44 protein-coding genes (2 of these 44 only partly in view) are annotated in these 57,671 nt (G+C 41.4%); 21 read left to right on the plus strand and 23 right to left on the minus strand.

Annotation, left to right across the window (positions count from 1 at the left end):
* Both AAEY87_RS00695 and AAEY87_RS00700 read right to left on the minus strand, forming a co-directional pair.
* On the minus strand, positions 1 to 662 hold the 5' portion of the coding sequence (locus AAEY87_RS00695; protein WP_350655500.1) for an OmpA family protein. Its footprint begins 946 nt before the window's first position; the window shows 662 of its 1,608 coding nt (coding positions 1-662); its start codon is at positions 660 to 662; its stop codon lies beyond the left edge, outside the window.
* Between the two features lie 689 nt (positions 663 to 1,351).
* Positions 1,352 to 2,989 (minus strand): hypothetical protein, encoded by a 1,638-nt coding sequence (locus AAEY87_RS00700; RefSeq protein ID WP_350655501.1) that lies wholly within the window; start codon positions 2,987 to 2,989, stop codon positions 1,352 to 1,354.
* Positions 2,990 to 3,724: 735 nt separating this feature from the next.
* Between AAEY87_RS00700 and AAEY87_RS00705 the strand changes: the two genes are divergently transcribed.
* From AAEY87_RS00705 to AAEY87_RS00730, 6 genes are all read left to right on the plus strand, one after another.
* On the plus strand, positions 3,725 to 4,333 hold the full coding sequence (locus tag AAEY87_RS00705) for a rhomboid family intramembrane serine protease (protein WP_350655502.1): 609 nt from the start codon (positions 3,725 to 3,727) through the stop codon (positions 4,331 to 4,333).
* Between the two features lie 44 nt (positions 4,334 to 4,377).
* Positions 4,378 to 5,322: a metallophosphoesterase gene (locus AAEY87_RS00710; protein WP_350655503.1), complete on the plus strand. Its 945-nt coding sequence runs from the start codon at positions 4,378 to 4,380 to the stop codon at positions 5,320 to 5,322.
* Between the two features lie 143 nt (positions 5,323 to 5,465).
* Positions 5,466 to 6,014 carry a 5-(carboxyamino)imidazole ribonucleotide mutase gene (gene purE, locus AAEY87_RS00715; RefSeq protein ID WP_082785600.1) on the plus strand — a complete coding sequence of 183 codons (549 nt, stop codon included), beginning with the start codon at positions 5,466 to 5,468 and terminating at the stop codon, positions 6,012 to 6,014.
* A gap of 191 nt (positions 6,015 to 6,205) precedes the next feature.
* A complete protein-coding gene (locus tag AAEY87_RS00720) occupies positions 6,206 to 7,579 on the plus strand; it encodes a 5-(carboxyamino)imidazole ribonucleotide synthase (RefSeq protein WP_350655504.1) in 1,374 nt (457 codons plus the stop codon).
* On the plus strand, positions 7,579 to 8,028 hold the full coding sequence (locus AAEY87_RS00725) for a YaiI/YqxD family protein (protein ID WP_068325736.1): 450 nt from the start codon (positions 7,579 to 7,581) through the stop codon (positions 8,026 to 8,028). The genes AAEY87_RS00720 and AAEY87_RS00725 overlap by 1 nt, the downstream gene beginning before the upstream one ends.
* 231 nt (positions 8,029 to 8,259) lie before the next feature.
* Positions 8,260 to 8,898 carry an NAD(P)H-binding protein gene (locus AAEY87_RS00730; RefSeq protein WP_068034215.1) on the plus strand — a complete coding sequence of 213 codons (639 nt, stop codon included), beginning with the start codon at positions 8,260 to 8,262 and terminating at the stop codon, positions 8,896 to 8,898.
* Positions 8,899 to 9,059: 161 nt separating this feature from the next.
* Here AAEY87_RS00730 and epmA read toward each other — a convergent pair whose 3' ends face one another.
* The 3 genes from epmA to AAEY87_RS00745 all read right to left on the minus strand — a co-directional run bounded on the left by epmA (position 9,060) and on the right by AAEY87_RS00745 (position 12,654).
* Positions 9,060 to 10,082 (minus strand): EF-P lysine aminoacylase EpmA, encoded by a 1,023-nt coding sequence (gene epmA / locus AAEY87_RS00735; protein ID WP_350655505.1) that lies wholly within the window; start codon positions 10,080 to 10,082, stop codon positions 9,060 to 9,062.
* 55 nt (positions 10,083 to 10,137) lie between these two features.
* Complete coding sequence (locus AAEY87_RS00740) at positions 10,138 to 11,331, minus strand: 4-phosphoerythronate dehydrogenase (RefSeq protein WP_350655507.1); 1,194 nt, start codon at positions 11,329 to 11,331, stop codon at positions 10,138 to 10,140.
* A gap of 168 nt (positions 11,332 to 11,499) precedes the next feature.
* On the minus strand, positions 11,500 to 12,654 hold the full coding sequence (locus AAEY87_RS00745) for an AI-2E family transporter (RefSeq protein WP_068325729.1): 1,155 nt from the start codon (positions 12,652 to 12,654) through the stop codon (positions 11,500 to 11,502).
* Positions 12,655 to 13,399: 745 nt separating this feature from the next.
* On the opposite strand from AAEY87_RS00745, the gene AAEY87_RS00750 reads away from it, so the two are divergent.
* Positions 13,400 to 15,091, plus strand: coding sequence for an NAD+ synthase (locus AAEY87_RS00750; RefSeq protein WP_350655508.1), 1,692 nt, complete (start codon positions 13,400 to 13,402; stop codon positions 15,089 to 15,091).
* 235 nt (positions 15,092 to 15,326) lie between these two features.
* On the plus strand, positions 15,327 to 16,601 hold the full coding sequence (paeA, locus tag AAEY87_RS00755; protein ID WP_068325726.1) for a polyamine export protein PaeA: 1,275 nt from the start codon (positions 15,327 to 15,329) through the stop codon (positions 16,599 to 16,601).
* 77 nt (positions 16,602 to 16,678) lie between these two features.
* On the opposite strand, the gene AAEY87_RS00760 is transcribed toward paeA, so the two are convergent.
* Complete coding sequence (locus AAEY87_RS00760) at positions 16,679 to 17,422, minus strand: YggS family pyridoxal phosphate-dependent enzyme (protein ID WP_350655509.1); 744 nt, start codon at positions 17,420 to 17,422, stop codon at positions 16,679 to 16,681.
* A gap of 348 nt (positions 17,423 to 17,770) precedes the next feature.
* Here AAEY87_RS00760 and AAEY87_RS00765 point away from each other — a divergent pair, with 348 nt between their 5' ends.
* Both AAEY87_RS00765 and AAEY87_RS00770 read left to right on the plus strand, forming a co-directional pair.
* A complete protein-coding gene (locus tag AAEY87_RS00765) occupies positions 17,771 to 18,826 on the plus strand; it encodes a type IV pilus twitching motility protein PilT (RefSeq protein WP_068325723.1) in 1,056 nt (351 codons plus the stop codon).
* An 85-nt stretch (positions 18,827 to 18,911) separates the two neighbouring features.
* Positions 18,912 to 20,033 carry a PilT/PilU family type 4a pilus ATPase gene (locus AAEY87_RS00770; RefSeq protein ID WP_068034204.1) on the plus strand — a complete coding sequence of 374 codons (1,122 nt, stop codon included), beginning with the start codon at positions 18,912 to 18,914 and terminating at the stop codon, positions 20,031 to 20,033.
* 102 nt (positions 20,034 to 20,135) lie between these two features.
* Here AAEY87_RS00770 and fur read toward each other — a convergent pair whose 3' ends face one another.
* Positions 20,136 to 20,570 carry a ferric iron uptake transcriptional regulator gene (fur, locus tag AAEY87_RS00775; protein ID WP_068034202.1) on the minus strand — a complete coding sequence of 145 codons (435 nt, stop codon included), beginning with the start codon at positions 20,568 to 20,570 and terminating at the stop codon, positions 20,136 to 20,138.
* A gap of 323 nt (positions 20,571 to 20,893) precedes the next feature.
* Here fur and AAEY87_RS00780 point away from each other — a divergent pair, with 323 nt between their 5' ends.
* Complete coding sequence (locus tag AAEY87_RS00780) at positions 20,894 to 21,328, plus strand: outer membrane protein assembly factor BamE (protein ID WP_082785598.1); 435 nt, start codon at positions 20,894 to 20,896, stop codon at positions 21,326 to 21,328.
* 10 nt (positions 21,329 to 21,338) lie between these two features.
* On the opposite strand, the gene AAEY87_RS00785 is transcribed toward AAEY87_RS00780, so the two are convergent.
* The 4 genes from AAEY87_RS00785 to AAEY87_RS00800 all read right to left on the minus strand — a co-directional run bounded on the left by AAEY87_RS00785 (position 21,339) and on the right by AAEY87_RS00800 (position 24,310).
* Positions 21,339 to 21,692, minus strand: coding sequence for an RnfH family protein (locus tag AAEY87_RS00785; protein WP_228138897.1), 354 nt, complete (start codon positions 21,690 to 21,692; stop codon positions 21,339 to 21,341).
* Positions 21,680 to 22,822 (minus strand): hypothetical protein, encoded by a 1,143-nt coding sequence (locus AAEY87_RS00790; protein WP_350655511.1) that lies wholly within the window; start codon positions 22,820 to 22,822, stop codon positions 21,680 to 21,682. The genes AAEY87_RS00785 and AAEY87_RS00790 overlap by 13 nt, the downstream gene beginning before the upstream one ends.
* Positions 22,823 to 22,971: 149 nt before the next feature.
* Positions 22,972 to 23,640: a c-type cytochrome gene (locus tag AAEY87_RS00795; protein WP_068034196.1), complete on the minus strand. Its 669-nt coding sequence runs from the start codon at positions 23,638 to 23,640 to the stop codon at positions 22,972 to 22,974.
* Between the two features lie 334 nt (positions 23,641 to 23,974).
* A complete protein-coding gene (locus AAEY87_RS00800) occupies positions 23,975 to 24,310 on the minus strand; it encodes a c-type cytochrome (RefSeq protein WP_068034194.1) in 336 nt (111 codons plus the stop codon).
* Between the two features lie 449 nt (positions 24,311 to 24,759).
* Here AAEY87_RS00800 and yihA point away from each other — a divergent pair, with 449 nt between their 5' ends.
* Positions 24,760 to 25,533 (plus strand): ribosome biogenesis GTP-binding protein YihA/YsxC, encoded by a 774-nt coding sequence (gene yihA / locus AAEY87_RS00805; protein WP_068034192.1) that lies wholly within the window; start codon positions 24,760 to 24,762, stop codon positions 25,531 to 25,533.
* Between the two features lie 133 nt (positions 25,534 to 25,666).
* Here yihA and AAEY87_RS00810 read toward each other — a convergent pair whose 3' ends face one another.
* Positions 25,667 to 26,335 carry an HAD-IA family hydrolase gene (locus tag AAEY87_RS00810; RefSeq protein WP_350655514.1) on the minus strand — a complete coding sequence of 223 codons (669 nt, stop codon included), beginning with the start codon at positions 26,333 to 26,335 and terminating at the stop codon, positions 25,667 to 25,669.
* Positions 26,336 to 26,488: 153 nt separating this feature from the next.
* The gene (locus AAEY87_RS00815; protein ID WP_350655515.1) at positions 26,489 to 27,499 is read right to left on the minus strand and encodes an RluA family pseudouridine synthase; all 1,011 of its coding nucleotides are present in this window, start codon (positions 27,497 to 27,499) and stop codon (positions 26,489 to 26,491) included.
* A gap of 1,258 nt (positions 27,500 to 28,757) precedes the next feature.
* Between AAEY87_RS00815 and AAEY87_RS00820 the strand changes: the two genes are divergently transcribed.
* Positions 28,758 to 33,035, plus strand: a complete 4,278-nt coding sequence (locus tag AAEY87_RS00820; protein ID WP_350655516.1) for an Rne/Rng family ribonuclease — start codon at positions 28,758 to 28,760, stop codon at positions 33,033 to 33,035.
* 215 nt (positions 33,036 to 33,250) lie between these two features.
* Here the strand turns inward: AAEY87_RS00820 and AAEY87_RS00825 are convergent, their stop codons facing one another.
* Positions 33,251 to 34,174: a DUF808 domain-containing protein gene (locus AAEY87_RS00825; RefSeq protein ID WP_068034182.1), complete on the minus strand. Its 924-nt coding sequence runs from the start codon at positions 34,172 to 34,174 to the stop codon at positions 33,251 to 33,253.
* Positions 34,175 to 34,658: 484 nt separating this feature from the next.
* Here AAEY87_RS00825 and AAEY87_RS00830 point away from each other — a divergent pair, with 484 nt between their 5' ends.
* The 5 genes from AAEY87_RS00830 (at position 34,659) to AAEY87_RS00850 (ending at position 40,817) form a co-directional block, all read left to right on the plus strand.
* Positions 34,659 to 35,531 (plus strand): DsbC family protein, encoded by an 873-nt coding sequence (locus AAEY87_RS00830; RefSeq protein WP_068034179.1) that lies wholly within the window; start codon positions 34,659 to 34,661, stop codon positions 35,529 to 35,531.
* 171 nt (positions 35,532 to 35,702) lie between these two features.
* Positions 35,703 to 37,043: a homoserine dehydrogenase gene (locus tag AAEY87_RS00835; protein ID WP_068034176.1), complete on the plus strand. Its 1,341-nt coding sequence runs from the start codon at positions 35,703 to 35,705 to the stop codon at positions 37,041 to 37,043.
* A 155-nt stretch (positions 37,044 to 37,198) separates the two neighbouring features.
* Positions 37,199 to 38,380: a thiolase family protein gene (locus tag AAEY87_RS00840; RefSeq protein WP_350655517.1), complete on the plus strand. Its 1,182-nt coding sequence runs from the start codon at positions 37,199 to 37,201 to the stop codon at positions 38,378 to 38,380.
* A 535-nt stretch (positions 38,381 to 38,915) separates the two neighbouring features.
* Positions 38,916 to 39,764, plus strand: a complete 849-nt coding sequence (locus tag AAEY87_RS00845) for a DUF2382 domain-containing protein (protein WP_068325706.1) — start codon at positions 38,916 to 38,918, stop codon at positions 39,762 to 39,764.
* Between the two features lie 318 nt (positions 39,765 to 40,082).
* Entirely contained in the window at positions 40,083 to 40,817 is a 735-nt protein-coding gene (locus AAEY87_RS00850) for a YsnF/AvaK domain-containing protein (protein ID WP_350655518.1), read from the plus strand.
* A 104-nt stretch (positions 40,818 to 40,921) separates the two neighbouring features.
* On the opposite strand, the gene AAEY87_RS00855 is transcribed toward AAEY87_RS00850, so the two are convergent.
* Together AAEY87_RS00855 and secA are read right to left on the minus strand one after the other, a co-directional pair.
* Positions 40,922 to 41,455, minus strand: a complete 534-nt coding sequence (locus AAEY87_RS00855) for a hypothetical protein (protein ID WP_068034169.1) — start codon at positions 41,453 to 41,455, stop codon at positions 40,922 to 40,924.
* 190 nt (positions 41,456 to 41,645) lie between these two features.
* Positions 41,646 to 44,483: a preprotein translocase subunit SecA gene (secA, locus tag AAEY87_RS00860; RefSeq protein ID WP_350655520.1), complete on the minus strand. Its 2,838-nt coding sequence runs from the start codon at positions 44,481 to 44,483 to the stop codon at positions 41,646 to 41,648.
* A gap of 580 nt (positions 44,484 to 45,063) precedes the next feature.
* Here secA and mutS point away from each other — a divergent pair.
* The 3 genes from mutS to fdxA (AAEY87_RS00875) all read left to right on the plus strand — a co-directional run bounded on the left by mutS (position 45,064) and on the right by fdxA (AAEY87_RS00875) (position 49,379).
* Positions 45,064 to 48,327 carry a DNA mismatch repair protein MutS gene (gene mutS, locus AAEY87_RS00865; RefSeq protein WP_350655522.1) on the plus strand — a complete coding sequence of 1,088 codons (3,264 nt, stop codon included), beginning with the start codon at positions 45,064 to 45,066 and terminating at the stop codon, positions 48,325 to 48,327.
* A gap of 258 nt (positions 48,328 to 48,585) precedes the next feature.
* The gene (gene fdxA / locus AAEY87_RS00870) at positions 48,586 to 48,909 is read left to right on the plus strand and encodes a ferredoxin FdxA (RefSeq protein ID WP_068034163.1); all 324 of its coding nucleotides are present in this window, start codon (positions 48,586 to 48,588) and stop codon (positions 48,907 to 48,909) included.
* A 146-nt stretch (positions 48,910 to 49,055) separates the two neighbouring features.
* Positions 49,056 to 49,379 (plus strand): ferredoxin FdxA, encoded by a 324-nt coding sequence (fdxA, locus tag AAEY87_RS00875; RefSeq protein WP_350655524.1) that lies wholly within the window; start codon positions 49,056 to 49,058, stop codon positions 49,377 to 49,379.
* Positions 49,380 to 49,460: 81 nt separating this feature from the next.
* Here fdxA (AAEY87_RS00875) and AAEY87_RS00880 read toward each other — a convergent pair whose 3' ends face one another.
* From AAEY87_RS00880 to AAEY87_RS00910, 7 genes are all read right to left on the minus strand, one after another.
* Positions 49,461 to 49,907 carry a pilin gene (locus tag AAEY87_RS00880; RefSeq protein WP_350655526.1) on the minus strand — a complete coding sequence of 149 codons (447 nt, stop codon included), beginning with the start codon at positions 49,905 to 49,907 and terminating at the stop codon, positions 49,461 to 49,463.
* Between the two features lie 138 nt (positions 49,908 to 50,045).
* Positions 50,046 to 50,516 carry a pilin gene (locus tag AAEY87_RS00885; protein WP_350655528.1) on the minus strand — a complete coding sequence of 157 codons (471 nt, stop codon included), beginning with the start codon at positions 50,514 to 50,516 and terminating at the stop codon, positions 50,046 to 50,048.
* A 506-nt stretch (positions 50,517 to 51,022) separates the two neighbouring features.
* Positions 51,023 to 51,496: a type IV pilin protein gene (locus AAEY87_RS00890; protein WP_502945436.1), complete on the minus strand. Its 474-nt coding sequence runs from the start codon at positions 51,494 to 51,496 to the stop codon at positions 51,023 to 51,025.
* 35 nt (positions 51,497 to 51,531) lie between these two features.
* On the minus strand, positions 51,532 to 52,038 hold the full coding sequence (locus AAEY87_RS00895) for a type IV pilin protein (RefSeq protein WP_350655532.1): 507 nt from the start codon (positions 52,036 to 52,038) through the stop codon (positions 51,532 to 51,534).
* Between the two features lies 1 nt (position 52,039).
* The gene (locus AAEY87_RS00900; protein ID WP_350655534.1) at positions 52,040 to 56,095 is read right to left on the minus strand and encodes a pilus assembly protein; all 4,056 of its coding nucleotides are present in this window, start codon (positions 56,093 to 56,095) and stop codon (positions 52,040 to 52,042) included.
* Positions 56,096 to 56,181: 86 nt separating this feature from the next.
* Complete coding sequence (locus AAEY87_RS00905; protein ID WP_350655535.1) at positions 56,182 to 56,994, minus strand: hypothetical protein; 813 nt, start codon at positions 56,992 to 56,994, stop codon at positions 56,182 to 56,184.
* Positions 56,991 to 57,671, minus strand: partial view of a PilW family protein gene (locus tag AAEY87_RS00910; RefSeq protein WP_350655536.1) — the 3' portion only. It continues 423 nt past the right edge of the window; the window shows 681 of its 1,104 coding nt (coding positions 424-1,104); its start codon lies beyond the right edge, outside the window — the gene reads right to left on this strand; it ends in the stop codon at positions 56,991 to 56,993. The genes AAEY87_RS00905 and AAEY87_RS00910 overlap by 4 nt, the downstream gene beginning before the upstream one ends.

Genomic DNA, 57,671 nt, shown 5'->3' on the forward strand with positions numbered 1-57,671 from the left:
TCGGCTGCTACTACGGTTTGTTCATCAGTGGCAGCTGATTGCTCAGTGACAACTGGCGTTGCGACAGGCTCGGGATTATCCTGACATCCTCTCAACAATGCCCAGGCTAAAGCGCCTAATATAATCAGACCTATAATAGGTAGTAACGCTTTCATAAAACTGCCTGACTCTTCTTCTTTGTGCTGTAGCGGAGCCATGCTTGTAGTATCAGAGATACGTGTACCAGCAGGAACAGCAGCAAGCATACCAGCAGGTATCACAGCACTGGCCCATGCAGGAATATGGTGCTGATAATCAGCGAAATTGTCACTCAAGAACTGCGGTACTGGCGTCGTACCTGCTAAACTTTTAATTTCATGATAAGCAAGTGGTGCTGCCATAGCTACTAGACCACGCGACGCAGTTGCATCGACATTATGAGCACCAGCAAGCTCACGTGAAATATTGTCACGATGCGAGCCATCAGTCCAGACGCGATCATAAAAACCCTGATCGTCACGCGCAATATTTTCATTAGAGAAACGACCATAAGTCTCTTTGTCTGCTAAACGCGCAGCAAAAATAGCATAGAACTGTTCAAGTAAATTTTTCTTAGCTGGAGATCGATCATCCCCTAAGACTGCTGGGCTAACAGTGCGTGTCAAATGACTAATAATATCCATAGTATATTCCCTCCAATTACTGTTGTTTTGTATAGCCTTCCCACTGTAAAACCAATGCAACTTCAACCTCGCTAGCCATATTAAGACATTACTTGGGATCAGTTTTTTATGAATGTTACATCGAGTTGACTACGTATATCTAAAAGAATTAAATATAAAAACTAACTATTATGAGCTTATGTATAAATGAATAAATTAAACCAAACCAAACCAAACCAAATGAAGATTTAAGTATTTTGTCTGTTAATTACTTTTAAATAATTCACTTTTGATCAATGTTTAAATCTATTTGACCATTTATTACCTTCAGCTAGTAGCTATTATATGAGTAATGAATAAGTCATCTCTACAAACACGCTGTTGTGCAAATGCTACATTAAGTAATTTTTCAGATGAAGCACGTAACTATATCGATAATACAGTACGAATTACTAACATAAGTATGAGAAATGGTGTAAGAAATCAAACATTTGCAATTACTATTGGTTAGATATTACGTGATATCACTGTGAAATTTTTACTATGATTTTGAAAGGCTGTACTGATGGACATAATCTAATTCGTAATTAAACACGTGAATTCGCATTAAACTTTACTGTCTTTTTTTGAAACGAAACCTGCCATATATTAAAAATAAATTCCAAGAAACTGATTCTAATAACGTTTTGCTCTATTTTTCTATGGTTCATTTATCTGTCTTGAGTCAGATTTTTATCAATGGGTCTTTCATTACGTAGCTTTTCAGCCACAATAGTAGTGTTTGCCAAATCATTAACTTCTGATGCTGACATAGAGCCTGCTGGAGTAGTAAATGCACGGTTATTGTTGGCATTGCTATTAAAGCTATTGTCAGGGTTATTATTACGTGGTGGTGCTGCTTCTATGATATCGTTCGTATTATCATCTGATTGCTGATAGTTCTGATTACGACTCACATCGTTATTGTTGGGATAGGTATTGTCATAAGTATTGTCTAGCGGTATATTTTCATTTGTGAACTCATTGTTATGACCATTCATCATACTCATATCGTTGTTAGCATCCTCAGCTACCCCATTGCGGTTCTCTAATGGTAAAGGCGCAGCGCTAGTAATAGCTATAGCAGGTACTAATGTTCGCATATCAACCAATAAGCGCTGGAGCAGTGTATCATCGGGTGCCTCTAAATTAAGAGTGTCCTGCTGCAACTGTAATCGCGCGAAGGGTACTGAACGCAGTAGAGTAAATATACTAGGCAAAGTTTTTACATCAATACTAGATAAGCTATTGGCAACGCCTTGTTGCACTCTCAGCTCACAAATACTCACTTGCTCTCCAAAGCTCATACTCAGCGCTTGCTTGAGCGCATTTTGCAATTCTGTATCGCCAACAGTCGCGGTACAACTATATAGACTCCCACTGTCATCTACTCCAACTACTAACTCAGCTGGTGTCAACACCTTAGCGACAGGCTCACTTGCCGGAACTACAACAGGCGAGGCAACGACTGGTACTGCGGGCCTCATATAATTAGGTTGAATGACTAACGCCCATACTAGACCAATTGCTACTAGGGTACCTACTAGTATCAAGACTCGGACTATTAGATCGTTTCTTCGATTACGAGTGCGTACATTTAGCCGGCTCTCAGAGACACCTGCATCATAATAATCTGATGGATTGGCATGAATAGCATCTATAGTATCGGTCAAAAGCGGCTCTTCATCTAATAGCAACGTATCATTTACGACCTCAGTAGTTTCTAGCGGGTCAATAGATAAGTTATCTGTTACAAATGCTTGTGTAGGTATGGTTTGTGTCTTATGAACAGCATCTGACATCACATTGGCACTGGTTACTGTAATATCATTAATGAGTGTATCCTTATCTAAACCCACATCATTACTGACTTCATTTATGGGTAATATCACCTCTTCTGCCCATACTGGCAAATAAGGTCTTACTGACAGTTGCTGTGCTTGTAAAAATGCAGGTAAAAACTGACCATTAGCCAGAATTTTGAGCTCTTGATAGGCTAAAGGCGCCGCGTTTATCAGAAGACTCTCAGTGGCCTGCGGATCAACATGATGAGTCGCTGCCAACTCATCAATCAACAATTGACGCAGGCTGACTATCGCCCAAAGCTGCTCGAATAAGGTAGAGCTTGTAGTTGACTGTATTGGTAGGTCTTGATCAGCACGTAGCAATTGTGAATACACAGCTGGCTGAGCTAAACGGGTAATTAAAATAGCATAAAACTGTTCAAGCAAACTGATGTGCGCCACGCTATTATCATCGCCTAAAACGGCTGTGGTAACAGTCTGGTCAAGTTGGTCAATGATAGTCATAAATACTGCCTTTGGCGGCGTGGATAGTAAATTAATAGAAATTTTTAAAAAGCGGTCATTATTTAATCGTTATTTATTAATTATAAAAATACTGGTTTTGCTTTGTAGTTGTTGGAATTTTAAATACAAGGTGCAATAACTATATATTTAGTCAGCGATTTTATTTGATTATCTGATTTAGCACAAATTTATATATTGCTATCTAATTAAGCAGCTGTAATATGGTTATGCATAATCAAATATAAAAACAGTTTTAAAAGCTACCAGTCATACCTACAAGACTTAAAAGATATAATGTTTGTGCGTTAAGTTAACCACTTATTAAGTATAATTTGTATACGTATGTAAATTTGTTCAACCTATGATTGTGATTTGATTTTATAATCCGCTCCATTGGTAACTCTTATAATAGTTACCAATATAGTTAGTTCGAAATAAAATCGATACGTTAATAGTCACGTGCTACTGGTATAAATTTTTATTGCGTGCTGTTCGCAAGCTTGATAGAGGCTGCAAAAAATTTACCCCAGTAGAACTGTATCGGTTTTAAAATGACCCAACTATATATATCTGTACATCAGATATCTAACAGAGAGTAAGTAGCAGGTACTTATTACTCACTATAAAATTAAAACTATAATTTTCGACGCATGGTAAGCTCTAACAATGTTGTGAAGCTTTATTGACTAGGCTTGTAACGTCTTTGTTTACCAGGCTTGACCTAAGGATTAATCTTTGTTTAACCACACTACTCTTATCATCATAGTCACGGTCATCGTGAGCTTGTTAGCATGGCAAAACAAAGTGCTATTTAACCGACTGATATTCTACCCGCCAGCAGTGAGCGATTGTCAATGGTATCGCTTTGTCAGTCATGGTTTTATTCATGCTGATAGCATGCACTTGCTATTCAATATGTTTACTTTATACTTTTTTGGTCGCGCTATAGAAGGGCTGTATCAGCCATTCTTGGGTGGGTATGGTTTCATTGTCTTTTATTTATTGGCCATCATTATTGCGATGATACCAAGCTATATTAAGAATAAGAAAAATGCCAGTTATTTAAGCTTAGGTGCATCGGGCGGAGTATCGGCGGTATTGTTTGCTTTTATACTATTAGCGCCTTGGGAAACCATTTATCTTTTTGCCATTGTTCCTATTCCTGCGATACTATTTGCAGTCGCTTATGTCGCCTATAGCATCTATGCGGATAAGCGTGGCGGCTCTAATATCAATCATATGGCACATATGTGGGGCGGTGCGTTTGGTGTAATAGCGACAATCATTCTCGAACCACAAGTACTACCACATTTTATTAATGCACTACTCTCTCCTAGCTTTTAGTTCACTTTTTAGTTCAATTTGTTTTTAGGTTTTGACAACGATTTATGATTATAGATATTATTGGTGATGTTCATGGTTATGCAGACAAGCTAACTGGCTTGCTTGAGCAGTTAGGTTATGTCCATAATGGTCATTACTTTGTACCGCCAGACGGTCATCGTGCGCTCTTCATTGGTGACTTAATTGATCGCGGCTCCCAGCAATTAGCCACGCTTGAGATTGCCTTTGCCATGCTAGATGCTGGCGTCGCCGATATAGTGATGGGTAATCATGAATATAATGCGCTTGCTTTTGCAACGCGTGATTCAAACAATCCTGAACGTTATCTACGCTCCCATAATGACGTGCATACACGCCAACATGAAGCTTTTTTAGCTGAAGTGCCATTTGGCTCAGAGTCGCATCAATATTGGCTACAGCGTTTTTATGAGATTCCATTGTGGATTGAGACCGATTACGCCTGTTTTGTCCATGCTTGCTGGGATGTAGACAGTATGGCGCTGCTTAAGCCATTACTCACAGCTGATAACTGCCTGACTGCTCAGGCCCTCCAAACGACTTCAGAAGAATTTACCGAACCGTTTGATGCGCTAGAGCGTGTGTTGAAGGGTGTGGAGACACCGCTACCTGACGGCATAGTAATGGTAGATAAAGAAGGTACTAAACGCTCGCGCGTGCGGGTACGTTGGTGGCTTGATGAATTAAAATCACGCACGCTTTATGAGATTGCTCGCGCACCTGCTTCAGCCCTTGCTCAGATTCCAATCGATGCCCTAGCTGAGAATATAGACTTCGCTATAAAGACTTACAAGCCAGTGTTCGTCGGACATTATTGGTTGACAGGCGAGCCTGAACCACTTAGCGCGCAAGTCGTTTGTACGGATTATTCAGCGGCTGTTGATAGTGGCTATCTGACTTGTTATCAGCTTGATACCACCCAGCCATTACCTCTAAGTCCTGCGAATTTTGTGCAATATCTCAACGATTAATTGCTGCGTATCAATTGGATATTAAGACCAAATTGAGCCTGTATTGATACAAAGATTAAGCTAGCTTTTAAACTAATGCTAAAACTTGGCTTTACGGCTATGCCATAATTTTTGTATGATGGTCGTTTTGAGGATATCTCATCATGAGTACTGGATCGGCTACCGAAAACCCTAATTCTATCTCCTCTCCTGCTGGCCAACCAAAAGTTGGTATTATCATGGGCTCACAGTCTGATTGGGCAACTATGAGCTGTGCAGCGCAGCTATTGGCTGACTTCGATATTGCCTTTGATTGCGAAGTAGTCTCTGCCCATCGCACACCCGATAGATTATTTGATTATGCGAAAGGGGCTAAAGGCAAAGGCCTTCAAGTAATCATTGCTGGTGCAGGTGGCGCAGCCCATCTACCAGGTATGTGTGCCAGTCAAACGCCACTTCCTGTATTCGGTGTACCAGTTAAGTCCTCGATGCTTAGCGGTTGGGACAGCTTGCTGTCTATCGTGCAGATGCCCAAAGGTGTGGCCGTCGGTACGTTAGCCATTGGTACTGCTGGTGCTTATAATGCAGCCCTACTTGCGATTCAAGTGCTAGCCTTGCATGATGAGTCAATTGCTACTAAGCTGGACAGCCTGCGTCAAACGCAAACCGAAACTATCTTAGCCAGCCCAACGCCTGGTATTATCAATTACTAGATATCGAATTAGTTACTGAATACGAAAACCTCTAACCATTCTGAATTTTTCGTTGAGATAAATTGAATTTAATTGTTCTTCACTTGATATTTAATTTTAGATAGGTTCTACTGAATACAAGGTGCATATGTTGCACCTTTTCCTATTTTAAACCGTTAGTTTTAATTCATTTTTAATCCAAAGAGTCCCTCATGACCACAGCCAATGCTTATCCTCTTACTCAAACTATCCATACCATCGGTATCTTAGGCGGTGGTCAGCTCGGTATGATGCTTGCACAAGCTGCTATGCCACTCGGCTATCAATGTGTATTTTTAGAAGACAACCCTGATTGCCCTGCCAGTCTTTATGGACAGGTATACAGTAACGAGCAGTTGGATAGTTTTATTGCTGCAGCTGATGTGTTTACTCTAGAGTTTGAAAATACCCCAACAGTGATTGTCGAGCAGTTGGCAAACTTAGCAGTAACTGGTAAAAAACAAGGCATGTTTCCGCCGCCGATTGCCCTTGATATCGCTCAAGATCGCTTGAAAGAAAAACAGATGTTTAATGAGCTGGATATTGCTACCGTACCTTTTATGGCGGTCAGCACTCAAGCTGAATTACAACAAGCCTGCGAACAATTAGGCTTGCCTATCGTTCTTAAAACCAGTCGCGGTGGTTATGACGGCAAAGGTCAGTATGTCATCAAGCAAGATAGCGATATCAAAGCCGCTTGGCAAGATCTTAAAGATGCGGTCAGCGGTGAAGGCAGTTTAACGCCAACCCCTGCACCACTCATTGCAGAAGGCTTTGTTAACTTTAGCCGTGAAGTCTCTATCATTGCAGCACGCGCCCAAGACGGTAGCGTACGCTGTTACGATTTGGTCGAAAACCATCACCATCATGGTATTTTGGCCAAGACCCAAGCACCTGCCGTTGGCACTAGCCACATATTTAAGCAAGCGAAAGAAGCCATCACTACTGTCATGAACCATTTAGATTATGTAGGTGTTATGGCACTAGAATTGTTCGTTACTAAAGACACTCGCGGTCATGACTATCTGCTTGCCAATGAGATTGCACCGCGTGTGCATAACTCTGGACACTGGAGCATTGAAGGCGCGATTACCAGTCAATTCGAAAACCATATCCGCGCAGTAGTTAACTTACCTTTAGGCGATACAGATAACGTCCATCCTTCGATTATGATCAACGTGCTGGGACAATATCCTGATATCAACGCCGTACTGGCTATCGATGGTGCTCACTATCATAGCTATCACAAAGCTGAACGGGAAGATCGTAAAATTGCCCACATTACCCTGATGCCTAATGACGTGACCGACTTGGAATCTTCAATGGCTAAATTGGTGGCCGTTTTACCCAACAAGGTTGGCTTAGATAAAGAATATACGCCTATCCAAGAAAGTCAAAAACAGCCATCTGAGCCAGACAATCAAGATGTCCCAGAGCTTGGTGGCGAAAATGAAACAGCAAGCGCAAACACTGACTTAGCAAATAAAGACAGTAAAATGGATAGTGCGGTAGACGTTAAGGCAAAGAAAGATAAGGCTAAAAAATAATGCAGATTTGGGTGGATGCTGATTCGGTACCATTAATTGCTAAAGATTTGATCGTAAAGACTGCCGAGCGTACACAAACGGTGGCGATATTCGTTGCCAATCAGCCAATCAAACTACGTAAGTCACCGCTACTCGTCATGACAGTGGTGCCATCGGGGTTTGATAAAGCTGATGATTATATCGTAGAACAAATACAACCAGGCGATTTGGCTATTACTAGCGATATCCCTTTAGCCAATGATATTTTGGACAAAGGTGGCATGGTTTTGACAACGCGCGGTATGGTCTATGATAAAAACAATATCAAGCAAAAGCTCAATATGCGTGACTTTATGGATACTATGCGCGGCACTGGCGTGTTAGAGCTACAAGAAATGAGCGGACAAAAACCTTATGGCGACCGTGACAAAAAAGCTTTCGCCGATGGATTAAATAAACTAGTGCGTTAACTTTTTAGTTCTTAATCCCATTTACCTTGCAAACCTTATACACTCTATAACTAAACACTATGCAACTGGCACGCTTCATAACGAAGTGTGCTATCTATTCTTGTTACTGTATATACAGTTTTTAGTACTTACTTTTAGTACTTATATTTAATATGAAGTCTTCGAATAAAAAGTACTTTTGTTATAAAGATATATAGCATAACGATAATATGAACAAGAATAGGGAAGATTATGAAAATTTTAGTCATAGGTGCAAGTGGTCGCGTTGGTAGTGATATGGTTGAACAGTTATTAGCTGATAATCATCAAGTAGTTGGCACTACCCGTCAAGATGAAAAATTATTTAATGATGATAATTACACACAGTTGGATTTGGATATTACTGCAGATAAAGACGCTATCCAAAGCCAAATTACTGATGATATCGAGGCGATATATTTTGTAGCAGGTTCTGGCGGTAAAGGTGTGTTAGAAGTTGATTTGCATGGTGCAGTCAAGACCATGCAAGCGGCGCAAGACAAAGGTATTAAGCGTTATATTATGCTGAGCACAGTGTTTTCACTGGATACTAGCAAATGGGATAGCCCTGCCATCACTGATTTAAAAGACTACTATATTGCTAAGCATTATGCGGATCAGTGGTTAGTCAATAATAGTACGCTTGACTACACTATCGTGCAGGCAGGTGCTCTAAAAGAGCGTGCTGGTACTGGTAAAATCGCTGTAAATAGTAATGAAGCTGGTGAAAATACCATTGAAGACGTTGCTGCTACGTTAGTTGCAGTATTAAATGCAGATAATACAAGCAAGCAAGTCTTTAGTATGCAGAATGGTGACACCGCTATTAGTGACGCTATTGAAAAACTATAATAAAGCGTAGCGCTATAATAGTTAAAGCAATAGAAAAGCGAGTAAGCCGAAAGGTTTGCTCGCTTTAATTTTGGAATGTTTTGTAAAGTAATTTTATTCTTAAAAGCTAGAGTAACGGAGAGAATTGTTGCAAGGCAAATTGGTGGCTAGACAAATTAGTGCTAGGCTAAGTCGCTTGGAAAAGTAATAACTTCTTCTAAGCAAGTTGCTCCTGTTATTACCATTAGCAGTCTATCTAGACCTAACGCAATACCGCTACAAGCTGGTAAATTATCACAAGCAGTAAGCAGATGCTCATCTATAGGCATTGGCGGTAAGCCATGACGTTGACGCAATAGATTGTCTTGTTCAAAACGCTGCTTTAATGCTGTACCGTCTGCCAGTTCATCATAGGCATTGGCAATCTCAATCCCATTGATATATAGCTCAAATCGTTTAGCGACTAGGTTGCCATCCTTGTCTAGGTCGGTTTTTGCGAGTGCCGCCGTTGCAGGCGGATAGTCGATAATTAACGTCGGTAACTCGTGCCCTAGATTTGGCTCAACAGCATGACTGAATAGTAAATCCAACCACCCTTGCCGACTGTGCTCTTTGTTATCTATATCAGTACTGAAATCAAAACCTGCCAAACCTTTGTCTTCTGCTACCGCTATCAGTGCTTCTATACTAGCCGTCAGCGGATGAATACCTACAAAGTCCATAAATGCGTCAACATAACGATAGTGATTCATGACCACCGGATAGCCATATAACGCCTCTAACAATTGACCCAGTTCGTCAGCCAAATCTGTCAGGCTGTAATACGGCTGATACCATTCAAGCATGGTAAATTCAATATTATGCCGTGTCCCTATCTCATTATCGCGAAATACAGAGCAAATCTGATAAATAGGCACCTGCCAGCTGGCAAGAAGACGCTTCATCGCAAACTCAGGCGAAGTATGTAGATAATAAGTACGTGGCTTATCTTGGTAAGTTACTCGCGCAGCCACTGATTGCAAAAAGGTATCGGTATTACCTGCTTGCGATAGCAATGGTGTCTGCACATCGAGCACTTGACGCGTTGCAAAAAATTGGCGAATATCACTAAGCAGTTTTGCGCGCTTTTGTGCCATTGCAAGCGTCATAGTTGGGGCGTAGGTAGGCTTAGAAGTATGAGTAGAGGTATTGCTTGACTGATTCATTACTATCCAACATGGTTTATGAACAATGTATTTTTGAAATTAGCATTTTTAAGATTTAAAACTGCCACTCACGCCGTAGATGATAATCACGACGCAGCTGATCAAAATCAGCGCCACTCACCTGTCCATCAGTTACTTTTTTGCGCAGATCTCTATCATCTCGCATAATGTCATAAAACTTTATCAGCCTATCTGGATAGGTTTTAAGCTCAGACCATAAATACATATTGACTGGTAATAGCTGCTGCATAGATTGTGTAGGTGTGACCGCAAATGCTTCACATAATGCATCATAGACCATTTGCGTACCGCGCAGCTTACCTTCTAAGGTATAACCAGCGATATGCGGTGTGGCGATAGCCAACTTTGATAATAACTGCTCCGATACTTGTGGTTCGTGCTCAAATACATCGAGCACTACTTGGCGCTTATTTTCCTCAATGTCAGCTTGTAATGCTGCTGCATCGATAACTGGACCGCGTGCACTATTAATCAGCAAAGTTTCTGACGGCATAGCATCTAACGCGGTTTTATTAATTAAGTGCCGCGTTGGATAATCGCTACCAGTAGGGTTATTATTGTCTTTTTTATCCGTGAGCGGTACATGTAAGCTGATAAAGTTACTTTGGCTAATGACATGCTCAAAGCTCGCATTATTAATATTCGATGCAGGTAGTAGCGGATCATAACCCAATACTTGCCAGCCAAGATCAGTAGCGTATTGTGCAAGTACGCTACCAATATTGCCAAGCCCAATAATACCCAATGTTGGTGGCGTCAATGTCTGCTGCCAATACTCTGGACGTAAGGTTAAGATAGCCGTCAATACATATTGCGCGACCGAATGCTTGCTACAACCAGCCGCATTAGCAAAGGTTATATTGCGCTCTGCTAAGTAGCCTTGGTCTACATGATCGGTGCCAATCGTTGCTGAGCCGATAAACTTAACACTATGGTTATCTGCTAGTAAAGTTGCATCTACTGTTGTCACAGAACGGATTAATAAAACATCTGGTTGCAGCTCGTCAACTAACTGGGCGTTGATATCTCGTCCAGCAACTTTGATAATATTGACCGTCTGATAAATATCTTGACCTAGCGTTTGCTCATTAAAAAAATCTTCAAGACCAGCGATGTTGCTATCAGCAATGATAGTGAGCTTGTTGGCAGCTTTAGATGGTTTATGAGCTAACTCGTCAGATGAGAGAGTGGTAGGTGTAACAGAGCCAGAGCTTATAACATTAGGCATAGATGAGCGCCTCTTTTGATTGTGGATAGATAATATTAATATATGCTTTTGATAGATAGGTAGTGCTATTTACTGCCGAGCTGCCAACAAGGCCTAATTACAACACCCACCTTAGCATACGCAATAGGGAAAAATAGTAAATAGCTTGCAATACTACTAGGTAGAGATTTAACTATTTTTATTTACTCTCTTATTCTTCACTTGATCATCAAAGTCTAACAGCATCTGATTGTCTGTCAGTACCACCTCTTTTGGCGCAAAAATCTCGTCTCTATGCTGAGATATCCATTCACGCCATACAGCAAGCCCGATAGCTAGCACTACTGGTCCGATAAACAAACCTACAAAACCAAAAGCCGTAAGACCACCTAATACACCAATGAAAATAATAATAAAAGGAATTTTAGTCGCGCCACTAATAACGATAGGACGAATCAAATTGTCCACCCAGCTAATGACTAAGATTCCCCACAATGCTAAACCGATACCTTCTGTTGTATGACCTTGACTCAGCAGCCAAAGCGCTACCGCACCCCACGCAAATGGCGTACCAAAAGGTATTAACGCTACCATAAAGGTCACAATCGTCAATAGGATAGGACTTGGTGATCCTGAAAAATAATAACCAATGCCTGCAAGCAGTGCTTGTGCCAATGCTGTCAGACCAATACCGTAAACTACCGCGCGGGTGGTCGTACCAACCGAGTCAATATAACCATCAATTCGATTGCCAATGATATTGCGCAAGGCCTGACGAATCTGACGAACTAGGCTGGTACCATCACGATAAAAGAAAAACAAGGTCATTAGCGCCATGCCAAGTTTAGCTAAAGTGCTGAGTACCACGTCCAGTGCTACCTTACCGTAGTACAAATGCGACTGAATCCACGCGCGGAATGCTTCAAGCGTACCTTCAGGGTTTTTATTAATTTGCCATAATATATCTTTGACCTGCTGACCGATTACCGGTAGCTCTTTGAAATAATCTGGTACATCGAGGTAGCCAACTTTGACACGGTAAATTAAGTTACTGTAGAGACTAAGCGCCTCTTGTTGCAAAATAAACACCCCTATCACTAGCGGCACCCCAATAATCAAAGAGATACTTATCGTCATGATAGCAGCACTGAAATCTGGACTTAATCTGACTTTCTCATGAAAAAACTTATAAATTGGAAACGTAACGTAGGCCAAAATCGCTGCCCATAATGCAGGTACAATAAAAAACTGCACCACTTGAAAGCACAAAATAAATAGCATTACTAATAGTGTAATAGCGAGCAGGCGTTGAATTACAACTTCTTTTGTCCAGTTTTCAATCATAGCTTTTGAACCAAGAACTGACAGCAAAAACTTAGCACGCTTTTACTGCAAAATTTATAAATGTGTAGGCAACAGCCTATAGATGACGTCTATAAACTATATCCATATACGAGGACGTTGTTCAATAAATTTAAAGGTACTCAAACATCGATTTTTGTGATTAATACCGTCAACTATATCTTATTAACGGCGTAATAACTCACATACGATAACAAATAATTTGCTAACTAAAATTATCCACTCAACTGTGCTAAGTTAGTAAAAAAACTTAATTATGAGCACCTATTATGCAATAGCGTCCTGCAAATAAACAATGATGTGTTGTAATTTTTACTTACAATTTCGTTTTTATCAATTAAAAACGAACGTTTAGATGGTTTATAAAGATTACTGTTAAATACTCTAGGCTAAAACAACTGATGCGTCATCTGTAAAGGTAAATCACCGCTACGTTCTCGTAGGCTATAAAATTGATGTTATACTAAAGCTATTACTTTATTTTTTATAATACTATGCAAATTTTTCATACAATATCCTGCGCAAATGCCAGCATTGTAGGTTACAAACATGCTATTAGTATTGATTAATTACCACCATTCTACGGAAAACTCTTAGAATACAGCCTAACATTTAAGGCAAAGTGCTTAGGCAGGGCATAACTGCTAGCACAATTCTACAGATATCTTGTTTTGGGCTAATAATAGTCCTCCAAATTTTCATTGATATATCTACAGGAACAATAACAATGTCAAAAGACACTGATAACTCTAACCTTACGGCAGAAAATTCTGCTAATACGACCAATATACCGCCCAACGCTGTCACCTTTGCTTTAGCTCAATCACATTTCTTAGTAGGTGATATTACTGCCAATGCTGAAAAAATGCGTCAACTTGCTATTCAAGCGCGTGACCAAGGCGCTGACGTTATTATCTTTCCAGAACTAGCCTTATTAGGCTATCCCCCACAGGATTTGCTGTTGCGCCCAAGCCTATCTGGACGTATTAAAAGCGCCTTATCGACTTTGAGTGATATCCAAGATATTGTAATGATTGTTGGTTATCCACATGTTGACCACCATGGCACCTTTAACTCAGCAGCTATCTTGCATAATGGTCATCAAAAAGGCTTTTATCATAAGCAGTTTTTGCCAAACTATGGTGTGTTTGATGAGCGCCGTTATTTTGATAAAGGGCGTAATCAAGTTTTATTTGATTATAAAGGCATTACTATCGGGTTACTTATCTGCGAAGATTTATGGGAAAAAACCCCCATTGCTGATCTTAAGCAGCAAGGCGTAGACCTTATTGTTAGTCTAAATGCTTCACCATTCGAAGTGGATAAGCAAAATGTACGTAAAGCCATGCTGACTAAGCGTAGCCGCGAGCATAAAATGCCGATTGTTTATGTTAACGCCGTTGGCGGTCAAGACGATTTAGTATTCGATGGTGGTTCTATCGTTACGCAAGCCGATGGCTCTATCGCTCACGAAGCATCGCGCTTTATGGATCAGTTAATGCTCGCTACCTTGAACGTTGACACTTGCAAGTTTGACACTCAATCCAAAGCACCGCTGACACTTAGCCGTGAGTCGGAGATGTATCAAGCTTTAGTCGTTGGATTACGTGATTACGTTAATCACTCAGGATTTACCGGAGTTCTCGTTGGTCTGTCAGGCGGTATTGATTCAGCCTTAACCTTATGTATTGCAGTGGATGCACTAGGTGCGGACAAGGTCTATGCCGTTATGATGCCTTACGAGTTTACCTCAAAGATTAGTTTAGAGGACGCCCAAGCACAAGCTCGCCGCTTAAATGTCTCTTATACGGTTTGCCCTATTTTTGATGCAGTTGAAGGTATTCGTCATACGCTAGCGCCGCTATTTAACAAGTCACCTGCTGATACTACTGAAGAAAACATTCAAGCACGGGCGCGCGGTGTCATCTTAATGGCATTGTCTAATAAGTTTGGACATTTAGTCATCACGACGGGCAACAAGTCTGAGATGGCAGTGGGCTACTCGACGTTGTATGGCGATATGGCTGGCGGCTTTGATGTCCTAAAAGACGTTTACAAATCGCAAGTTTATAACTTGGCAAGCTACCGTAACCGTTTAGAAGATACGCCAGTGATTCCTGAGCGCGTCATTACTCGCCCGCCGTCAGCTGAGCTGCGTCCTGATCAAAAAGATCAAGATAGCTTACCTGATTATGACGTATTAGATGGCATTTTAACCTTGTATGTCGATGAAGATATGGGTTATCAAGCGATTGTCGATAAGGGTTTTGATGCCGATATGGTCGCCAAAGTGATTAAGATGGTAGACAATAGCGAACATAAACGTCGTCAAGCACCGATTGGTACTAAAATTAGCCAGAGAGCTTTTGGACGTGAGCGTCGCTATCCATTGGTTAATAAATGGTCAGTCAATGGCTAAGTACTTAAAGCTTTAGTAAAACTATATTATTGACATCACTTTTTATTATTAGCTGGGCACTTGCTCAGCTTTTTTAGTAGCAGTACACTAAGTTTAAGTATTTTTTTTAAAGACTTTATTTGAGTAAGGCTATCTGGCATAGCATCTATCAATGTATAAACTATGACTGTGCTTAGTATTACTTATTATGCTATACCTTCATTTGTTTTCAAACCTTCCTTCCTTTGAGTACTTCATGAGTCTGCTAACCGCTAGTATTTTTCTTCTTTTATTGCTTGCTTTGAGCGCCTTTGTTTCTGCTGCCGAAATTGCAATCGCAGCTGGCCGCAAAATTAAACTGCAAATCATGGCAAAAGAAGGAGAAGTCCGTGCACTTGACGTTCTTCATATGCAGGAAAACCCTGGTAGCTTTATCACTGTGGTGCAAGTCGTTCTAAACGCAGTTGCTATTTCAGCTGGTGCGGTGGGTGAGTCAGCAATTAGTCCTTATCTACAGCTTTTGTTCAATAATGAAGCAGCGGCTTCCATTATATCGTTCGTATTAATCACGAGTTTGTTCTCTCTGCTCGCTGATTTGATGCCTAGACGCTTAGCGATGTCTAACACTGAGATTATAGCTGTACGGCTCGTACGACCAATGATGCTTTTAATTTTTATATTCAAACCAGTTATCTGGATATTTGATGGCGCAGCAAATATCATTTTTGAGATGCTGGGCATATCAACCACACGTCAAGACGATATGACGCCAGAAGATATCTATGCAATGATGGATGCTGGAGCCGAAGCTGGTGTCCTTAAGAAGCAAGAGCATCACCTGATAGAAAATATCTTTGAGATGCAAGAGCGTACCGTAACCTCAGTTATGAATCCACGCGAACATATCGTTTATTTTGATACCAACACAAGCACTGAAAAAGTAGTCGAGGTCATGATTGAGCAACCACATAATAAGTTTTTGGTTTGCAGCGATGATGATTTAGAACATATTGTTGGTTATGTAGAGTCACGTAGTTTTTTAGCTTTAGTGCTTAATCAGCAAGAGGTCAGCTTAACAGACAAAGCATTACTGAAACCGGCGCTCTTCGTTCCTGATACGTTGTCGTTATTTGAAGTATTAGAGATGTTTAAATCTACTGGTGCTGACTTTGCTGTTATCGTCAATGAATATGCCATGGTGGTTGGTGTCATCACTCTCAAGGATGTCATGAGTATCGTCATGGGCGAGCTTGTCACTCTGGAAGATCAGCCTATTGTCCAACGAACTGATAACTCTTGGTTAATCGATGGTATGACACCAATTGAAGACGTGATTCGTGCTTTAGACATTGTTAACCTACCTCGTAACCAAAACTATGAAACCATTAGCGGCTTTATGATGTACATGCTACGTAAAATCCCTAAGAAAACTGACACTATCGAATATGCCAATTATCGCTTCGAAATATTAGATACTGATAAGTTAAAAATCAATCAAATGTTAGTGACCAAACTTGAAGAAACTGTGTAAGGGGCATAAAACCTTCTTTCGCTAATATAGGACTGAATGGCCTAACATACTGATTGCTAATGAGCAGATACTTTAATTCATTCACGTTCGCCAAATATTGCTGTGCCAACTCGTACCATAGTAGAGCCACTAGCAATGGCGGCAACCATATCATTACTCATACCCATACTTAGGGTATCCCACGAATGTAAGTCAGGATGTCTTTGCCTTACCTCTTCAAATAACTGTTTAGTGCGCTCAAAGGCATTGGTGTCAGCTTTGGCAGGAATAATCATTAAGCCTCGCAATTGCAGACGTTCGTATTCTTTGATAGCCGCTATTAAGTCTGGCAAATCCTCAGGACGACAACCTGATTTACTGTCCTCGTCATCTATATTTAGCTGAATTAACACGTTGAGTGGCGCCATACCTTCTGGACGTTGATCATTCAAACGCTTAGCAATGATGTCGCGCTCAAGCGTTTGTACCCAATCGAAATTTTCAGCGATATCACGAGTCTTATTACGTTGAATATGCCCAATATAATGCCATACGATCTGCTCAGTTTCGGGTTGCTGTTGCAACGCTTTAATCTTTTCAATGGCTTCTTGAAGATAATTTTCACCAAAGTCACGCTGACCTTGCTTAGCTAGTGTCGCAATCATGCTTGCAGGTTTGGTTTTTGAGACTGCGAGCAATTTTACCTTGCTGGATATGACTCTACTAGACTCTAGCTTATCAAAGGATTCATGATCTGCTGTTAAATTACCTGCTTGTACACAAGCGTCGCTAACTTGTTTATTCACCCGTTGCCAATTGGCAATCAAAATATCGTCATTCATATTACTCTCATCTTTATTAAAAATATTATCCACTAAATAGTGCTTAAACCGCACAATTATCAAAAACTTTAGGAAAGTGAACCGTTGGTCGCCTATATTTACATTTAATCTGTTTCTTTTATGATTAAATTTGACTATTATTGTTATTATATTGTTACTTTACCTAGCTTATGCTGCTAAAATTAGCATTGATTGTAAAAAGAGTAACTTCAATATTCTTATTCTATTAAATGCGCCCACTTAGCACTTTTACGTTGATACGGTTGTGGAAGCGCCAAAATAATTTTGATATAGAGCTACTTCGTTACTCGTTTTACTTACTGTATTGATTGATAGGAATGTTTGACCATGGCTGAAAAAAGCAATTTAAGCATAGAAGATCTGTTGCGATTCACTGTTAAGCATAAAGCGTCAGATTTACATCTCTCAGCTGGAATGCCGGCCGTTATTCGAGCCGATGGTGAGATTACCCGTATTAACATGCCAGTGATGAGTCATCAAGCAGTACATCAGCTAATTTATGACATCATGAATGATAAACAGCGTGCAGATTTTGAGGAATTCTTTGAGACGGATTTTTCTTTTGAAATTCCAAATCTAGCTCGCTTTCGGGTAAACGCTTTTAACCAAAATCGCGGTGCCGGTGCTGTATTTCGTACTATTCCATCAGAAGTTCTAACTTTAGAGGATCTAGGCATGGGAGAGGTATTTAAGCGTGTATCGAACTTCAAACGCGGTGTGGTTCTTGTCACTGGTCCTACTGGTTCTGGTAAATCTACGACACTTGCTGCGATGATCGACTATATCAATGATACGCGTAAAGAACATATTTTGACCATTGAAGATCCTATCGAATTTGTCCATCAATCCAAAAAAAGCCTCATTAACCAGCGTGAAGTTCACCGTGATACCTTAGGTTTTGAGCCTGCATTGCGCTCAGCGCTACGTGAAGATCCAGATGTTATCTTGGTTGGTGAGCTACGTGACCTTGAAACTATTCGTTTGGCCTTAACCGCTGCTGAAACTGGTCACTTAGTATTTGGCACCTTGCACACCAGCTCCGCTGCCAAGACGATTGACCGTGTGATTGATGTTTTTCCTGCTGCTGAAAAAGACATGATTCGCGCAATGTTATCTGAATCTTTACAGGCCGTTATTTCACAGACGTTACTACCAAAACAAACCGGCGGACGTGTTGCTGCTCACGAAATTATGTTAGGTACACCAGCTATTCGTAACCTAATACGCGAAAACAAAATTGCCCAGATGTATTCCGCTATCCAGACTGGTGCTGGTGACGGCATGATTACCCTCGATCAAACGCTCAAAAATTTAGTGACTAAAGGTACGATTAGTAAAGAGGTTGCCCGACCTTATGCTAAGCAGCCTGAAGCGTTTATATAGTGCTGATGGCACCCAAATATGTTTTACAATATTGTTAATATTTTCACTTTATTCTCTTATAACACACTTTTAATTTGGATATGATATGGACTTCGACAAACTACTACAACTCATGGTTAAAAAGAACGGCTCTGATCTATTTATCACAGCTGGCGTAGCCCCTTCTATGAAAATAAATGGCACTATCTGCCCTGTGGGACAGGCGCCATTGACTGGTGAGCAAACGCTACTTTTGGTCAAAAGCCTTATGACCTACAATCAGCAAAAAGAGTTTGAAGACACTAACGAATGTCAATTTGCCATCTCAGATAAATCGCAGCTAGCACGCTTTCGTGTTAGTGCTTTTATGCAGCGTGATATGGCAGGGATGGTTCTAAGAAAGATTGAAAATAAAATACCAACGGTTGAAGAGCTGCGCTTGCCGCCCTCTCTAAAAGAGTTGGCAATGAGAAAGCGTGGTATTATTTTATTGGTAGGTGCAACGGGTACTGGCAAATCGACAACGCTTGCTTCGATGATAGGTCATCGTAACCAAAACTCCCATGGTCATATTATTACCATCGAAGATCCGATAGAGTTCGTACATGAGCATAAAGGCTGTATTATTACGCAACGTGAAGTTGGTGTCGATACTTTATCGTTTGAAGCAGGTCTAAAAAACACTCTGCGCCAAGCCCCTGACGTTATTCTAATCGGCGAGATTCGTAATCGTGAAGTTATGGATTATGCCATTCAATATGCTGAAACAGGGCATTTAGTTTTTGCAACGTTACATGCAAATAATGCCAACCAAGCTATTGATCGCATCATTCATTTCTTTGAGGCTGATCGTCATAATCAGTTATTCATGGATTTATCACTTAACTTACAGGCCATTGTTGCTCAACAGCTCATTCCAACCCCAGATGGTAAAGGCTACCGTGCCGCCATTGAAGTTCTACTGAACTCGCAGCTAATTAGTGACTATATCCGTAAGGGTGAGCTACATGAAATTAAAGAGGTCATGACGCGCTCACGTGATAGTGGTATGCAAACCTTTGATCAAGCGCTGTTTGATCTGTACGAAAATGGTGATATTACCTACCAAGATGCGATTAAACACGCTGACTCACCGAATGACTTACGCCTAAAAATCAAATTAAATAGTAAAAACGGTAGTAAAGATATTGATGAAAATGCTAGTGGTTTGTCTTTAAATATTGGCTAGTGGTTGTTTATTAAAGAAGCCTAAACGCTTAAAAATCTAAATGCTTAAACCAAAAACAGCCCTCAAATTGAGGGCTGTTTTTATTATAGTTAATGCTATTTACTACTTCGCGCTGTCTTTACATTCTTGATTATTACAAATACCGTATAGCACTAGCGAATGCCCAGATAGTTTGAAGCCGTGCTCTGCCGCTACTTTTAGCTGCTCTTCTTCAATGACTTCATTATGAAACTCAATAATCTTGCCACAAACATCACAAACCAGATGGTCATGATGCTCTTCTTGGGTAATCTCAAATACTGACAAGTTGTTTTCAAAATTATGACGCTCAACGATGCCAGCTTGTTCGAACTGTGTTAGCACCCGATATACTGTTGCCAACCCTACATCTTCGCCTTGCTCAATTAGTGCCTTATACACCTCTTCTGCACTCATATGATGTAGCTCTGCGCGCTCAAGCAGCTCTAAAATTTTGATACGTGGTAAAGTTACTTTTAATCCTGCTTTACGTAAATCTTGATTGGTAAAAGAAGCCATAATGTCCCTTCTGACTATTAAAGTCTTAGCAAATAAAAACTCAAAAATAGATTATAAATAATTGTGATAGGTTAGCAGCTGCCAACTATTTGAAATAATAATATTGATAATTTAACCTAATATATCTAAATTATAGGTTGTCGTCACTTGATAGTATGACCATAAGCTTATGAATTAACACTATAAATCATTAAGTATATCAGGTAGCATTTGATAAATAATGTCGTAAGTGGTAGGCAATTGCAAGTAAATGACGTATCATTTGTCCAAGATTGCCGGCAAGTCTTGCACCAAATGCACCTAGCCGCGCCTAACCCATTTTTGTGAGTCATCTTACCATGATAAAGCTATCAAACCGTCTTCCGCTTAGCCACCAATCGTTTAGCTACTCCAGTAGCCTGCGCAAACTTATGATTACAGCAACTCTTGGCGCCACTGTCGCCCTATCTGGTTGCTCATTGTTTAGCGTCTATAAAATTGATTTGCCGCAAGGTACGCCAATCACACAGACTCAAGCGCAAAAGTTAAAAGTAGGAATGAATCAAAACCAAGTGCTGTATATACTTGGCAGCCCAGCTATCAAAGATACATTAGCGCCCAATCGCTGGGATTATATCTATGACTATCAAGCGGGCACAGAAGGTGAGCGTAAAGGTATAGCAAATGTTAAAAACGCCAGCCAGCATTTGATTATCTACTTTGATGCTAACGGAATTGTTAACCGTATTGAAGGTATGGAAACTCTACCTCAGTCTTAACTGGTCGCTGCTACTTTTTCTTACCTCTACTTTTGCGCTGGGACATTGGATCAGCGCTCAAGCTACGATATACCTCAATGCGATCCAATGGTTGTAGTATATAGCTTGTAGGTTGCTTCTGTGCATAAATACCAACGTGCCAGAGCTTAGCAGCAGGTGTTTTGATATCTACCACCTGCTGACACCACAATGCCAAATTAGGAAACTGAGCCAGCCAGCCTGCCTGTTCCAGTGCTTCATATAACGTCGTACCCTCAACCACTTGCAACGTCATATAATGTTGCTGTTGTATATCCTCAGCATAGGCCAAATGCACTGTTATCATGAGTGGTATTTTAGATATTGCCTCCGTTAACTCAACCACAGTATCATCCAACCTATCAATGCTAAAATCAATGCTAACGGTACAACAAGGCGAATAGCTACTCGCCATAAATTGTATAGGGCTTCATTGCCAAAGTTTAAAGATTTACGCAGATGACTGATCTTCATACGCCAACCAGCAAATACAGATAGCAATAATACTGCTACGCTACTAATCACAACCAGTAGACCAACCAACCAAGACGTCGGTACCACTATCACTAACAGCAAACCTACCACCAACGTAATAAGCAAGCTGACCAATAATCCAAATTTATGCGCCAGTTGCTGAGCACTGTAATGCAACAGATAGCTTGCTACGAACAATACTCCAGCCCAGTATAATAATTGTCCAATGGGTGGCAACGCCAAGCCACTACTTAATAATGCTACAACCCCAACAACCAGCTGTAGTATCCAAATCGGTAGCACCAGTTTAGTAGCTCGGTAAACGTTAGCAGCTTTAGGAGAATTCGAACTAGCTGCGTTTAGATTGCCGGACTCTACTGCCGTTATCGTCTGCTTTGCGACCAAATGCTGACCAAACCAATACAGCCCCGTACCTGCCCCTACACTTACCAAAGCAAGTGCAACAGCACGCGCCCATTCAGTCAAGCTGATATTAGTCATAGCAAATTCAACTTGCGGTAGACCACCTGCCAATCCCATCATCAAACCTACAACCATCAAACCCAAACCTATTGGTAAAGGTGCGACACCGAGTAAGCTGAGCAATAATGCAATGACCATTAAGCCACCAGCGACTGCAAAGCTCGGTAAGTTAGGTGCACTATTAAGATCAATTAAAGCGGCTAATATAGCGCTGCTCGCTCCTGATATAACGAGGGCAGCAATAATAATCGCTACTATCGCTGCTAACCAGCCAAAACTACGCCATAACGGACTAGCATCAGCCTCACGAGTGAGTTTCTGCATGCCCGCTAAGGGTGCCTCAACGCTACGATAGGCTAAAGCTATCTCTGCATAAATGACTGGCAATGATACCAGCACCATCGCAAATAACCAGAGTAGCCAAAAGTCTATCTCACCAATTGAAGCTGGTGCAAACCAACGAAATAGCAATAGCGGCAACAATGCTGCCATAAAATAAGAGGCATAGCGGATCATCATAATCTCAATCCAAACGATCTAAAGTGAATAACAATAAAATGTAATAGTACAGGCCAATTATAAGACGCTGTATGATTTTCTATAATATAGGGGATATGCACCTATAAAAAAACCCCGAAAACGGGGTTTAATAACTAAATGAAAGCTACTTAGTGAATGGCGCTAACATAGTCTGACAAAATACGGATATCACGATCTGACAGTCTTGCTGCTACCGTCTGCATCATACCCATTTCGCCTTCTTTCGCTCCATCATTGACACGTTTTTGGTCATCGCTTGCAATATCATCTACACGGCCAGCAGCGCGGAACAATTTCAGTTGAGTAGCGATATATTCAGCATGCTGTCCACCCAAACGTGGAAAAGCGGCAAACTCATTACCAGCAGCATCGGGACCATGACAACCAGCACAGCCAATCACACCGCGTGACTTGTCGCCACCCAAGTACAGCTTAGTTGCTTCTTGGTTAGTCGCAGGATTACCAAAACCTACACCCCAAGGTGCTTGGCTAGAATAATATCCTGCCACGTTAGCAAGGTCTTGCTGGGACAAATTGGCAACCTGTGACTGCATAATACCGTTTTTACGATACCCTGACTTGAAGTTGACCAATTGCTTATATAAGTACTTTACATTTTGACCGCCAAGATTAGGCTGGGCTGGAATGGCACTCACACCGTCAACACCGTGACAGGCAGCACATACCGTTTCTGCAATTTGTTTACCTGCATTAGCGTCATATTCAGGAACAGTGATAACAGCTTGTACGCTGAAACTTGCAACACATAAGCTGGCGGCAGCGATTAACTTTTTCATTGATACAGATCCTACTAACTCGCCGTAAGCATTATCTAGATTGATTGTATTAACAGGACACTCAAAAAATCGTAAGAGCACACCTACAGTTCGATAAGGTAACTCATACGATTTGAGGTCTTAATAACAAGCAGCCTGAAAGTACTTACTAACATCAGGGTTTATTTGCAATTATTATAGCAAGACTTTAGATGATTTGCCTACTTAATCACAGCATCTAACTGTTTTTATCTCAGCACAACCTCACTATATATCTGGTAAAACAAAAAGCGCTATCCGTTATCTTAACGTGCGCTCTATTTTTTACGTGCGTATGACTAACTGGGGCTCTTATTTACTTACTCATATATTCAATAAGTTTGCGATAATCATCATCACTACAGCTATCACATAATCCGCCTGCTGGCATCTGAATCATGCCCCCTTTTACAGAGTCAATCAGGGCGGGCATACCTTTTTTCTTGATTAACTGCTGCCATTGAGCGCTATCGCCTTTCTTGATAGCATTCAATGCGCCACTGTCATGACAAGCCGCACATGAGTCTTTGTAAGTTGACGGAATATCAGCTGCCGCATTACTACTTGTCATAGCCATACTTAATACAAGTGCAGCCACACTACCGCCTAAGGCTCGCCCTATTTGAGTAAGATTAATATTTAATAACCGCATACGATATCCCCTTTGGCTAAATAACTACGGAATACTCATTTTTACAATTGTTTTATGAAAAAACTTATTAATGGAAGCTGCAATAGAACGCTTATTTTTCTTGCCATTATCATGCACTTCTATTACATCTTATATTGTAACGATATATGTCGAGTTAAAATAGTGTCATCGCGTTTAGCATTAGTAACGCTTGACGACTGTGTCAATAATTTTTGCTAAGCCATAATTCACTTTAGTGTTATGCTGTTATAAATATAACGACAGTACTAAGTAAGGCAATGAATAAGTCATCGTATCGCTACTAGCTTATTTAGATACTTATTTATATTAAAAAATATTCCAAAGCCTATATAATTACCTTTACAACTTATCATTTATTTTTCTTTAGCCTGTTTTGCATTACTACCCCAAATTCCGTTTTAAACTTTTTGATTGTTAATGAGTCATTTATGAGTACCCCGTTTAAAGATGTTGCCGCTGAACATGCGGCGTTTAATACCAAAGCCCGTCATCGCATTCAGCAAACTGAGTTTATGACGTCAGCGCCTACTTTTCGCCTTTGCCCGCCTGATATTGGATTAGAGGTCGCTTTTGCAGGACGCTCAAATGCGGGTAAATCTTCCGCTATTAATGCGTTAACCAATCAGCGCCAGTTGGCACGCTCATCAAAAACGCCTGGTCGTACGCAGATGATTAACTTTTTTAATATTGGTGATGCCGATAGGCGTTTGGTCGATTTGCCAGGTTATGGCTATGCAGCCGTACCACTTGAGATGAAAAAAGAATGGCAAGTGGAACTGGAAGAATATTTAGTATCGCGCTCAAGCCTTGCAGGTTTGGTGCTGATGACCGACATTCGCCATCCACTCAAATTCTTTGATGAGCAAATGCTACGTTGGGCAAAAGAGGGTGAGCTGCCCGTTCATATCTTATTAACGAAAGCAGATAAGCTGAAGTATGGTGCCTCTAAAAATGCTTTGCTTAATACACGTAAAAGACTGAAACAACTGGGTTTGAACTGTACGATCCAGTTATTTTCAGCTTTAAGAAAAGAAGGCCTTGATGAATTAGCAGGCGTTATGGGCAACTGGTATGAGTATCAGCTTGAAGCCGACAAAATTATCGAGTCCTCTTTTGCGTTACTAGAAGGCGCTGAGCTAGAAGACGCAATCGAAAAAGATGCTGTCCAGCAAAGAGATAGCTCTAAAGAAGAAAGCAAATAAATCTCATAGTATTTAATAAAAAAAGGGCTAACCTCGTTGAACCGACCCCCATAATTTGTGTCCAACTTATGGGGGTCAGTTCAGATAAGCCCTTTTTTTATTATCATTTTTTATTATTTAAGCTGGTTTTTATTTAAGCATATAATAGCTCAACCAATGCTTCTGGCGTATCGACCTGATAAGTAGGCTGCTGCGCGGCAAGCTCCATACTGGTTGCAGTGCCATAATTTACCGCAATACTAGTCATCCCTAAGCTACTTGCCATTTGAATATCGTAAATACTATCACCAATAAATACCGCTTCAGATATTTGCTGCTGTGTGTGGTTTAAGATATCAGTAAGCATTTGCGGATCAGGCTTAGAGCCAGACTCGTCAGCGCAGCGGGTTATTTCAAAATAACGATGACTATCAGAGGCATCTAGTACTCTATCAAGCCCTCGTCTTTTCTTACCAGTTGCTACAGCAAGCTTACGACCCTGCTGTTGCAACGTTTGCAACATGTCTTCTATAGCAGTGAAAAATGGCGTGCGATGACTATTAGGAATATAGTAATCAGCATAACTCTGTTGAATGGCCAGCCTTTGCACATCGTTTGCCTGCGGGTATAAAATTTCAATACCATTCATTAAGCTAAGACCGATAATACCCTTCACCTCTTTATCATTCGTCTGAAAACCATGTGCCTCTCCAGCCACATGCATAGACTCAACGATTAAACCAATTGAGTCCATCAAGGTCCCGTCCCAATCAAAAATAACTAGGCTCTTATCTGCCAAGCAATGATTAAATTTTTTACTCATGACTTTACCTTAGCGAATGGCAATAACTATTGGACATACTGAGTTACAGATACTAAAACGTCACGCTAGCTTATTTGATGAAAATAAATAAGTTATTGTGACGTTTTTTAGCGTTTAATAATTAAATTGAACTTAAAGGCGAACGCTTGAATATTATTCAGGTAATTTGGTATCCTCTGGCAACCAATCTGCCATATCGTCTGGTAGCGGTGCGGTAATGGTTTTATAACCCGGAATATCTAAGCGCCACGCATGTAGACACAGACGATGAACGCCTGATTTGTCATGTACATGATACTTATCATCACCCAAGATAGCATGACCGATATGAGCTAAATGTACCCGAATTTGATGCGTGCGCCCTGTTAATGGCTTAGCTTCAATCAAGCTCACCGGCTGACCGGCAAGCATAAAACGGCTATGTACAACAATATCAGTTTGGCTTTCTTTAGCTTGTGGGTCTTGGGCATCCACTTTGACGCGGCGCTCACCGCTAGCAAGTGTATAACGTAGCAATGCTGCATCAATGCGCTGCTCATTGAGCGTAGGCTGCCCTTTAGCGAGACATAGATAATGCTTTTGAATGGTCTTATCTACTAGATGCTGCTGTAATACTTTAAGTGCTGAGCGCTTTTTAGAAATCATTAGCAGCCCTGAAGTACCTTTATCGATACGATGGATCAGCTCTAGATATTTTTTACCAGTCACTTCACGCATGGCTTCAATAACACCAAAATCAAGACCGCTACCACCATGCACCGCGATGCCAGACGGCTTATTGAGCACTAGCAATCCATCATCTTCGTAAACTACACGTTCTAGCAGGCTTTTAGCAAACTCAGCACTGATAATCGGTTTCTCACGAGTCGCTAGCTGTACAGGTGCAATACGTACTACATCATCACGCTCTACTCTATCATGCGCTTTACAACGCTTATTGTTCACTCGAACTTCATCTGAGCGAATCATTTTGTAGATATGAGATTTTGGCAAACCCTTTAGGCGGTTTAACAAAAAATTATCTAAGCGTTGGTCGTGCTGATGGCGTGTTACTTCAAGGTAATTAACCTTTCCGAAGTTACTAATCTCATCATCAGCGCTTTGCGGACGAGTTTTGCTATTAAAGATAGCAGGGGCTTCATGGATGGGCGCGTCGTCAGTCATTTTTGAATTTGTCATTTTTAGTTAGGTATTTACAGAAAGATTTGTTATAGTTTAGCATGTTGAGCGCCAATTAAGCAGAGGCTGTGGCAATAATAACTATTGTCCTGAACAACTTATCGCCATCTTTATTACTTGCTAGTAACGAGGCACCCGTTGTCAATCACGCTAATTTTGCACGCATCATTTAATTTTTAGAGCAACATGCCTAGTAATACATAGCATAGTGCCCAATAAATGGTATTTATACCAAACATAATCGTATTGATAATACTGACAAACATGCCCATTTATCAAGCGATAGCAACACACAACTACTCATTTAGCGCACGACCACGACTTGATTTGTAATCATGTAGGCAAGCGCAGCTGAGCAAGTGATGGTAGTCCAAAGTTAAGAGTTTAGAGCTGCCTGAATATTGGCGGTCAAACAGATATAATAGATATCACATAGAATGTATACCCTACCGAGCTGATGAGCCGGTTACCTATTCTGTTTGCCAAGTACGCCCCGCTGAATAACAGCGCAGTGGCACTCATAACCTAAGACACCAAAATACATAGATGTTATAAAATAATAGATAAAATAATTGAATTGATTTGAGCTAATATTAAGAGGTTTGCCGAATTTAAAGTTTAGAAAATAAACAGAATGGCGAATTAATTGTGACCACGTGGCAGGCGCTTTAATAAACCCTTACAAAGTATATTAAATGCACTTCACCACTTTAGATGTTAATAACTTTTATAAAGCTTACGATGACAATGTGTTAATAGTCAGTCCTCTGAGCCTATACAAAACAATTAGCATTAGGGGTTAATACTTTAGGCGCAATCATTGATAGCAGTTAAAGTATTACAGTAGATAACGTTACAGCCTTACACTCTGTATCCAGATTATTTAGAACAATCATTTTAGTATGCTTAAACACAGTTAGTAAGTTTTGAGTCAGTCGCAAGCAATTGATAGATAGTCTGTCATTTGACCGCCACTTAATTCAATCCTTTTATTTATTCAATATTATCCGAGCTTTGTGCTCAACTGATATCTTGTATTTTCAGCTAATCTCAATATTAGCGTCACTTGCCACTGCTACTCTACTTTGATTATTTTTATATTGATTGCTGTCCAATTGACAGTCTGAATAAACCGTTAATGCTTTTCATCATAAAAGCCGCTTAACATTAGAGTTTTAAGTTCAGAATCATTTAATATAAAAGTCTTTCTTGTCGTTGTCCTGTGTACTCATAGGATAATAGTATGAAACGCATTCTGATTAACGCCACTCAAAACGAAGAAATTCGTGTCGCCTTATGTAAAGGCAACCATCTCTACGATTTCGATTTAGAAAACCGTACCCGCGAGCAAAAAAAATCCAACATTTATAAAGGTCATGTGACCCGTGTCGAGCCGTCGCTTGAAGCAGTATTCGTTGAATATGGTTCACAGCGTCAAGGGTTTTTGCCTATTCGTGAGATTTCTGCCGAATACCTTAGCGGCAATCCACGTGATGAAAATATCAAAAAACTTATCAAAGAAGGCGATGAGCTAATCGTCCAAGTCGAAAAAGAAGAGCGCGGCAATAAAGGCGCTGCCCTATCGACTTATGTATCATTGGCTGGTCGCTATCTTGTATTGATGCCAAATAACCCTCGTGGTGGCGGTATCTCACGTCAAATCTCTGGCAAACTACGCGAAGATATGAAGCGTATGCTGAGCAATCTTGATTTACCTAAAGGCATGAGTGTTATCATTCGTACTGCAGGTATTGGCAAGACCCAGGAAGATTTGCAGCATGATCTCAACCATTTGCTCAACATCTGGCAAGCTATCCAAGAACAAAACCAAAAGTATCCTTCACCGCGCTTAGTTCACCAAGAAGCGGGCGTCGTCACACGTGCAGTACGTGACTATCTACGTGATGATATCGCTGAAATTTGGATTGATAACGAAAACGCTTACATTGAAGCGGCAGGATTTATTGATGCAGTCATGCCAACACAAGCAGACAAACTCCGTAAATATACGGACTACGAGCCTATGTTTGCGCGTTTTAATATTGAAAAGCAGATTGAGACAGCCTATCAGCGTGAAGTACGTTTGCCATCTGGCGGCTCTATTGTCATCGACCAAACTGAGGCCTTAGTTTCAATTGACATTAACTCCGCTAAGTCTACCAAAGGTTCAGACGTCGCTGAGACCGCGTATCATACCAATTTAGAAGCAGCCGATGAGATTGCGCGTCAGTTACGCCTACGTGATATGGGTGGCTTGATTGTCATTGATTTTATTGACATGAATGACAATAAGCATCAAAAAGAAGTCGAAAAGCGTCTAGTTGATGCGACCAAATATGACCGTGCTCGTGTCCAATTTGGTGAGATATCCAAATTTGGTTTGATGGAGATGAGTCGTCAACGTCTGCGCCCATCATTAGAAGAGTCTACCGGTTACATCTGCCCACGTTGCCACGGCAATGGTATGATTCGTGATCTGCGCTCACTATCGCTATCTATCATGCGTCAAATTGAGCAAATCGCTCTTAAAGAGCGTCAAGGCGAAGTGCAAGCGGAAGTACCTACTGATATCGCTGCGTTCTTATTGAATGAAAAACGCGACAGCTTGGTTTATCTCGAACAAGATAGCGGCACACGTATTACTATCCTGCCGCATGCTCATCTAGAATCGCCTAACTTTAAACTACACTTCAACCGTGATGGTTTTGCACCGACAAGCTATGAGCGTATTACAGATACTCAGCAACAAGAGCATAGCGACCTTGGTTACGATGTCGATTGGCAGACTGCGGAAAAAGAACGTCCTGAGCAGCAACCTACTCGTCAGCCACGTAAGACAGCTGACAATCAAGGCAGTCAAACAGACGATCGCTCAAACAATCAAAATAGCGGCCGCTCACAGCCAGCAGCTAGTGGCCAGAGTAACAACCAAAACTCTAGCTCAAGCACTGAAACAAAGAGCGCAGCTAGCCATAGTAATAATCGTAATCAAAATAACAATAATAGCCAAAGCAACAATGAAAGCACCCAAGTCTCTTCAACGCGTGCTGCTACAAATAACGTTCCGCTAAAAAACCAAACGACCCCTACTCCTGTAGCCACTCAGTCTGTACCTGCTGCGCAGCCAAAAGCTGTCGCTTGGTTATCTAATCTGTTTGCCCAAGCGCCACAAGCACAAACTGCAAATAGTATTAGTAGTCGTGATGCAGCGGAAGCTATTGAAGCGTTAGTTAATACTGGTGCCCAGAGCTTAGGTTCGTTCGGTCAAGTTGATAATACGGCATTGGATAATAACCAACGTTCATCATCAACGCAGGATAGTCATCAGCAAAACGTACGTCCACAAGACGACAACCATGCTCAAGCTGTAACTCAGCAGTCAAGAGGCAGTGCTGACAATGACAGTGATAATGGCGACGATAATAAAGACAGCAATGGCGACGACAGAAGAAAGCGTAAGCCACGCAAATCAAGATCATCTAAACCGCGTCAAAGAAAAGAACAACGCGATGACAATGATAGTGTAGATAACAGCACAGACAGTACAAATGACAGCACTCAGTCTGATACACAAAATAAGCGTGAGCACGACAATAAACGCGGTAACGATCGTAATCGTAATCGCCAAGACAACCGTCAAGATAGCCGTCAGGACAATCGCCAGCATAATCGGAATGATAGCGAAAGTCAGGACGATACTGCCACTGAAGAGCAATCTCGTACGAAGCGCAAACCACATAGTCAGCGTAACTCACGTGGTAAGCTTGAACGTGGTGAGACCTTAACAGCTGACAATAATGCGAAGCAGAGCAATCAACAATCAGCTACGAACGGTAAGTCGCAGGCAAGTGCTCGACGCAACCAAGATCCTAACGAAGTCATATTACAGGTCAACGAAGCGCCGACTAAGCTTAAAGCATCAGAAGTGGTACATCTGTCTTTAGATGATAGCAAGTCTGGACAAACGGCGCATAAACCTACGGATATGCAAGAAGCTGAGCCTAATGTAGCTGTCGATGATAAAGACCTAACGGCTACACCACGTGATGACGATAAGTCGAAAGAGACAGTAACCAAAAAGGTTGAGAGCACAGATACCGACACGGTTAAAACCGAATCGACTGAACGCTTAGCCGACGAAAAACCACAGAGTAACGAGCACAAAGCAAAGCCAACTGAGGACAATAAATCATCGGTTGAGCAGAGTGAAAAAGTCTCTGATGCTAAAACAATCGCTACAGAATCGGTGAAAGAGTCAGCACAAGCGTCAGAAACGGTTAAAGCAGATACGACAAAAGCGTCAGTCGATGCTCAGCAATCTGACGATAATAGTGAAGTTGAAGCAACTAGCAGCACTGAAAGTAGCACTGAAAGTAGCACTGCAAATAATAACAATGCAGACACTAATAGTGATGTAAACAGTAATAGTGAGGTAGACAACAGCAAGATAAAGGATGGTGCTGTACTCACGCTTACTCATGATGCATTATTTGCTACACGTTATGTGGCCGCTCAGAAATTCGGGCAAGCAAGCAATGATCCTCGTGTAGTACGTCGTCAGCAGTCAGCACCAGTAGCTGAGTCAGATGCTAAAGCAAGCACTGTAGCAAGCACCGTACCGACTACTATTCGCGGTACTGTTGGTGAGTTCATTCATGCGACGTTAGCAGATGCACAAAGCCGCTTAGCGGATAATGGGGTGATTAGTTGCTTCATTGATGCTATTGAGGCGCATACTCAGCAAGCCAAACCTGCTGCTGTTGAAGTTGGTGACGTTGATAGTGTTAATGATAAAACTTTTGACTTTAGCAACTATGGTTATCAGCCTCTAGATGCTGATTACTTGACTCGCTTTGATGCGATGACCCAAGCAGTCAGTCAGTTTGCAGCAGCGCAAGGTAAAACAGAGGTTGCACCACGTGCTATTGGCAAGCGTGCTAGCAATGACCCACGTGGACAGCATCCTGATTATCATGCTGACGAACCAAAGCAGGCGACATTGAACGTTCCTGATGATTCGCTTGTGGAGCCAAAATCAGATACTCAATCTCAAGAGATAGTAGAGATTAATGCTGCTGAGACGTCTGAAATGGCTGAGACTGTCAACGATGCTCCATCTGAAACTGCTGAAACTGAGAATGAAGCTATTCAAGCTGACAATGGTCAAATTGATGCTCATGAAACTGAAGCAGCAGCATTGACCAGTGAGGTACAAGCAAACGATATCAGTACTGAAAGTGAGCAATTACTAAAAGCTGATCAAATGCTAGAAGAAAACAAGGCTGTTGAGCTTACTGACTCTATCAAAGAGGACAGTCAAGTCGGTAAATCTAAGACGACTATTGCCAGTTATAAAAATATGATTGAAAGTGTCGCTGAGCAGCTGCTGCCACAAACTGGCATGTTTAATTTGACCACGCCAAAGGTTCCAAAAGCACGCAGTCGTAAACCAAAGACTGACCACGTGAAGCCAACACAAGCTGAGAAATCAGAAAGTGATAATTCAGATAGCGAAAGTTAATTATTAGCATTAATATAAGATGACTTTCATAGCCATCTTATACTTAACCATAGAAAAATCCCCAAAGTTACTCATAACTTTGGGGCTTTTTTTTAGATTTTTATAACCTATATCTAACGCTTTTCCGACTCATTTAATAAAGTATTAAGGAATAAGTCAAAAGATTATGAACCTTACAACATGATAAATTTTGGCACTGTAGTAGATAAATATTATTAATGGGCCGAAGCTCCGTTGTTACCGCGTAATTTACCAACGATAGTAAAAATACCAACAACGACAGCACCAATGATGAAGCCAATCAAACCATTTAATAGCGTAGTAGTCACACTTTCAAAGATACCTGTTAAATCTGCTAAGTCCTCTACTCCATGTTGCAAAAAGCTAATGCCATGAACTAAGATGCCACCACCGACTAAGAACATCGCTAACGTGCCAGCGATAGATAAGAATTTCATCAGTTTAGGCGCAGCAGCAAACATCACTTTACCTAGTTTTTGTTTAAAACTACTTTCTTGTTCCATTAAATGTAAACCTGCATCATCTATTTTGACAATACCAGCAACTAAGCCGTAAATACCGACGGTAATACCAATCGCTAGAATAGAAAGCACAAGACTACGTTCTAATAGTGTGGCGCTCGCAGTCGAGCCTAGTGCAATCACAATAATCTCTGCTGACAAAATAAAATCAGTACGTATAGCGCCTTTGATTTTTTCTTTTTCAAACGCTACCAAATCCACTGTTTCATCAGCATTGGCCTGCCGGCGCGCATTCTGTTCCTCATCGTGGGGCAAGGCATGCGGCCAAAACCGATGTATAACTTTTTCAGCACCTTCATAAACCAAAAATAACCCGCCACACATCAATAGAAATGTGATTAACGGCGGATAGACAGCACTAATAAGTAGCGCAGCTGGTACTAAAATAAGTTTATTAACAAATGAACCTTTCGCTACTGCCCAAACGACTGGTAGTTCTCGATTTGCTTTGACACCTGTGACTTGTTCAGCGTTAAGCGCGAGGTCATCACCCAACACGCCAGCAGTTTTTTTGGCTGCCACCTTGGTCATAACTGAAACATCATCTAATATCACACTGATATCATCGAGTAGGGTTAATAAACTGGCACCTGCCATGCTCTCTCCTTAGCGTAAAATCGCTTAAATATTGAATGGGTATGAAAGTTGCTTCTTATAATAGTCATCAACACTAATAAATAAGTGATAAATAACAATGATAAGTAGCAACTAAGGTAATTGCTAATGTTAGTTAATAATATTTACTGTAGCCTACTTAGCTACTGCGATATATGAAATAGTAGGAATGTAGCTTATATTACTTTTTTGTTTATCTCTAACCAAATTATTAGTTAGCTAAATTTTGGTTTTGGCTGTCATTTATAAAAATATGTTAGTATATGGCACTTTATTACTATTTATGTTATGACTTATTTTTACTTTATAATCAAAATGATAATAATCCATTGTAATGATTAGCGTGTTATATCTTAGAGGTTATATACTTAATTTCTCATGTATTAAACATCTCATAACGCCCTTTTTAATATAAACTTTAATGCTCAAATCGTGATTAAGCGCGCCTGCCTATAGGAAATGCCGTATGTCCTTACCCTTTATATCTACCATTGCAAAACCTGCGAATACTCTTGCTCGTCACAAGCTGTCACAAGCCATAATAAGCGCACTATTGGTAGTTGTCGCGACAGGTTGCTCAAACAACACTGCTGATGCAACTAGCAAAACTACTGCGGTAAGTAGTACCAAAGCAAGTAGTGCTACCAGCTCTTCTAAACCTGCTGCTGATGCCAATAGTGACCAGTCGGTCGTCAAATCATTACAGGCAAACCTAAAAGCGTCTGGTATTGAAGAAAAAATTATCTCAGCAGTAGCGACAGATATGGAGGGTATTTACTGGGTGACCGCTGAAGGATTGCCAGCATTTTTTACTGATAAATCAGGCAAGCACATTATCCAAGGGCAAATCATCTCTGTTGGTCAAGGAGAGCCTGTTGATATTAGTGGCACATTAGTTGCTCGCACAGCGCAAGATGCTCTTAAAGCTGTCGATAAAAAAGACATGATTATTTATCCTGCGAAAGGCGAAACTAAATCAATTGTCTACTCCTTTACCGATGCTGACTGCCCTTATTGCACCAAGCTACATTCAGAAATGGATGAGATTAACGCCTTAGGAATTGAAGTACGCTATTTAGCGTGGCCTCGTAGTGAAGGAAGTATTCCAAAAATGGAAGCAATCTGGTGTAGCGAAGATCGTGTTGCCGCGATGAATCAGGCTAAGTCAGGCGCCAATTTATCAGGCCCTAGCTGTGACAGTCCAGTACAAGAGCAAATAGCACTTGGGGCACGTCTTGGCGTACGCGGTACGCCTGCCATCTTTACCGAGTCTGGACAACAAATCGGTGGTTATTTACCAGCCGCGCAATTGGCACAAACAGCGATTGATGCAAGCTAGTCGTTTGCCCTGATATTGTTGACTTTGGTGGCAGTCAGTTTGGGTAGACGCAGCAACTGCTTGTCGGTATGATACGGTGAAGCGCCACATACATATGGCGATATCACTAAAGCTAACACCAGCGAAACGACATCTATTTTCTATTCAATCATCTAATTTTCTGAGGATACTGTGAGTAAATCCATCAAACTAGCGATACTTGGCCTAGGTACCGTCGGTACTGGCGTGGTCAATCTAATTAATGACAATTTAGCCGAGCTTAAGCGTCGCAGCGGACGCGAAATTATTATTACTGAAGTCGGTACGCGACGTCAGCGTGATGATATTGATCCTAGCATTATCCAAAATGACGACTTAATGGCGATAGCTGCTAGTGATAACGTTGATATTGTCATCGAAGTGATTGGTGGCACAACTTTGGCCAAAGACATTATTATGCATGCTATCAAAAATGGTAAGCATGTAGTGACCGCCAATAAAGCCTTACTTGCTGAACATGGTAATGAGATATTCGCTTTAGCCGAAGCACATGATGTGCATGTGGCTTATGAAGCAGCAGTGGCAGGTGGCATTCCTATTATTAAAGTCATGCGTGAAGCGCTTGCAGCCAATAAAATCGATTGGCTGGCTGGCATTATTAATGGTACGGGCAACTTTATCATGACTGAAATGCGTGATAAAGGCCGTCCATTTGAAGACGTCTTAGTAGAAGCACAAGAGCTTGGTTATGCAGAAGCTGACCCAACATTTGATGTCGAAGGTATTGATGCCGCGCACAAGCTTGCACTACTCGCCTCTATCGCTTTTGGTATTCCGCTACAGTTTGACAAGGTATATTGTGAAGGTATTACTGGTATCACCTTACAAGACGTAAACTATGCTGAAGAGCTAGGTTATCGTATCAAGCATTTAGGCTTTGCCGTTCGTAGAAATAATGAAGATGGGCAACAAGGCAGTGCTGGTATTGAGCTGCGTGTACATCCGACGCTTATCCCGCAAGACGCTTTACTTGCCAATGTCAATGGCGTAAAGAACGCTGTATTGGTTAATTCGCATCCACTTGGGCAAACGCTTTATTGCGGTGATGGCGCAGGTGCAGGCGCAACTGCCTCAGCAGTGATGGCAGATGTTATGGATCTTGTACGCGTGTTGGGTACAAACGATCATAGCCAACGTAGTCATCATGTACCACACTTAGCCTTTATGCCTGAGCAACTCTCTGACACGCCAATATTGCGTGCAGAACAGATGACGACTGGCTACTATTTGCGTGTGCATGCTTATGATAATCCAGGCGTGTTAGCAGATATCACACGTATCTTGAGTGATGCTGGTATCAACATTGATGCTATTTTACAAAAGCCTGCGCACAAACTCGGCCAAGTACCTGTCATTATCTTGACGCTACCAGTAGTTGAAAGCCAAATGAATCTAGCCATTGCCAAGATTGAAAAGCTTGCTGCGGTCACTGACAAGGTTGTGCGTATTCGTTTAGATGAACTGGCACAATAAACCTGTATAGTTGATTGTTAATTAAAGCCACCACTTGAATTTTGATTTATTAGTACGCATTATAACAATGATTCTTCATTAACAATTAGTGAGGCACAGTGTTAATCTAAAACGCTGAGTTTTAATTCAAAATAAGCAAACAAGGTAGAATAACGATGTCTAACGATGCAATTGTAATTATCAACGGTGCTCGTACGCCAATGGGTAGCTTTCAAGGCGCTCTAAAAGACGTTAGTGCTACAGATTTAGGCGCTGCTGCAATCAAAGCGGCTGTTGAGCGTTCAGGCGTGAGCACTGATAGTGTTGACGAAGTCATTATGGGTTGTATCTTGACCGCTGGTTTAGGTCAAGGCCCTGCTCGTCAAGCGATGCGTAAAGCAGGCTTGCCTGATGCGACTGGTGCAGTCACAATTAATAAGCTTTGTGGTTCAGGTCTAAAAGCCGTTATGCAAGCGCATGATGGTATTAAAGCTGGCAGCTTCAATGTCGCTGTCGCTGGTGGTATGGAGTCGATGACCAATGCACCTTATATCATGCCAGGATCACGTGGCGGATACCGTATGGGTCACAAAGAAGTTAAAGACCATATGTTTTTAGACGGCTTAGAAGATGCAGAAACTGGTCGCCTAATGGGTCAGTTTGCACAAGAAATGGCTGACGAAAAAGGCTATACGCGTGAGCAAATGGATGAGTTTGCTATCGAATCGCTAAACCGTGCATTGACTGCTATCAAAGACGGTCACTTTAAAAGCGAGATTGAGCCGGTTACTTTTGAGACTCGTAAAGGCGAACAGACGGTTGAGAATGACGAAGAACCAGGTCTTGCAAACGCTGAGCGTATTCCTACGTTACGCCCTGCCTTTGCTAAAGAAGGTACTATCACTGCCGCTAATGCCAGCTCAATCTCAGACGGTGCAGCTGCAGTCGTTATGATGAAAGAGTCACAAGCGAAGTCTGAAGGTTTAGATTACCAAGCTCGTATCATTGCTACTGCTTCTAACTCACGTCATCCAAGTGAATTTACGATTGCCCCGATTGGTGCTATCGAAAAAGTATTGGCTAATGCAGAGTGGAAAGTTGAAGATGTCGATCTTTGGGAAATCAACGAAGCTTTTGCTATGGTTACGATGGCGACTATGGATGCGTTAAATATCGATCATGCCAAAGTCAATATCGAAGGTGGTGCTTGTGCACTAGGTCACCCTGTAGGTTGCTCAGGCGCGCGTATTTTAGTAACGCTTATCAACTCGTTACAGCGTACTGGCGGCAAGAAAGGCATTGCAACCTTATGTATCGGTGGCGGTGAAGCAGTAGCTGTAGCTATCGAATTAGCTTAGTCATTAGCTTAAATCGTTAGTCGCTCAACTCATAAGATTGTTAGAGAGTTTAAATTAGAAATGTCAGATAATTTTAATAAATAACTTTAACAACTTACATAAATTATTTATTTCAGCTTTAACGTTTAAATCACCGCATTGTCAGCGTACAGTGCGGTTTTTTTGTGCCTAAAATTTAGCAAACGTGTAGCAAATACTTATCAGTGTAAAAACGCGTTAACTTATACCCAATCGATGTTATGGCACTTACAGCCTATTACACGCACTTACGTCAGTCGCACACTTTGCTACCTTGTTCATATATCTCAAAGAAAATCACGGTGTTACGATAATTACAAGTTGATTGAGCAACTGCGCAATAGAAAATCATTGCCTCCTTACAGTAATTTGCTGCAAATAATGAGACAAGGTAAAAGCCAGTTCATTATTAATACTTCAACGACAGATTTATAATTGGCGTTATTTGTTAACGCCATTGTTTTATATTTTATTCTAATTACAAATAACTATTTACTCATAAAAAAGGAAGACAATAATGAGCCAACTAATTCGCTTACAAGACATCCAAGCTACTCACCGTGACCTTATTGGTGATGACTATTATGACCCAACAGGCAAAACTGCCTATGGCGTTAACGAAGAAAAAATCGGTAAAATTGACGGTGCATTAGTAGAAGATACTACTGGTCGTATCCGTTATCTAATAGTCGATGCAGGCGGCTGGTTTAGCTCAAAAGAAGTTTTAGTACCAGCAGGTTTAGCGCGTATCGTTGGTGATGACGTTTTCTTTGATAGCCTAACTAAATCGCAAGTTGATGCCATGGAAGAGTATGACCATGACTATCAGTATAGCTACAAAGAGCAGTATGAAAGAGATCGTCAAGCATTTGTCGCTGACTCCATTCCTGCTGAAGAGCGTATGGAAGTTGCCGATCACGCCTACAACGCACCGAATACTTTAGAGCTACTAGAAGAGCGTCTATCGGTAAATAAAGACCGTATCGTCGCAGGTCTAGTAAGAGTCGGTAAGCATGTTGTGACTGAAGAGCGTAACGTTGAAGTAGATCTTGAAGAAGAACATGCCAATATCCAACGTACCAACGTGGATCGTCCAACAGAACGCCGTATCGGTGATGTCAACGGTAATGAAACTATCGAAGTTGAGCTAGAAGCTGAACGTGCTCGCGTTAGCAAAGAAACTTACGTTACAGAAGAAGTAAACGTGGGTAAAACGACTGAACATCGTACTGAAACTATCGTTGAGACTATCCAACGTGAAGAGCTAGATATTGACAACGATGGCAACGTGGTTGACCGTGAAGGCAATATCGTAGACCGTGATGGTATCACTGCTGAAGACGTACGTAGCGCACGTGGCATGTAATATTCTGCTCTATCGTTTATCTTAATATGATATAGGATAGCTACGATAAAGTAGCGTGAATATATAGTATAGCTAAGGGTAAAAACTTAGCAGATTAAGGTCAGAGTTTGTCTCTGGCCTTTTTTGCTTTTTACGTCAAAAGATTATCTTGATATAAATCCTATTTAAGATAAATTTATAGATTTAGTTATTGAAAAGGCTATGATAAAGATAATGTAAGACAGATATTCTGTCCTACATTAACGACAAGTTGTACATTAATTATCAATAGCTTCATTCTACTCAACAAGACGATTTTAAATAATAAGGGAGATGACTATGAATGCTGACTACAATAAAGCGGGCTACAATATAGATAGTATGAATGAGAATGCCAATCAAAAGCTAGATGCAGCATCGCTATCAGCAGCTACAGCAAAAATAGAAGACCATGCTGCTGAAAATAAATTACCAGCACCTCATGACTCAGTAGATAGCGCTACTATGCTAAATGCTACTTCAGATAATTCTGTTAATAACCTAGATATTGATAACCTAAATGCTAATAACTTAGATATTAACAACCAAAATGCCGTTAATCATCATCTAGAGCTGCTAGAAGAGCGTCCTGTCGTTAATAAGGAACGCTTGGATGTTGGTAAAGTAACAGTGACTAAGCATACTCGTACTAAGACGATTGAAGTACCAATTGAGCTAGTAGAAGAGTACGTCACTATTCGTACTGAATATAATGACGCAGAAAGCCAAGATCTGCTCTCAGGTAGTTACGATGAGAAAGACATCTTACGTCATGTTGAGCCATCATTAGACAGTAAAGCAGTAGTCACTATTAATGGTAAGCAAATAGAAGTGGGCGATGAGCCTGTTGAAATCGTTTTGTCACGCCAAGTTGCGACTATTACTAAAGATACTTATGCTATTCAAGAAATTGAAGTTAATAAAACCACGCATACGCATACAGATAGCATTCAGGTTGAGTTAAAACATGAAGAGCTAGACGTAATAGAAGAAGGGTTTTTGGAACATGAAGCATCACGTGTCCATAAGAAATAAGCTCGTTTTTAGCAAAAGATAGCCACAAAAAAAGCAACGCGAACGTTGCTTTTTTTGTGGCTGAAGAAATGACTTGGTATCAATCTTAACCTACTTAATCTCATTTATTTATTCGTCTTACACTCGTAAGTGTTCACCTTAGATTCGTCCGCGCCTGCTGTACGTATTACACCTGTTTCACGCTCTTCATGAGCGACGCGCCACTGGGTAAAGCCTTCACCACCATCCATAGCTGAGGCGACTTCGAATACTTCAGGGTTGCTGCCTTCATTGGTTTGCGCCAATGTGACTGTACCCTTATCTGTACCAATGACTACTTGGTTAGTCTCGTCTTTATAAGTCGCTTCGACTTTTAGCTCAGGTGAGCATAAGTAAGTCATCTGCGTCAAACCAGTATTAACATTGGCAACCGTGTCATCCTCTACTTCATTGAGCGATGCATCATCAGTTTCTACCACGGTATCACTAGGATCAGCTGGATCAGCTGACATCGGCACTGACTCTTCAGCATTGATACTGTCCTCTAGGCTCGGCTCTGGCTCTTGCTGCTGCTGGCAAGCACTGATAGTAATGGCACTGGCAAGTAACCCAGTCATAAATGCGGTAGTACGCAATTGTTTTAATTGTCCTAGATTCATTATTATCTCCCAGATTTATATGTTAAATACTATACCGTGTCCGTATATGCGCGCCTATGCTGAATTTGTAAACAATAACGGCAAAATACTAAAGTTTTAGCTATGTAGCCAATCAATATTCGTAAAAATACCTATAGCTGCTAACAGCTATAGGTATTTGAGGTAATCATTCACCTAAAAAATATAAGTGTTAGATTTTACCGTGACATTGTTTGTATTTTAAACTAGAACCGCAAGGACAAGGCGCATTACGACTGATATTCATACCTGCATAAGGGTTCGGCTCAGCATCAATAGCAGTATTATCATCGCCATTAACACTCACATTAGCGCCTGCTGCCGCTACACCACTACCAAGATTCACACGCATCTGACTCTGGTTATTACTGCTGCGTTCGCTTTGATTTTGAGGACGCGGTGCTGGTTGTGGCTCACCTGACAAGTTATCAACATCACTATGCTCGAACTGCATTTGCATACGTTCAGCATCTGCACGTTGCTGTGCTTCTAGGGCCTCTAACTCTTCTTTGGTCGGGATATGCACGCGCGATAAATCTTGTACTGTCTCTGACTTAATAGCACCCAGCATCATTTGGAATAATTCAAACGACTCACGCTTATATTCTTGCTCAGGGTTCTTCTGTGCATAGCCGCGCAAATGAATACCTTTACGTAGCTGATCCATCTGTGTTAAATGCTCTTTCCAATGCTTATCGAGGCTTTGGAGCATAAAGTGACGTTCAAGCTGCGCGGCGCTTTGCTCGCCCATCTGCTCACGGCGACCATGATAATGTGCAAGCGCAGTCTCAATAATTTTTGCACGTAAGCCTTCTTCATCAAGGCGACGGTCTTCATCGAGCCAATCATTGAGTGGCATATAGAGCTTGAACTCTTCTTCGAGCTCATCTTCTAACCCATCAATATTCCATTGATCATCAACAGAACCTGGCGGGATAAACTGACTAATCATGGCATTATAGACTTCATGATGCATCACTTCGATGGCCTCTAACAAGTCCATATCAGCAAGTAAGTCATCACGCTGACCATAGATAACTTTACGCTGCTCATTGGCCACATCATCATACTTCAGCAGGTTTTTACGAGCATCAAAATCGCGACTCTCAACTTTACCTTGCGCGTTTTCAATCGACCGCGATACCATCTTGTGCTCGATAGCTTCGTCTTCTTTAAGACCCATAGCGCGCATCATATTAACCACGCGATCACCTGCGAAAATACGCATAAGATCATCTTCGAGTGATAAGAAAAAGCGCGACATCCCAGGATCACCCTGACGACCTGCACGACCACGCAGCTGGTTATCAATACGCCGAGATTCATGGCGCTCAGAGCCAACGATATGCAAACCACCAGCCGCGACTACTTGATCGTGCTTGACTTGCCATTGCGCTTTTAGACGCTGCATTTCTTCCGGACTGACTGAGTCAATGTCTTCAATAAATGATTGCCAGTTACCGCCCAAGATAATATCGGTACCACGGCCTGCCATGTTCGTCGCAATGGTAACTGCTTTTGGACTACCCGCCTGTGCAATGATTTCGGCTTCACGCTCATGCTGCTTAGCGTTTAGGACGTTATGCTTAACACCTTCTTGATCCAGCAAATAAGACAATTCTTCACTGGCTTCAATCGTCGCGGTACCCACTAGAACTGGTGCGCCTTTTTCTTGAATCTCTTTAATCTCGCGAATAATGCCTTTATATTTGCCTAATTTGGTTAAGAAAATCTGATCATCCATATCAACCCGTGCAATGGGCTTATGGGTTGGAATCACAATCACATCTAAATCGTAAGTCGACTTAAACTCTGCCGCTTCAGTATCAGCAGTACCAGTCATACCTGACAGCTTATCGTACAGACGGAAGAAGTTCTGGAAAGTAGTAGTCGCAAGCGTTTGGTTTTCTGCTTGAATCTCAACGTTTTCTTTGGCTTCTACCGCTTGATGCAAGCCTTCTGACCAACGGCGACCTGGCATCGTACGACCCGTGTTTTCATCAACGATGACCACTTCGCCTTCATCGACGATATAGTGAACGTTTTTGACAAAAATATGATGGGCGCGAATAGCCGCTTGTACGTGAGCTAATAATGGCAAACGACTTGGGCTATATAGACTTTCGTTTTCACCAAGCTCGCCTACTTCAATTAAGAAGCTTTCGATTTTCTCGTAGCCTTTTTCACTGATTTCTATTTGACGGTTTTTCTCATCAATCCAAAAATCTTCTTCTTCGTTATTCTTATTGGCTTCTTCATCTTTTGAGCGTATTAGCACTGGAATAATGGTATTAATCAGTGCATACATCCGCGATGAATCTTCGGCTTGACCCGAAATGATCAATGGCGTACGTGCCTCATCGATTAAAATAGAGTCAATTTCATCAATAATACAGAAGTTTAGCGGACGCTGCTTTTTTTCAGCTAGGCTAAAGACCATGTTATCGCGTAGATAATCAAAGCCGTATTCGTTGTTGGTACCGTAGGTAATATCCGCTTGATAAGCATCAACTTTTTCTTGCGCTGGCTGCTGCGAGTAAATCACCCCAACCGTCAATCCTAAGAAGTTAAATAGTGGACGGTTTAAGTCCGCATCACGAGCAGCCAAATAATCGTTAACCGTGACCACGTGGACGCCTTTACTGCTAACCGCATTCAGATAAATAGCCAAGGTCGCCATCAAGGTTTTACCCTCACCGGTCTTCATCTCAGCGATTTTGCCTTCGTGCAAGGTGATACCACCGATTAGCTGCACATCATAGTGACGCATGCCTGTGATACGTAAGGAGGCTTCGCGGCAGACGGCAAACGCTTCTGGCAATAGCGCCTCTAAGCTTTCGCCTTTTTGAAAGCGCGCTTTGAACTCTTCTGTTTTTTGTTGTAGTTGTTCATCAGACAGGGCTTGCACGCCAGCCTCTTGGGCATTAATCTTGGTGACCACTTTGCGCATACGCTTAAGTTCACGGTCGTTTTTGGTGCCAACTACACTGCCTACAATCTTTGATAACATAATTTTTTAACCTATGGAAATATTCGATAATTAGCACGGATAGCACGGAGAGTTAAAGCCCAGCCTGAGCCCTATCATCACCTGACATCACTCCCTAACTAAGTATCACCCAATAAAGTGTGTCGTCATTATATATGGTTATGACGCTGATGGATACAAGGGCAATAGGCAGATATTTGCCTGCGCCGAAACGCGACAGGTCATGTTAAAATAGGGTTTATTTTCCATCACCTCTCGCTATTTCGACACTATAGTCAGTGCAAAATAAAAGAGGTATCTATACTGCTGGTATAAATTTTTCTCGCTTGCTGTGCGCTTTGCCAGACATAGGCTGCGTAACCTATATTTTGAAAGCAAGCATGCCAGCAGCACTGCGCTTTTTTTAAGTTGAATCTACTACACTTATGATGAACTCAAAGCTATATATAGTGAATTACTATTCTCAATTTTGTATAAACATGAAAGACTAGATTTGAAAAGTTGTAAAAATAGAGTCTAGCGTTCTTTACCCAAATGCTATGAAAACATATCTGTTAGTTTTATCAGCAATATTTAAGCCAAACCATATAAGAGATCATGCATGACTGTTAAACCGTCTGATGTAAACCACGCTTCTACTGAAATTTTGACCATAGGCGACGCTGTCTACGATTTGGCCCATCATACGCCGATGATGGTGCAATACCTGACCATGAAGGCACGCTATCCAAACGCATTATTGCTATATCGGATGGGCGACTTTTATGAGCTGTTTTTTGATGATGCCAAACGGGCGGCGCAGATATTGGATATTACCCTTACCCGCCGTGGCAATGATAAAGCCGGCAATACTATTGCGATGGCAGGCGTACCGTTCCATGCCGCTGATAGCTATATGGCACGGCTAATTTCGGCTGGGCAAACGGTAGTGGTTTGTGAACAAATTGATGAATCAGCCGATAGTAATAATTATCCAAGCATTGGCGAAAAAAGTAAAAAAGACAACTCGCTGCAAGGTAGCGCTAAAGGCATTAATAAAACCAATACTAAAACAGGGACTAAAGCTAAGCCGCCCACTATCATGCGCCGTGAAGTGGTTAAGACCCTGACCGCTGGGACGATTACCGATGATGCATTAATCGCGCCCAATCATACGCCTACTGTTGTCGCTATCGACATCGCCATTCCTACATTAAGAGCGAAAGGCAACAGCAAGCAGCCATTACAAGCAGCTGTCAGTCAACTTGACTTAGCGGCAGGTACACTTACCACGCAAACGCTAAGCGTAGATAGCAGCACAAGCTCTGACAATATAAGCTCTACGACTACAGACTCTGAAAATACAAATAACAACGTGGAAAATTTGCAAGCGCAAATGCTGACCGTTTTGGCACGCTTTGCGCCTAGTGAATGTATCGTCAGTGAAGCTATCAGTGAGGACTGGTTGCTATGGTTACGTCGCCATCTGGACTGCCCTATTATAGAAGTAGCGGCCAATGACTTTCACCGTGAGCATGCAGCTGCAACCCTTTGCCAGCAGTTTGAAGTACAGCGCCTTGACGGTTTAGGTATCAGCGATGCGCCACTGAGTCAGTCTAGCTGTGCGGCGCTGATTCATTACGCACGCCAAACGCAGCAACGCCATGTGCCACAAGTGAACCAGCTTATCGTTGAATATAGTGACGACTATCTGATTATAGATGCCAATAGCCAGCAGAATCTTGAGCTATTTAGCCCTGTTAGTGCTAATGGAACGTCACTGATATCGGTCCTTAATCATTGCAAAACGCCAATGGGTCGACGCTTATTAGTACAGCAAATGAAGCGCCCACTGCGCCAGCATACGCGTATCAATCAGCGTTTGGATGCGATAGCTATTCTGCTAGCGGTCAGTAAGGAACAAAACAATTCGACTGATATAAATTCTACCTTCATCACCCATTTACGTGACACTCTAAACGCCATTGGTGATATTGAGCGTATTAGTAGTCGTATCGGGCTGATGAGCGCCAAACCTCGTGACTTGCGCAAGCTGGCAGACAGTATCGCTAGTAGCAATCAATTGACCACCCTATTAACTGAATCTGGTATCAATTCTGAACATACTGGATTACTACCGATGCTTATGCAGCAATTGCCTGCGCAGCTACCGGCTGTACAAGCGGTCGCCGACCTTATTGAGCGCGCCATTATCTTAGAGCCACCTGCCCATATCCGTGATGGCGGTATGCTCGCCGCTGGTTATGATGAAGACCTCGATCGCTTAACCCATCTGCATGACAATATTCAAGCGACCCTTGATGAGATGGCGGAACGCACACGACAAGAGTGTCAGCTACCAAGTTTAAAAGTCGGCTTTAACAAAGTCAGCGGCTTTTATTTTGAGTTGCCAAAGATGCAGGCTAAAAATGCGCCCAGTCACTTTATCCGTCGGCAAACGCTCAAAAATGCTGAGCGCTTTATCACTGATGAATTAAAAGAAGTCGAAACCGAATATCTTAGCGCGCAAACGTTAGCATTGGCGCGTGAAAAGCAACTTTATCAACAATTACTCGTCAATTTGGGAACTCACTTGGCTGAGCTGCAACAATTGAGCGCTGCTATCGCCCAGATAGATGTCCTTAGCAATTGGGCACAGCTAGCCGTCACACATCATTGGCAACGTCCAGTCATGCATAATGGCTTAGCAAATAACGATATAAATAATACAGATGGGGGAAAAAATAATGACGTCCAGCAGAATCAACTTAATTTTGAAAGCCCTGTTCAAAGCTACTCTGAAAACCAGCCTCAAAGCCAACTGTCAAATCAAGCGCAAAACCAGACCAGTATTGATATCAAAAAAGGTCGTCATGTCGTTGTTGAAGCTGCCTTAAATCCGGTCAATGCTAATAATAGAAATAGTAACAGTCATAGTAATAACAGAAACGTTAATACTGAGCATCTTAGCCATTTCGTTGCCAATGACTGCGCGCTTGGCAGCCTTGATCATCCTGAAAGATTATTAATCATTACTGGCCCTAATATGGGTGGCAAATCCACCTATATGCGCCAGACTGCGCTAATTGTCCTACTTGCTCATTGCGGTAGCTTTGTACCAGCTGAACACGCATATATCGGTGATATCGACCGTATTTTTACCCGTATTGGCTCAGCCGATGATTTGGCTGGTGGTAAATCAACCTTTATGGTGGAGATGATTGAGACCGCCAATATTTTGAACTTGGCTACCAATAAATCCTTAGTGCTCATGGATGAAGTTGGACGCGGTACAGCTACCACGGATGGACTGGCTATTGCGCACGCCTGTGTCAATCGACTGCTAGAGATTGGCTGCTTGACTTTATTTGCCACTCATTATTTTGAGCTGACTCAGCTAGCAAATAACCAGTTAGCGGACAACTATGATAAAAAACGCCAAAATAAACAGAATGGTATCCGTAACGTCCATGTTGCGGCAAGCGATGTCGATGGACAGCTACTATTGCTACATCAAATACGTGAAGGTGCAGCCAGCTCTAGCTTTGGACTGCACGTTGCCAAAATGGCAGGCATTCCAACCCAAGTGCTTAACGATGCCAAACGCTATCTCATCGACAACTTAACCGCTGAGCAGGCCCGAACCATTGATGACAAAAATGAATTAGCTAAGTCGGCAAACGATAAAGGCCAGCCAGTCGATAGCAGTCATATAACTGAGACGAATGTAAAAGCCAATGCTCAAGCAAGCTACTCAACCGATAATACACAACAAAAACAACTTCTTAGCTTACATGATAAACTTATGAATACTGATCCTGACAGTCTAACACCCAAGCAAGCACATGATTTGCTCTATAATCTTAAACAACTCATTAGTTGTTAAAGGGAATTGTTAAATAAGCCTAAAAGCGTTAAAATACGCCTTATTTTTCACTTATTCTATTTAGGGTATATCATCAATTAGCACATTGATACATTTAGTGGTCTTAAAATGGCTAAATTTTGCTAAACATCGTCAGAAGTCTTGTCAATATGTTCATATTTACGGCAATTTCTTCCTTGTTTAGCGGCAATTTTTCTCATTTTAAGCCTCACGATCTAAATGATGACATGCCCTAGCCATAAACAGGTAGACAGCACTATGACCTTTGTCGTTACAGATAACTGCATCCTTTGCAAACACACCGACTGTGTGGAAGTCTGCCCTGTGGACTGCTTTTACGAAGGGCCAAACTTCCTCGTCATTGATCCCGATGAGTGCATTGACTGCGCGCTATGTGAGCCTGAATGCCCTGCCAATGCGATCTTTTCTGAAGATGAAGTACCGAAAGGACAAGAGATTTTCACGCAACTGAATGAAGAGCTGGCACAAAAATGGCCAAACATTACTGAGATGAAAGACAGTCTGCCAGACGCTGAAAAGTGGGATGGTGTAGAAGGTAAGATTCAGTACTTAGAGAAGTAGCTTTTCAAACAAGCTTTTTATTAGATATTCAAAACCATTTAACGGTATCATACGGTTAGATGGTTTTTTATTGTTTCAATTTTTGCCGTTATAGAGTGCGCCCCGCGCACCATTTATCAGCCTTCTAATCACAGGTAGATCTCAATATGACCTTTGTCGTTACAGATAATTGCATTCTTTGTAAATACACCGACTGTGTGGAGGTCTGCCCTGTAGACTGCTTCTACGAAGGGCCGAACTTCCTCGTTATCGATCCTGATGAGTGCATCGACTGCGCATTATGCGAGCCTGAATGCCCTGCCAATGCGATCTTCTCTGAAGATGAAGTGCCGAAAGGGCAAGAAATATTCACGCAGCTGAATGAAGAATTGGCACAAAAATGGCCAAACATTACTGAGATGAAAGATAGTCTGCCAGACGCTGAAAAGTGGGACGGTGTAGAAGGTAAGATTCAGTATTTAGAGAAGTAGCAGTCTAAAAAGCCTTTGTGTTATCCAAAGAAAAGCCACCTAATAACATATGCTATTAGGTGGCTTTTTATCGTTCAATTTTTACTGGCACGCCTGTGGTAAATACGCTTTAGGTATTCCTGTTGAAGGGGTACATTGCCACGAACCATCAGCGCTACGATCCAGACTAAGGCTCTGATTGGATAAATAGTTTAGATTTTGAATGTGGCAAACGACTGCGTTAGCGGTTGCTACATTGGTATTGGGAGATGTCACACTAAACTGACAATATTTCGTCTGCGTCAGCATATTTAAGCTATCTGGCGTAAATACTGTCGCTTCAGTATTTTTATCTATCAATACTTGATAGGGCATACGGAACTGGCTAACTTCTGTATAGATAGTAACCAGCTGGGCTCTTCTAATATAATTCTGATAGCTCATTGTAGCAATAGCAGCAAGAATACCTACAATAGCAATAACTATTATCACCTCAATCAAGGTAAAGCCTAATTGATGTTTATGAGTGTGACTTACGGTCGATAACATAAGAGTCGATAACCTATAAATAATACTCTATTGATGCAGGCATCATGCCATAGCCTTTTGATTAAACATAAAAAAACCAAACATGACGTTTGGCTCTTTTTTATTATGCTTGTAAAATACTAAACGTATTATTGCTTACTATAAAGCAGTCACTGTTGAACCACCTACACATTCACCGGCAACGTATTTTTGCTCAACGTTAGTTACACACGCCCATTTTCCTGATGCTTTAGTATACGTATTTTGTACTATCTTTCCAGCTAGGTTAGTATTCACGTTAGTACCAAACGTATATTCAGTAGTGTATGTACCTTCAGTAACTGCCCATGCAGGAGCTTTAACCGAACCGTAAGTACCAGCTAGTTGAACACCTAATGCATTCGTGTCAGCTGTAGGGACATCGGTTGAAACAGCAAATGCTTTACCAGCGTCTATCTTCTCTTGAGCGGCAGTTTCTACACCGTTTAGTAAGGTTATTGGCTCACCAAACTGTGAACGAGCAATATAGTTCTGATACTGAGGAATAGCAATCGCAGCCAAGATACCGATAATAGCGATTACAATCATTAGCTCGATTAGGGTAAAACCTTTCTGGGTAGTAGCGTTCATAAGAACTCCTTTAGATAATATGTTGACAGCGTAGCCAATTCTTAGTTAGGCATATATACCTGTCGTCAGTGATACAAAATGAACGCTAACATATAGCGCTTATCGTCTTGACAAGATTGTTGCAGGTACTGTGCCAACTTTCCGAAGGAGTAGATTATTAATTTGATTAAGTTGATTGGCTTAAATTCGTCATATTTATCCCTACAACGAACGGTTATATTTGATAGATAAACGGTATAAATTTAATATTTTATTTTTAAATTGGATAGAATATATACAATGACTGACTTTTTAAAATGAACGGCATACTGATTTGAGATATTAGTGGTTGATTTGCAGCGGTTAATTAGCGATAACAATTTTTGTCACAACGCTATTGTTGCTAGATTATTACTACAAATTGTCACTTTAGATAAAGTGTAGAAATTGCTGATTTTGAAGGCTGACATTTTTCGTCAGCACTGTTTGGAGGGGTGTTGCGAGAATGGTTGGGTATTGATTAAGCTTTAATTCCAGTCATCACCTGTACTGCATTTCTTAGTACCACTGATGACACGGCATTTGTTACCTTGGTTGTCTAGACTAACTGCACCATCGCTCACCATCTGTTGACCAGTAACAGGTGCTGCAGTAACCGTCCAATCACTATCACTCAAAGTTGTTGAATTATTGGGAGTCACTGTGACGGTATATAGTGCCGTTCCTGCTATAGGGAAATTCGCGCTACCATCAGTAGCGACGGTACCTGACAACACAGAGGACAGCGGTATTCTGTCATAGCGCTTATAGTTTATTTTATTGGACTCAATACGACTGGCAACTTGCTGCAACTCTACCATCATATCTCCGCGCTTCGTCTTTGTGACGTAGGCTTGGTAACTCGGTATAGTAATGGCCGCTAGTATACCGATGATGGCAACGACGATCATCAGCTCTATCAGCGTAAAGCCCTTTTGTTCCAAGTGTTTTCTAGATAGCATGTGTGCCTTGCTCGCTTTTTTGCTAGATGAAGATATCACCATGTCGTCTCTCCCGTACCGCAATCGGTACCCGTAATATCAAAAGGGATGTTATTGGCGCAGCGTACGCCTTGACTACTCAGCATCAAGCTATCTGCACCTGTGAGATTGACTGGTGTCGCCATCATAACCCAACCCATAGCACGCTCACTACCTTCATGTAGGGGGCTAAATGTCGGTGTAGCACCTGTGACATGCCCAAGCTGGATAGTATAGCGTGGATTACTAGCAGGCCAATCAATCGCACCTGTGGTGCTTGCGATAGCATCTGCTCTAGGTTGAAAGCCTTTGTATGTCAAGGCTCTCGCTCGCCACTGCTCAAGCTCATTCGATAGCAGTAGCATTTTACGCTGTGTATCTGCTTCTGCGTTACGAATAATATAAGCCCGATAGCTCGGTACAGCGATGGACGCCAATATAGCGATGATAACCACGACGATCATCAACTCTATAAGGGTAAAGCCTACTTGTCTAGATGAGTGGCGAGTAAGTGAAATGGTCATTCTAATGTTCCATCCAGCTTAATGGATTGATACGTTTATCCGTATTGATACCACTATTAACCCCGCATGTAGGTCCAACACACTCATTAAATACAGGAGGGTCGTCGTTGCCACAGTTGCCATCAGGACAGATCAATTTAGGTTTACAATCATCACCTTCACAGCGATTGACTAAACTGGTAAAGACAGACGTATCATTATATTGACTGATAATATTATCTACGATACCTGAGCCTGCATTGAAATGTGAGCGTGATGTCAATACATCAGAGCCAGATGCGTCAAGGCAGCTACCATAAGGCAGACAAGTGCGTTCACGTTGGGTTTCTCCTCTGACGCCTGCACTACATGCTTTAATCTCTTGTCCTTTGTCAGGATTAAAAGATGATGATAGCAACACGCCTGCGATAGCATCAGGCTCATTGAACATCTTAATTTTGTATTTGTTATCAACGGCTGCATCTTGCCCTAACCAATGAGTGAACGGCATGTACCAACCCTGCACTACTCCGTTTTCCATGTTTTTCTTGATACCTGTTGTGCCAATATCTGAGCTAGAGAATGTCAACTTTTGCAGTTTGTCGTTTCTGTTGGTCGTCCCTGCCACTTTGATTATTGGTGTACGTAAATTCATCGTTGGGGCGGTATCTGTCCCATAATGAAATAAGTCAGGACGCGTTACATCTTTATCTATAAAGCTATAAAGTGCATCAGGCTTACTTCTTACTGCTTCTACTGGACTACTGCGATCTCCAGTACCTACGGTTATCATGGCTTGAATACCATTATAATTACCATTATTGTTACCGGCATCTTTATAAGCATACTTGCCATTATAAAAAGTAATGAGCGGACGCTCATAGATACGTGCTGGTGTATCAGTAGTAGCAATCTGATCGCTGACATCTAATACTTTTACTACCCGATCTACTTTAAAGTTATCGGTATCTTTATCGTTGTTGATATCAACGCGCCAGACCTGACCACCTAAGTCGGCATAGTAAACATGATCGATTAAGCCATCGTAGTTACGATCCAGTGCTCTGATTTGAGTAACTACGCTGTGCTTTAGATCAGCAGATCTTGAATATTGTAATGAAGAAGTGCGAGACGTACTATCGCTTGAAGCGCCTTGATTGCTTGCCCACCATAATAGCTTGCCATTATTTTTGGATGTATCTACCGTCTCTTCCTTGTTAGTTTTAGTCTTGACCTCTCCCATCTGCACCATATAAACAGAGTTGCCCTGAGCAGATACTTTATTGCTACATTGAATATCTGTTGGATTGGCGGTATTTAATTTGAACTTTGGATTTTCATAACAAGTATCATAACCACCGGGTAAAAAGCTAACCATGACTTTTTTGCCGCCACTTTTTACATAACCAAGCGTTGGCTTGCCCCATGTCTGGCCCATTTGTGCATAGGCTTTTAGTTCTGCAGATGTGCCAGTTGCGATTGCCGAACTAGTGACGTTATCTTTAGTACCGCCTAACGCTGTTGTATCACCTTTTAAGCGATTAGCATAATTAGAACCAATACCATAAATAATTTTGGGTTTACTGACATCTGAAACGTCCAAGGCATAGTACATTGACCCACCCATACGCAAGCCACCCAAAGCAAAGCTTTGGTCAGACTCATAAGTATTGGTAGTCGTTGCAGTCTCTCCTGTACCAACAGTCGTAGACTTCGTGGTATATGAGACGTAGGTTAACCAAGGCGCATCAATGCCATAAGGATAACTACCATCCTTAGCCGTCCCCTTACCTGTCAGTGCATCTGGCTGTAGGTCAAGGATTTGCTTTGGTATAAAAGTAAAAGTCTCTTTGCCCGTTTTATCATCGAGCATATGTAAAGCACCATCCATAGAACCATAGATAAGATAGTCTTTTCGAGTATTGTTATCAAACTCACCTGATGCTTTAACTTCTACCTTTTGAGTAATGAGCTGCGGTATAGAATGTAGAACGCCGCCCGTATTCTTTAGCCATTTATCCTGAGAGGACTTTAATGCTGTACCATCTATGACCGTCGTGCTTGTAGGTTCGCTATAGCCCATAAAATGAAGTAACTTCAGTTTTTGAGCATTGCTGTATCCTACTAAAGGATTAAAGTTTAGAGGCTTCTTATCTTTACTAACGGTTAAGTTAGTTAGATTATTACCATTATCGACAAATAAGTTTCTATCACCTATTAATGGCGCTACTGCATTCTCAAATATTTTCTGATAAGCACCGCCTACTTGTGATGCTCCTCTATCTGGTTTTAACGTATCTGGACGATTGATATCGTTGATGGTATTCCATTCATCCTGCGTATTTTTTGCAAATAAACCTGTGTTATCAGAAAACACAAAATTATCGTCACTGCCTACCAATGTGCCATTTTTGACTTTGTATTTTTTTAGATTACCGTTCCACAATAGCGGCGATTTAGGGATAGGCTCTAATATAGGTAGATAAGCGTATTGACGAGATTTTAAACCGCCTAAGCTATCAAGAGGTACAGACATCGTACCTGCTGATATTGGGTCAATCTCAGCCTTACTAACATCTTCAATGAATTTGCGCACGCTATTGGCGATATCTACAGACTCTTCGGTGTAATAGAAACCACCTTCACCATAGCCTTCGCCTTTTTCGCCAAGTTTGCATAGGTTTTTTGCATCTTGGTCAATACCAGTAGCGTCACATTGATAAACCTGTACGGTCTCAACAGCGCCACTAGGACGAGTAATGGTCTTGGTAACTTTACCCTGTGCTGTCAGTTGTTTAAAAACGTTGCCAAAACCTACTGTTGCAGTGGCAATAAGAGTACCTTTAGCATTGTTTTTATTGTATAGCGCTTTAGAATATTCACCGATACATTCCCAACCAGAAGTGCTACTGGTATTTGACAAATCCGAATTACAAGAACTGCCCATACTTACTGAGCCACCGTCTAAGCTTGTATTCATTAGGTCGATGGTACTACTATAAGCATTATTAGGTTCACCATCAGTCAAAAAATAAACGCCATAACCATCGCACTGTGTTGCTTCGTCTACAACAGGAGATTGATATGTTAATTTATCAGCTTTTTTAGTGCTTGCTGATGAGTCTTCAAACCCACTCCACTTATAGTCTACCCAGTCTTTTTTAATACTCTTATAATAATAAACTCTGTCTCCTGATGTATAAGTAGCATCATAATCACCGAGCAGACTAGGATCAAATTTATCTTGTTTAACCTCATCCTGAAGTTGTTTATATCCGTTACTGCATTTATAGTATTTAAAACTGCCCTCTGTATCTAACTGTGAACTATTACCATTACATTTATATAAGCTATACTCAGCTTTTTTACCATCTTTATCACGAACTGAAACTCCAACTTCTATATACCTTGTCTCATTTACCGCTTGATATGTTTTCGTTCCTAACATATAAGCACCAGCTTCAGCATAAGCATTGGCTATCGGTGTATTTGTTTCTGCATTTAGCCCAATTACTTTATTAATAATGGTCTTTCTGTTAGCCAGTGTTAGATTTACTATTGGCGCTTCAATCTTACCGCCACCTTCAGTACCTGAGCGGTAGAAGAAAGAACCTAAACCAATCTTATATTTATTCAGATCAACGTCTTTACCAAACGCCTCGTCACTTTTTGGATTGGCAAACATAGGAATGAGTGCCATCTTTAGACGCGACATACGATCATAATAGGGTTTGCCATTCTTATAAGCATAATAGACTCTGTAACTCACACTCTCGCTTGTTATAACTCCTTTATCATCATAGATAGATTGGGTTAAGTCATTACGATAAATCGTGTCACTAGACGAGATATTTGAATAATCGGCTCTAATGCTTCTATTATCCATACTGCCTGAGTTATCTAGCATCATCATGATGGAAGCATTACCATAGGTCGCCCCTTGATATATCTCTAGATCAGAGGTATGACCCGCACTGGTTGCCATGCATCCTAAGACTACCGTTGATAATAACTTTAGCGACCAGCCTTTCACAATAGGATGGGACTTGCTGGCTGTTTTGCTATTTAAGGTTTTCATGATAACTACCCATATAATTTTGATTTTTATAGAAAATCACAACTCTTATCTAGTTTGTGATGGCCAATCCTTTGACATCTTTTACATCAGCTACCAGAAATACAGTCCACTCCAACAGGCTGATTCAAATATGTCTGTTGCTGGGTTTGGAAGGGTACTGCAAGTGCCGTCAAACAGCTGTCTACCGTGGTAGCTCCTGTGCGTGACTGCTTGAGACAGCCTGCTATCGTCGTCGTATCATTGCTACTGGCATTACCTAACGGTGATCTAGAGAGCGCAGGTATGACCGATGTTACATAGCCTACAAAGGTGGTACATTCGATAGTGACATTACCGCCTGTTTCTGGCTTTTCAAAATCATTGGATAGTGTTCCTTCTACTTCTTTGTAAAAAACACCTTTGTCTTCAGTCTCAATAGGTCGTACGAATGTCATTTGTGTCATCACTCGACCTTCACTGACATAGTCATCACTGGCTGTAGGATTGCAATAACCATTATTTTTGTCAGATAATAAATCGTTGGTTTTATTACGCTCACTAATTTCAAGAATACTGAATAGTTTGGTACTGCGTGGTCGTACACAAAAGCTGACTTGATGACCTTCGCGCTGTGTACTGGACATATAACCTTTAAGAGTATCAACGTTATCTCGACGACTACTCAGGATTCGATCTTCTTTTTCTACTTTCATTAGAGCCGCATCATTTGCCTGAAAAAGTAGCTTATTGACTTGATCAGCAGTCGCGACTTTTAGATCTGTAGTACCTTGTCTGACTGCAATTGCTCCGACAATCATGATCAGTATCAAGGTAAGCAATACAACTATCAGCACAACGCCTGACTGGTTATGCAAGCTTGTGTTTGTCTTAGGATAATTTATAGTGTTGGGCTTCATCATAGTCCTCCTCTTGCATTACGTAATAGCACTGTACTTTCATAAACACTACGTAAGTATGTCGGACCCTGTACGGCTGCAGCATTAAGGCTTGCATTTGCTTTATCAAGTACGGTAAAGCTTAGCTCACTATTCGCTTGCGGAGTCACTGTTGGATTATCTGATCGTGCCAATATACCAAGCTGCAAACTGACAATACGTCTATTATTAAGCTGTGTATTAAGAGCTGAACTACTAGGAATCGCCATGTATCCAATACGAGAGTTTGCAGGATCAGTCGCAAAACCTGTGCTATCTGATACACCTAGCATGACTCTAAAATAATCTACATTAGATATAATAATCGTACCGACACCGGCTAAATTATTTGGCGTCGCTGTACTCTCTCCAGGTACCATATATGCCTTCAAATCGATACCAGTTGCACTACCAGCAGCAGATTCTTCGTAATTGTATATTGCTGATGCACATGCCAATCCTGGGACAGCTGGAGTCGCTGTACTATCCATACGTACAAAATAGCGCTCAATGACGTAGAAATCTTTTGGTATAACAGTACCTTCACAATCAAATAAACCGTCTTGGCCTGATTGATACTGGATAGTCAGCTGGTCACTATTGGCGATACCATTTAGGTTACTGATGCTATTGGTAGATGCGCTACTTGATAATAAAGAGGC

The sequence above is a fragment of the Psychrobacter sp. S1-30-MNA-CIBAN-0213 genome (genome assembly GCF_040309845.1).
Taxonomy (GTDB): Bacteria; Pseudomonadota; Gammaproteobacteria; order Pseudomonadales; family Moraxellaceae; genus Psychrobacter.

What these genes read in the sequence shown, in the direction of transcription:
- AAEY87_RS00800 (WP_068034194.1), bottom strand. Translation starts at nt 24,310, where the DNA reads ATGCGGTTATTAAATATTAATCTTACTCAAATAGGGCGAGCCTTAGGC.
- secA (WP_350655520.1), bottom strand. Translation starts at nt 44,483, where the DNA reads ATGTTATCAAAGATTGTAGGCAGTGTAGTTGGCACCAAAAACGACCGT.
- AAEY87_RS00745 (WP_068325729.1), bottom strand. Translation starts at nt 12,654, where the DNA reads ATGATTGAAAACTGGACAAAAGAAGTTGTAATTCAACGCCTGCTCGCT.
- epmA (WP_350655505.1), bottom strand. Translation starts at nt 10,082, where the DNA reads ATGAATCAGTCAAGCAATACCTCTACTCATACTTCTAAGCCTACCTAC.
- AAEY87_RS00740 (WP_350655507.1), bottom strand. Translation starts at nt 11,331, where the DNA reads ATGCCTAATGTTATAAGCTCTGGCTCTGTTACACCTACCACTCTCTCA.
- fur (WP_068034202.1), bottom strand. Translation starts at nt 20,570, where the DNA reads ATGGCTTCTTTTACCAATCAAGATTTACGTAAAGCAGGATTAAAAGTA.
- AAEY87_RS00885 (WP_350655528.1), bottom strand. Translation starts at nt 50,516, where the DNA reads ATGAACGCTACTACCCAGAAAGGTTTTACCCTAATCGAGCTAATGATT.
- AAEY87_RS00825 (WP_068034182.1), bottom strand. Translation starts at nt 34,174, where the DNA reads ATGGCAGGTGCCAGTTTATTAACCCTACTCGATGATATCAGTGTGATA.
- AAEY87_RS00720 (WP_350655504.1), top strand. Translation starts at nt 6,206, where the DNA reads ATGACCACAGCCAATGCTTATCCTCTTACTCAAACTATCCATACCATC.
- purE (WP_082785600.1), top strand. Translation starts at nt 5,466, where the DNA reads ATGAGTACTGGATCGGCTACCGAAAACCCTAATTCTATCTCCTCTCCT.
- AAEY87_RS00790 (WP_350655511.1), bottom strand. Translation starts at nt 22,822, where the DNA reads ATGATGATCCGCTATGCCTCTTATTTTATGGCAGCATTGTTGCCGCTA.
- AAEY87_RS00730 (WP_068034215.1), top strand. Translation starts at nt 8,260, where the DNA reads ATGAAAATTTTAGTCATAGGTGCAAGTGGTCGCGTTGGTAGTGATATG.
- AAEY87_RS00795 (WP_068034196.1), bottom strand. Translation starts at nt 23,640, where the DNA reads ATGAAAAAGTTAATCGCTGCCGCCAGCTTATGTGTTGCAAGTTTCAGC.
- AAEY87_RS00855 (WP_068034169.1), bottom strand. Translation starts at nt 41,455, where the DNA reads ATGAATCTAGGACAATTAAAACAATTGCGTACTACCGCATTTATGACT.
- AAEY87_RS00710 (WP_350655503.1), top strand. Translation starts at nt 4,378, where the DNA reads ATGATTATAGATATTATTGGTGATGTTCATGGTTATGCAGACAAGCTA.
- AAEY87_RS00725 (WP_068325736.1), top strand. Translation starts at nt 7,579, where the DNA reads ATGCAGATTTGGGTGGATGCTGATTCGGTACCATTAATTGCTAAAGAT.
- AAEY87_RS00840 (WP_350655517.1), top strand. Translation starts at nt 37,199, where the DNA reads ATGTCTAACGATGCAATTGTAATTATCAACGGTGCTCGTACGCCAATG.
- paeA (WP_068325726.1), top strand. Translation starts at nt 15,327, where the DNA reads ATGAGTCTGCTAACCGCTAGTATTTTTCTTCTTTTATTGCTTGCTTTG.
- AAEY87_RS00815 (WP_350655515.1), bottom strand. Translation starts at nt 27,499, where the DNA reads ATGACTGACGACGCGCCCATCCATGAAGCCCCTGCTATCTTTAATAGC.
- AAEY87_RS00765 (WP_068325723.1), top strand. Translation starts at nt 17,771, where the DNA reads ATGGCTGAAAAAAGCAATTTAAGCATAGAAGATCTGTTGCGATTCACT.
- fdxA (WP_068034163.1), top strand. Translation starts at nt 48,586, where the DNA reads ATGACCTTTGTCGTTACAGATAACTGCATCCTTTGCAAACACACCGAC.
- AAEY87_RS00880 (WP_350655526.1), bottom strand. Translation starts at nt 49,907, where the DNA reads ATGTTATCGACCGTAAGTCACACTCATAAACATCAATTAGGCTTTACC.
- yihA (WP_068034192.1), top strand. Translation starts at nt 24,760, where the DNA reads ATGAGTACCCCGTTTAAAGATGTTGCCGCTGAACATGCGGCGTTTAAT.
- AAEY87_RS00895 (WP_350655532.1), bottom strand. Translation starts at nt 52,038, where the DNA reads ATGACCATTTCACTTACTCGCCACTCATCTAGACAAGTAGGCTTTACC.
- AAEY87_RS00810 (WP_350655514.1), bottom strand. Translation starts at nt 26,335, where the DNA reads ATGAGTAAAAAATTTAATCATTGCTTGGCAGATAAGAGCCTAGTTATT.
- mutS (WP_350655522.1), top strand. Translation starts at nt 45,064, where the DNA reads ATGACTGTTAAACCGTCTGATGTAAACCACGCTTCTACTGAAATTTTG.
- fdxA (WP_350655524.1), top strand. Translation starts at nt 49,056, where the DNA reads ATGACCTTTGTCGTTACAGATAATTGCATTCTTTGTAAATACACCGAC.
- AAEY87_RS00760 (WP_350655509.1), bottom strand. Translation starts at nt 17,422, where the DNA reads ATGAATGACGATATTTTGATTGCCAATTGGCAACGGGTGAATAAACAA.
- AAEY87_RS00905 (WP_350655535.1), bottom strand. Translation starts at nt 56,994, where the DNA reads ATGATGAAGCCCAACACTATAAATTATCCTAAGACAAACACAAGCTTG.
- AAEY87_RS00830 (WP_068034179.1), top strand. Translation starts at nt 34,659, where the DNA reads ATGTCCTTACCCTTTATATCTACCATTGCAAAACCTGCGAATACTCTT.
- AAEY87_RS00750 (WP_350655508.1), top strand. Translation starts at nt 13,400, where the DNA reads ATGTCAAAAGACACTGATAACTCTAACCTTACGGCAGAAAATTCTGCT.
- AAEY87_RS00850 (WP_350655518.1), top strand. Translation starts at nt 40,083, where the DNA reads ATGAATGCTGACTACAATAAAGCGGGCTACAATATAGATAGTATGAAT.
- AAEY87_RS00890 (WP_502945436.1), bottom strand. Translation starts at nt 51,496, where the DNA reads ATGCTATCTAGAAAACACTTGGAACAAAAGGGCTTTACGCTGATAGAG.
- AAEY87_RS00770 (WP_068034204.1), top strand. Translation starts at nt 18,912, where the DNA reads ATGGACTTCGACAAACTACTACAACTCATGGTTAAAAAGAACGGCTCT.
- AAEY87_RS00900 (WP_350655534.1), bottom strand. Translation starts at nt 56,095, where the DNA reads ATGAAAACCTTAAATAGCAAAACAGCCAGCAAGTCCCATCCTATTGTG.
- AAEY87_RS00700 (WP_350655501.1), bottom strand. Translation starts at nt 2,989, where the DNA reads ATGACTATCATTGACCAACTTGACCAGACTGTTACCACAGCCGTTTTA.
- AAEY87_RS00845 (WP_068325706.1), top strand. Translation starts at nt 38,916, where the DNA reads ATGAGCCAACTAATTCGCTTACAAGACATCCAAGCTACTCACCGTGAC.
- AAEY87_RS00820 (WP_350655516.1), top strand. Translation starts at nt 28,758, where the DNA reads ATGAAACGCATTCTGATTAACGCCACTCAAAACGAAGAAATTCGTGTC.